Annotated in this window: 67 protein-coding genes (1 of these 67 only partly in view); 24 read left to right on the top strand and 43 right to left on the bottom strand. The window is 67.1% G+C overall.

The genetic code is table 11. The features are described 5' to 3' along the window. From ACGFIF_RS43175 to ACGFIF_RS43150, 6 genes are all read left to right on the top strand, one after another. Nucleotides 1-62: the end of a PadR family transcriptional regulator gene (locus ACGFIF_RS43175; protein ID WP_393163542.1), read on the top strand. Its footprint begins 256 nt before the window's first position; only the last 62 of its 318 coding nucleotides appear in the window; its start codon lies beyond the left edge, outside the window; the stop codon is at nt 60-62. Further along, the gene (locus tag ACGFIF_RS43170) at nt 59-820 is read left to right on the top strand and encodes a hypothetical protein (protein ID WP_393163541.1); all 762 of its coding nucleotides are present in this window, start codon (nt 59-61) and stop codon (nt 818-820) included. The genes ACGFIF_RS43175 and ACGFIF_RS43170 overlap by 4 nt, the downstream gene beginning before the upstream one ends. A 76-nt stretch (nt 821-896) precedes the next feature. Further along, a complete protein-coding gene (locus ACGFIF_RS43165; RefSeq protein ID WP_393163539.1) occupies nt 897-1109 on the top strand; it encodes a hypothetical protein in 213 nt (70 codons plus the stop codon). Between the two features lie 561 nt (nt 1110-1670). Then, entirely contained in the window at nt 1671-1997 is a 327-nt protein-coding gene (locus ACGFIF_RS43160) for a hypothetical protein (RefSeq protein ID WP_393163537.1), read from the top strand. A 308-nt stretch (nt 1998-2305) separates the two neighbouring features. Then, nucleotides 2306-2521, top strand: coding sequence for a DUF397 domain-containing protein (locus ACGFIF_RS43155; protein WP_393163535.1), 216 nt, complete (start codon nt 2306-2308; stop codon nt 2519-2521). A gap of 263 nt (nt 2522-2784) precedes the next feature. Then, complete coding sequence (locus ACGFIF_RS43150) at nt 2785-3402, top strand: helix-turn-helix domain-containing protein (RefSeq protein WP_393163533.1); 618 nt, start codon at nt 2785-2787, stop codon at nt 3400-3402. 27 nt (nt 3403-3429) lie between these two features. Here the strand turns inward: ACGFIF_RS43150 and ACGFIF_RS43145 are convergent, their stop codons facing one another. The 4 genes from ACGFIF_RS43145 to ACGFIF_RS43130 form a co-directional block, all read right to left on the bottom strand. Further along, a complete protein-coding gene (locus tag ACGFIF_RS43145) occupies nt 3430-4350 on the bottom strand; it encodes a hypothetical protein (protein ID WP_393163531.1) in 921 nt (306 codons plus the stop codon). Nucleotides 4351-4414: 64 nt separating this feature from the next. Next, nucleotides 4415-5443 carry an ATP-dependent DNA ligase gene (locus ACGFIF_RS43140; RefSeq protein WP_393163529.1) on the bottom strand — a complete coding sequence of 343 codons (1029 nt, stop codon included), beginning with the start codon at nt 5441-5443 and terminating at the stop codon, nt 4415-4417. A 205-nt stretch (nt 5444-5648) separates the two neighbouring features. After that, nucleotides 5649-5966 carry a hypothetical protein gene (locus tag ACGFIF_RS43135; protein ID WP_393163527.1) on the bottom strand — a complete coding sequence of 106 codons (318 nt, stop codon included), beginning with the start codon at nt 5964-5966 and terminating at the stop codon, nt 5649-5651. A gap of 13 nt (nt 5967-5979) precedes the next feature. Continuing rightward, nucleotides 5980-6327: a hypothetical protein gene (locus ACGFIF_RS43130; protein ID WP_393163525.1), complete on the bottom strand. Its 348-nt coding sequence runs from the start codon at nt 6325-6327 to the stop codon at nt 5980-5982. Nucleotides 6328-6452: 125 nt separating this feature from the next. Between ACGFIF_RS43130 and ACGFIF_RS43125 the strand changes: the two genes are divergently transcribed. From ACGFIF_RS43125 to ACGFIF_RS43115, 3 genes are all read left to right on the top strand, one after another. Then, nucleotides 6453-7202, top strand: a complete 750-nt coding sequence (locus tag ACGFIF_RS43125; RefSeq protein WP_393163523.1) for an SOS response-associated peptidase — start codon at nt 6453-6455, stop codon at nt 7200-7202. 1198 nt (nt 7203-8400) lie between these two features. After that, nucleotides 8401-9267 (top strand): nuclease-related domain-containing protein, encoded by an 867-nt coding sequence (locus ACGFIF_RS43120; RefSeq protein ID WP_393163521.1) that lies wholly within the window; start codon nt 8401-8403, stop codon nt 9265-9267. 108 nt (nt 9268-9375) lie between these two features. After that, the gene (locus tag ACGFIF_RS43115; RefSeq protein WP_393163519.1) at nt 9376-9825 is read left to right on the top strand and encodes a hypothetical protein; all 450 of its coding nucleotides are present in this window, start codon (nt 9376-9378) and stop codon (nt 9823-9825) included. Between the two features lie 7 nt (nt 9826-9832). On the opposite strand, the gene ACGFIF_RS43110 is transcribed toward ACGFIF_RS43115, so the two are convergent. From ACGFIF_RS43110 to ACGFIF_RS43095, 4 genes are all read right to left on the bottom strand, one after another. Beyond that, a complete protein-coding gene (locus tag ACGFIF_RS43110; protein ID WP_393163517.1) occupies nt 9833-10123 on the bottom strand; it encodes a hypothetical protein in 291 nt (96 codons plus the stop codon). Nucleotides 10124-10201: 78 nt separating this feature from the next. After that, a complete protein-coding gene (locus ACGFIF_RS43105; protein WP_393163516.1) occupies nt 10202-10456 on the bottom strand; it encodes a hypothetical protein in 255 nt (84 codons plus the stop codon). An 11-nt stretch (nt 10457-10467) separates the two neighbouring features. Next, nucleotides 10468-10860, bottom strand: a complete 393-nt coding sequence (locus tag ACGFIF_RS43100) for a hypothetical protein (RefSeq protein WP_393163514.1) — start codon at nt 10858-10860, stop codon at nt 10468-10470. A 205-nt stretch (nt 10861-11065) separates the two neighbouring features. Next, nucleotides 11066-12277 (bottom strand): DUF932 domain-containing protein, encoded by a 1212-nt coding sequence (locus ACGFIF_RS43095; RefSeq protein WP_393163512.1) that lies wholly within the window; start codon nt 12275-12277, stop codon nt 11066-11068. A 618-nt stretch (nt 12278-12895) separates the two neighbouring features. Here ACGFIF_RS43095 and ACGFIF_RS43090 point away from each other — a divergent pair. Then, the gene (locus ACGFIF_RS43090) at nt 12896-13438 is read left to right on the top strand and encodes a hypothetical protein (protein ID WP_393163511.1); all 543 of its coding nucleotides are present in this window, start codon (nt 12896-12898) and stop codon (nt 13436-13438) included. Nucleotides 13439-13606: 168 nt separating this feature from the next. Here the strand turns inward: ACGFIF_RS43090 and ACGFIF_RS43085 are convergent, their stop codons facing one another. Both ACGFIF_RS43085 and ACGFIF_RS43080 read right to left on the bottom strand, forming a co-directional pair. After that, nucleotides 13607-14032 carry a hypothetical protein gene (locus ACGFIF_RS43085; protein WP_393163509.1) on the bottom strand — a complete coding sequence of 142 codons (426 nt, stop codon included), beginning with the start codon at nt 14030-14032 and terminating at the stop codon, nt 13607-13609. Further along, entirely contained in the window at nt 14029-14661 is a 633-nt protein-coding gene (locus tag ACGFIF_RS43080; protein ID WP_393163507.1) for a nucleotidyltransferase domain-containing protein, read from the bottom strand. The genes ACGFIF_RS43085 and ACGFIF_RS43080 overlap by 4 nt, the downstream gene beginning before the upstream one ends. Before the next feature lie 156 nt (nt 14662-14817). Between ACGFIF_RS43080 and ACGFIF_RS43075 the strand changes: the two genes are divergently transcribed. After that, nucleotides 14818-15255 carry a hypothetical protein gene (locus tag ACGFIF_RS43075; RefSeq protein ID WP_393163505.1) on the top strand — a complete coding sequence of 146 codons (438 nt, stop codon included), beginning with the start codon at nt 14818-14820 and terminating at the stop codon, nt 15253-15255. A gap of 41 nt (nt 15256-15296) precedes the next feature. Here ACGFIF_RS43075 and ACGFIF_RS43070 read toward each other — a convergent pair whose 3' ends face one another. Then, nucleotides 15297-15602: a hypothetical protein gene (locus ACGFIF_RS43070; RefSeq protein WP_393163503.1), complete on the bottom strand. Its 306-nt coding sequence runs from the start codon at nt 15600-15602 to the stop codon at nt 15297-15299. Between the two features lie 152 nt (nt 15603-15754). Between ACGFIF_RS43070 and ACGFIF_RS43065 the strand changes: the two genes are divergently transcribed. Next, complete coding sequence (locus ACGFIF_RS43065; RefSeq protein WP_393163502.1) at nt 15755-17110, top strand: helix-turn-helix domain-containing protein; 1356 nt, start codon at nt 15755-15757, stop codon at nt 17108-17110. A 330-nt stretch (nt 17111-17440) separates the two neighbouring features. Then, nucleotides 17441-18244: a DUF6338 family protein gene (locus ACGFIF_RS43060; RefSeq protein WP_393163500.1), complete on the top strand. Its 804-nt coding sequence runs from the start codon at nt 17441-17443 to the stop codon at nt 18242-18244. Here the strand turns inward: ACGFIF_RS43060 and ACGFIF_RS43055 are convergent. Next, the gene (locus ACGFIF_RS43055; RefSeq protein WP_393163498.1) at nt 18195-18401 is read right to left on the bottom strand and encodes a hypothetical protein; all 207 of its coding nucleotides are present in this window, start codon (nt 18399-18401) and stop codon (nt 18195-18197) included. The genes ACGFIF_RS43060 and ACGFIF_RS43055 overlap by 50 nt on opposite strands. A gap of 190 nt (nt 18402-18591) precedes the next feature. On the opposite strand from ACGFIF_RS43055, the gene ACGFIF_RS43050 reads away from it, so the two are divergent. Together ACGFIF_RS43050 and ACGFIF_RS43045 are read left to right on the top strand one after the other, a co-directional pair. After that, nucleotides 18592-18765 (top strand): hypothetical protein, encoded by a 174-nt coding sequence (locus tag ACGFIF_RS43050; RefSeq protein ID WP_393163496.1) that lies wholly within the window; start codon nt 18592-18594, stop codon nt 18763-18765. Then, entirely contained in the window at nt 18762-19274 is a 513-nt protein-coding gene (locus ACGFIF_RS43045; RefSeq protein ID WP_393163495.1) for a hypothetical protein, read from the top strand. The genes ACGFIF_RS43050 and ACGFIF_RS43045 overlap by 4 nt, the downstream gene beginning before the upstream one ends. Before the next feature lie 75 nt (nt 19275-19349). Here ACGFIF_RS43045 and ACGFIF_RS43040 read toward each other — a convergent pair whose 3' ends face one another. Then, nucleotides 19350-19709 (bottom strand): hypothetical protein, encoded by a 360-nt coding sequence (locus tag ACGFIF_RS43040; protein WP_393163493.1) that lies wholly within the window; start codon nt 19707-19709, stop codon nt 19350-19352. Beyond that, a complete protein-coding gene (locus tag ACGFIF_RS43035) occupies nt 19709-20092 on the bottom strand; it encodes a hypothetical protein (RefSeq protein WP_393163491.1) in 384 nt (127 codons plus the stop codon). The genes ACGFIF_RS43040 and ACGFIF_RS43035 overlap by 1 nt, the downstream gene beginning before the upstream one ends. Nucleotides 20093-20334: 242 nt before the next feature. Here ACGFIF_RS43035 and ACGFIF_RS43030 point away from each other — a divergent pair, with 242 nt between their 5' ends. Then, nucleotides 20335-20580: a hypothetical protein gene (locus ACGFIF_RS43030; RefSeq protein WP_393163490.1), complete on the top strand. Its 246-nt coding sequence runs from the start codon at nt 20335-20337 to the stop codon at nt 20578-20580. Nucleotides 20581-20750: 170 nt separating this feature from the next. Here the strand turns inward: ACGFIF_RS43030 and ACGFIF_RS43025 are convergent, their stop codons facing one another. The 5 genes from ACGFIF_RS43025 to ACGFIF_RS43005 form a co-directional block, all read right to left on the bottom strand. Continuing rightward, nucleotides 20751-21212 carry a hypothetical protein gene (locus ACGFIF_RS43025; RefSeq protein WP_393163488.1) on the bottom strand — a complete coding sequence of 154 codons (462 nt, stop codon included), beginning with the start codon at nt 21210-21212 and terminating at the stop codon, nt 20751-20753. Between the two features lie 87 nt (nt 21213-21299). Further along, nucleotides 21300-22253, bottom strand: coding sequence for a hypothetical protein (locus ACGFIF_RS43020; RefSeq protein WP_393163485.1), 954 nt, complete (start codon nt 22251-22253; stop codon nt 21300-21302). A gap of 68 nt (nt 22254-22321) precedes the next feature. Continuing rightward, entirely contained in the window at nt 22322-23035 is a 714-nt protein-coding gene (locus ACGFIF_RS43015) for a GNAT family N-acetyltransferase (RefSeq protein ID WP_393163483.1), read from the bottom strand. A 218-nt stretch (nt 23036-23253) separates the two neighbouring features. After that, on the bottom strand, nt 23254-23382 hold the full coding sequence (locus tag ACGFIF_RS43010; RefSeq protein ID WP_393163481.1) for a hypothetical protein: 129 nt from the start codon (nt 23380-23382) through the stop codon (nt 23254-23256). A gap of 284 nt (nt 23383-23666) precedes the next feature. After that, a complete protein-coding gene (locus ACGFIF_RS43005; protein WP_393163480.1) occupies nt 23667-24206 on the bottom strand; it encodes a hypothetical protein in 540 nt (179 codons plus the stop codon). Between the two features lie 160 nt (nt 24207-24366). Between ACGFIF_RS43005 and ACGFIF_RS43000 the strand changes: the two genes are divergently transcribed. The 3 genes from ACGFIF_RS43000 (at nt 24367) to ACGFIF_RS42990 (ending at nt 28251) form a co-directional block, all read left to right on the top strand. Next, entirely contained in the window at nt 24367-25794 is a 1428-nt protein-coding gene (locus ACGFIF_RS43000; RefSeq protein ID WP_393163478.1) for a hypothetical protein, read from the top strand. Between the two features lie 802 nt (nt 25795-26596). Further along, nucleotides 26597-26893, top strand: coding sequence for a hypothetical protein (locus tag ACGFIF_RS42995; RefSeq protein WP_393163476.1), 297 nt, complete (start codon nt 26597-26599; stop codon nt 26891-26893). Nucleotides 26894-26904: 11 nt separating this feature from the next. Then, a complete protein-coding gene (locus ACGFIF_RS42990) occupies nt 26905-28251 on the top strand; it encodes a helix-turn-helix domain-containing protein (RefSeq protein WP_393163474.1) in 1347 nt (448 codons plus the stop codon). On the opposite strand, the gene ACGFIF_RS42985 is transcribed toward ACGFIF_RS42990, so the two are convergent. After that, nucleotides 28237-29280, bottom strand: a complete 1044-nt coding sequence (locus ACGFIF_RS42985; RefSeq protein WP_393163472.1) for a tyrosine-type recombinase/integrase — start codon at nt 29278-29280, stop codon at nt 28237-28239. The genes ACGFIF_RS42990 and ACGFIF_RS42985 overlap by 15 nt on opposite strands. A gap of 240 nt (nt 29281-29520) precedes the next feature. On the opposite strand from ACGFIF_RS42985, the gene ACGFIF_RS42980 reads away from it, so the two are divergent. Both ACGFIF_RS42980 and ACGFIF_RS42975 read left to right on the top strand, forming a co-directional pair. Further along, the gene (locus ACGFIF_RS42980; RefSeq protein WP_393163470.1) at nt 29521-31170 is read left to right on the top strand and encodes a pentapeptide repeat-containing protein; all 1650 of its coding nucleotides are present in this window, start codon (nt 29521-29523) and stop codon (nt 31168-31170) included. A 575-nt stretch (nt 31171-31745) separates the two neighbouring features. Continuing rightward, complete coding sequence (locus tag ACGFIF_RS42975) at nt 31746-31934, top strand: hypothetical protein (RefSeq protein WP_393163468.1); 189 nt, start codon at nt 31746-31748, stop codon at nt 31932-31934. A gap of 60 nt (nt 31935-31994) precedes the next feature. Here the strand turns inward: ACGFIF_RS42975 and ACGFIF_RS42970 are convergent, their stop codons facing one another. The 5 genes from ACGFIF_RS42970 to ACGFIF_RS42950 all read right to left on the bottom strand — a co-directional run bounded on the left by ACGFIF_RS42970 (nt 31995) and on the right by ACGFIF_RS42950 (nt 34627). Next, the gene (locus ACGFIF_RS42970) at nt 31995-32342 is read right to left on the bottom strand and encodes a hypothetical protein (protein ID WP_393163466.1); all 348 of its coding nucleotides are present in this window, start codon (nt 32340-32342) and stop codon (nt 31995-31997) included. Between the two features lie 5 nt (nt 32343-32347). Then, nucleotides 32348-32806 carry a hypothetical protein gene (locus ACGFIF_RS42965; protein ID WP_393163464.1) on the bottom strand — a complete coding sequence of 153 codons (459 nt, stop codon included), beginning with the start codon at nt 32804-32806 and terminating at the stop codon, nt 32348-32350. Then, nucleotides 32806-33162, bottom strand: a complete 357-nt coding sequence (locus ACGFIF_RS42960; RefSeq protein WP_393163462.1) for a hypothetical protein — start codon at nt 33160-33162, stop codon at nt 32806-32808. Before ACGFIF_RS42960 ends, ACGFIF_RS42965 begins: the two co-directional genes overlap by 1 nt. Nucleotides 33163-33272: 110 nt before the next feature. Beyond that, nucleotides 33273-33578, bottom strand: coding sequence for a DUF4326 domain-containing protein (locus tag ACGFIF_RS42955; protein WP_393163459.1), 306 nt, complete (start codon nt 33576-33578; stop codon nt 33273-33275). Further along, a complete protein-coding gene (locus ACGFIF_RS42950; RefSeq protein ID WP_393163457.1) occupies nt 33578-34627 on the bottom strand; it encodes a hypothetical protein in 1050 nt (349 codons plus the stop codon). The genes ACGFIF_RS42955 and ACGFIF_RS42950 overlap by 1 nt, the downstream gene beginning before the upstream one ends. Before the next feature lie 136 nt (nt 34628-34763). On the opposite strand from ACGFIF_RS42950, the gene ACGFIF_RS42945 reads away from it, so the two are divergent. The 3 genes from ACGFIF_RS42945 to ACGFIF_RS42935 all read left to right on the top strand — a co-directional run bounded on the left by ACGFIF_RS42945 (nt 34764) and on the right by ACGFIF_RS42935 (nt 36536). Next, nucleotides 34764-35192, top strand: a complete 429-nt coding sequence (locus ACGFIF_RS42945) for a hypothetical protein (protein ID WP_393163455.1) — start codon at nt 34764-34766, stop codon at nt 35190-35192. 263 nt (nt 35193-35455) lie between these two features. Further along, the gene (locus ACGFIF_RS42940) at nt 35456-35770 is read left to right on the top strand and encodes a hypothetical protein (RefSeq protein ID WP_393163453.1); all 315 of its coding nucleotides are present in this window, start codon (nt 35456-35458) and stop codon (nt 35768-35770) included. A 184-nt stretch (nt 35771-35954) separates the two neighbouring features. After that, nucleotides 35955-36536 (top strand): hypothetical protein, encoded by a 582-nt coding sequence (locus tag ACGFIF_RS42935; RefSeq protein WP_393163451.1) that lies wholly within the window; start codon nt 35955-35957, stop codon nt 36534-36536. A 47-nt stretch (nt 36537-36583) separates the two neighbouring features. On the opposite strand, the gene ACGFIF_RS42930 is transcribed toward ACGFIF_RS42935, so the two are convergent. The 18 genes from ACGFIF_RS42930 to ACGFIF_RS42845 form a co-directional block, all read right to left on the bottom strand. After that, nucleotides 36584-37744, bottom strand: a complete 1161-nt coding sequence (locus ACGFIF_RS42930; protein ID WP_393163449.1) for a hypothetical protein — start codon at nt 37742-37744, stop codon at nt 36584-36586. Then, a complete protein-coding gene (locus ACGFIF_RS42925) occupies nt 37744-38553 on the bottom strand; it encodes a hypothetical protein (RefSeq protein ID WP_393163447.1) in 810 nt (269 codons plus the stop codon). Before ACGFIF_RS42925 ends, ACGFIF_RS42930 begins: the two co-directional genes overlap by 1 nt. Then, complete coding sequence (locus tag ACGFIF_RS42920) at nt 38550-40655, bottom strand: hypothetical protein (RefSeq protein ID WP_393163446.1); 2106 nt, start codon at nt 40653-40655, stop codon at nt 38550-38552. The genes ACGFIF_RS42925 and ACGFIF_RS42920 overlap by 4 nt, the downstream gene beginning before the upstream one ends. Continuing rightward, nucleotides 40652-41185 (bottom strand): hypothetical protein, encoded by a 534-nt coding sequence (locus ACGFIF_RS42915; RefSeq protein ID WP_393163444.1) that lies wholly within the window; start codon nt 41183-41185, stop codon nt 40652-40654. Before ACGFIF_RS42915 ends, ACGFIF_RS42920 begins: the two co-directional genes overlap by 4 nt. A gap of 2 nt (nt 41186-41187) precedes the next feature. Further along, the gene (locus ACGFIF_RS42910; RefSeq protein ID WP_393163442.1) at nt 41188-43728 is read right to left on the bottom strand and encodes an ATP-binding protein; all 2541 of its coding nucleotides are present in this window, start codon (nt 43726-43728) and stop codon (nt 41188-41190) included. A gap of 3 nt (nt 43729-43731) precedes the next feature. Next, nucleotides 43732-44328 (bottom strand): hypothetical protein, encoded by a 597-nt coding sequence (locus ACGFIF_RS42905; protein WP_393163440.1) that lies wholly within the window; start codon nt 44326-44328, stop codon nt 43732-43734. Next, nucleotides 44328-44579, bottom strand: coding sequence for a hypothetical protein (locus ACGFIF_RS42900; protein WP_393163438.1), 252 nt, complete (start codon nt 44577-44579; stop codon nt 44328-44330). Before ACGFIF_RS42900 ends, ACGFIF_RS42905 begins: the two co-directional genes overlap by 1 nt. 17 nt (nt 44580-44596) lie before the next feature. Then, complete coding sequence (locus ACGFIF_RS42895) at nt 44597-45844, bottom strand: conjugal transfer protein (RefSeq protein ID WP_393163436.1); 1248 nt, start codon at nt 45842-45844, stop codon at nt 44597-44599. Between the two features lie 262 nt (nt 45845-46106). Further along, complete coding sequence (locus ACGFIF_RS42890; protein ID WP_393163434.1) at nt 46107-47561, bottom strand: hypothetical protein; 1455 nt, start codon at nt 47559-47561, stop codon at nt 46107-46109. Between the two features lie 47 nt (nt 47562-47608). Further along, entirely contained in the window at nt 47609-48010 is a 402-nt protein-coding gene (locus tag ACGFIF_RS42885) for a single-stranded DNA-binding protein (protein WP_393163431.1), read from the bottom strand. 100 nt (nt 48011-48110) lie between these two features. Continuing rightward, nucleotides 48111-48404 (bottom strand): hypothetical protein, encoded by a 294-nt coding sequence (locus ACGFIF_RS42880; protein ID WP_393163429.1) that lies wholly within the window; start codon nt 48402-48404, stop codon nt 48111-48113. A 391-nt stretch (nt 48405-48795) separates the two neighbouring features. Beyond that, a complete protein-coding gene (locus ACGFIF_RS42875) occupies nt 48796-49434 on the bottom strand; it encodes a hypothetical protein (RefSeq protein WP_393163427.1) in 639 nt (212 codons plus the stop codon). Nucleotides 49435-49492: 58 nt separating this feature from the next. Then, nucleotides 49493-49726 carry a hypothetical protein gene (locus ACGFIF_RS42870; RefSeq protein ID WP_393163425.1) on the bottom strand — a complete coding sequence of 78 codons (234 nt, stop codon included), beginning with the start codon at nt 49724-49726 and terminating at the stop codon, nt 49493-49495. A 25-nt stretch (nt 49727-49751) separates the two neighbouring features. Next, the gene (locus ACGFIF_RS42865) at nt 49752-49982 is read right to left on the bottom strand and encodes a hypothetical protein (protein ID WP_393163423.1); all 231 of its coding nucleotides are present in this window, start codon (nt 49980-49982) and stop codon (nt 49752-49754) included. Further along, nucleotides 49954-50463: a hypothetical protein gene (locus tag ACGFIF_RS42860; RefSeq protein WP_393163422.1), complete on the bottom strand. Its 510-nt coding sequence runs from the start codon at nt 50461-50463 to the stop codon at nt 49954-49956. Before ACGFIF_RS42860 ends, ACGFIF_RS42865 begins: the two co-directional genes overlap by 29 nt. Then, complete coding sequence (locus ACGFIF_RS42855; RefSeq protein WP_393163420.1) at nt 50450-50689, bottom strand: hypothetical protein; 240 nt, start codon at nt 50687-50689, stop codon at nt 50450-50452. Before ACGFIF_RS42855 ends, ACGFIF_RS42860 begins: the two co-directional genes overlap by 14 nt. Nucleotides 50690-50695: 6 nt before the next feature. After that, complete coding sequence (locus ACGFIF_RS42850) at nt 50696-50965, bottom strand: hypothetical protein (RefSeq protein WP_393163418.1); 270 nt, start codon at nt 50963-50965, stop codon at nt 50696-50698. Further along, nucleotides 50962-51162: a hypothetical protein gene (locus tag ACGFIF_RS42845; protein ID WP_393163416.1), complete on the bottom strand. Its 201-nt coding sequence runs from the start codon at nt 51160-51162 to the stop codon at nt 50962-50964. Before ACGFIF_RS42845 ends, ACGFIF_RS42850 begins: the two co-directional genes overlap by 4 nt. Nucleotides 51163-51270 lie beyond the last annotated feature (108 nt).

Genomic DNA, 51270 nt, shown 5'->3' with positions numbered 1-51270 from the left:
CGGTCTCCGCTGGCACCGCGGCCGTAGGTCCCGGCCGGCCGAGCCTCGGAACGGCGCGATGACAACGGCCGGGCTCGGGCGGGCTCATGCTCTCGCCCGGCGGATCATTCGCCGCAGCGTCAAAGTTCTCCCGGAGCACGAGCGGGGCGAAGTGCTCAAGGAGCTGTTGAACGAACTGTGGCACGTTGCCAACGGCAATCCACGCGGATGGCGTTCGGTGTACGCGCCGCTCAGTTTCGCGCGGGGGCAGCGCGAGAACTGCCAGATGCGGCGCGACATCGCCGCGGCAGCACGCATGCACCATGGTGACCGCTTCGCCGTGGTGCTGGTATCACTCTTCGGCCCAGCGCTCATCACGATGTTGTGCGTCGGCGCCGCGGTGATGCTTCCGCAGGTGTACAGCGGGACCGTGGAGTCACCGGTCGCGCCGCTACTGCAGTGGAGCGTCATCTGTCTCTCGCTCGGGTTCTTGTCTCGGTTGCCGTCGTTCATGCGGTCCGCTGCGAGATCAGCCGCGATTGGTTGCAGGCCTGCGACCGTCATGGCCATTCGCATCGTTAGCCTCGTGACCCAGTGGGGCGTGGCACTGATCGGCTTCGGGAATCTCGGCCTGCTCGTCTGGGCTCTAGCCGGCGACGCCGACGCCTACGACACGGTGTTCCGTGATGGGGCCATGTTCCCTGATCGGTTCGATCTGAATCTCGCCGCGACAGTGGGCGGCATCCTGGCGTCGTTCGTGGGCTCCCGAAGCGCCTGGTCTGTACGTCGCCACATACTCCTCGTCGGCGAGGTGGCGAAGTTGTCCGAGGTCGCCGACTAAGGGTCAAGCCACACTCACCCGGCAAAACAAACGCACAACTCTACATAGATAGCTACATATATAGAGGAGAGGGAAGATGGCCAAGATCAACACCCCACCGAACTCGCTTCCCGACGACGGCTTCTCTGAGCGGCACGTGCTGTTGCTCCTGCTCGCCGCGTTCGTCGGATTCGTCGCAGGCATGCTTGCGCACTGGAGCGGGCAGTCGCCTGCGGCCTCGGTACTGGTCGGCGGCGGGGCGGCCGGCTTCACGCTCGGACTCGCTCACACACTTATGCGTCGCCGATAGAGCGAAGCCGTACGCGAAGTTGCCAGCCCGTCTATTGCCGAATGCAACCATCAGCAGACCACACAGAAGCCCTTGAATTCCAGGGTTACTGAGTCAGAACGCAACAGCAACGCAACACGTCGAGGAGGACGCAACAGCGAGGCAACAGCTGATCCCTTGGCCCTGGCTGGCCTGGTACGGTTTGGTGATTGAGCAACACCACGGGCCGGGATCTCTCTCCCACCGATCCCGGCCCCGTGGATCCATTCGATCGGCAACTGGGGAGCGGGAGTCTGATGGGCGGCTTGGAGATGAGCGGCTTCGAGATGCTGGCCTGGGTGGATGCGTATCTGTGGTTCTTCCTGCTTCGCGACATCCGTCGCGAGATCAGGGGACTGTGATGGCCACCGCGGTCGACCAAGAGCCCCAGCGCATGGTCCGGGTGTGGTTCGGTGAGCACCCGATCGCCACGTACCGGGCTGAGCCTGAACTGGCCGGACGGTACGAGGCAGCGATGATGCGTCGTTTCCCGAGCCTTCGCGTCACCAACCACCCCGTCGGCCAATCGACAGGTAGGCCGTCGTGATCGGACCGTCCGCCCGGCTGGCACTGGGGTACCTGCGACAGTACCCGCTGATGTCAGCCGACGAGCTCGGCCGGTGCCAGCAACGTATGGCCGAGACCGCCAAGACACGCGGCCTCGTCCTCGGGACAGTCCACGTCGAGGCGCTCCCCACCGAGACCCAGGCGTTCGAGCAACTGCTGGCCGCGGTCGGCAGCCTGGACGTCGCGGCGGTCATCGTCCCCACGCCGATCCACGTCGGCGCTCGGGACGACCGCGGTTCGCGGTGGAACCGGATCCGGCTCGAAACCGGGGTGGAGGTGTTGTTCACCGACCCCGGTCCATGATCCAGCGGGATCGGCCGCTCCTCAGCGCAGGTGCTCCTCCTCCTTCATCTGCGCCGGCCGATCCCGCTTCGGGCGCCTGTCCGTGCGGCCTCTTCCCCTGTAGGTCGCACGGCCAGAGCACCCCTTCGAACCGGTGGGCGACCGGGCTGAACCAGTGGGTGCGGTCGTCCGCCGTTCCACCCCGGGATCGGGCGGGATCCCGCCGAGGGCCCTGCCGTCCCCCACCCAGGCAAGGGAGGTGGGGGACGGCGCTCGGGCCAGTGATCAGCGACTGCACCGCACCCCTGACGCGCATCGAAAGGAAGCAAATGACCGACCACACGACCACTGCGGTCTGGCGCAAGTCCACCCGCAGCAATCCCAACAACAACTGCGTCGAGGTTGCCTTCCTGCCTGATGGCGGCGCGACGGTGCGAGACAGCAAGCAGCGCGGCGGAGGTCCGATCCTTCAGTTCACGGGATCGGAGTGGGATGCCTTCATCGCCGGGGTCAAAGACGGGCAGTTCGACAACTCCCTAGGCTGACTCCGCCGCCCACCTCTCCTCGACCCCTCAAGCGTCCGCGCCGACCGGAGCCACTTCTGATCGGCGTGGACTCACGTCTCTGTCCCGGTTTCCCCTGATGCCTGATCGTCTCGACGATGGAGGCCCAGTGGGGGACAGGCTCGGCCCCGAGTCACTCGCGCCAGGGCAGGATGTGGAAGCGCCTGCACCTTCCGCTGCGAAGGTGCGGGCGTTCTCGTACCGGCGCACTCGCTGGGGACTGGCCGGATGCGAGGCTTGGGGGCATGTCAGTCGAGCATCAACACGGTCCCTGCGACCTGCCGGTTGATCCGCTGCTCGGGCAACCGCGGATGGTCGCTGATCCGCGGATCTCAATCACGCAGGCCAGCGTGGTTCTGGGCAAGAGTCCTGCCCAGGTGCACCGGTTCATCGCGCTTGGACGGTTGCCGCGCCACGGCCAGCCGAACAATGGGCGGCCGCTGCTGCTGTCGGAGGTCGTGGCTCTTCGCGATAAGGGCGAGCCGATCAAGCTTGTTCCGGCTGCAAGGCGTCTTCAGTGCTCCCTCGATGACGTCCGAAAGTTGATTGCCGACGGCAAGCTGCCGCTGGTGCCCGGGACAAAGTCGCTGGTCTACCCAGCTGATGTGAAGGAACTCGCCGCGACGTCGGCGACCAACCTGCCCCGGAAGCCACAGGTTCCTGACGGCTACGTCGGTACGGCGGCGGTGGCAAAGCGACTCGGGCGCAGCGAGTCGTACATCCGTCAGATGGCTGCCGACGGCAGACTGCCGGCCATGTTCGTGTCGGGCAGATGGTATTTCGACCCGAATCGCATCGACATGATCGAACGAGCACGTCACGCACAGGCCGTACGCGGTGTGCCGATCATGCGCTTCGACTAACTGACCTACGGCACGGGTAGGCGCCGGTCAGCGGTCGAAGGCGCGTAGGCGGCGCTGTTCGGCGGCGCGGCGCTTCGCGATCGCGGCCGCGTTCCGGGCCGCTTGGTCGAAGGCGCGCTGCAGACGCCGGGTCATCTTCTCCGCCTCTCGCAGCGCCTCGCGGGTCTGCTCGAGTTGCTCGTTGAGCCGGACCAGGTCGGCCTTGAGATCCGCGTTCCGGTGCTGATGTGCGTCGAGCGCCTCCTCGGTCCGGTCGCGCTCGGCGTCGGCCTCGGCGTAGTCGGCCTCGGCCTGGCCGAGCCGCTCCTGCTGTTCAGTACGGCGGTCCTCCAGGGTGCGGTCAACCTGTGCTCGGCCGCCGGGCGGTGGAGCGCTGCGCTTTGCGGTCTGTGGCTGCGCGGGCATGCGAGCGGGCTGGGAACGTCGTACGACGCGCGGTCGCATGGGAGCGAGCTGGGCTGGATCGCCGTTCTCGTCCACAACCCCGAAGCCAACGTGGCGCAGGGCACTGGTCAGTTGCCCGGTCCGCAGGAGCTGTGCGGCGCCGGGGTCGACCAGCGCGGCGTCGAGGGTTTCGGTCAGCCGCTCCGCGGTCTGCACAGTCACCTGGCGGCCGCCGGCGGCTTGGTCCCGGGCGATCTTCACGAGCTGGGCGACCAGGTCGTGTCGCTGCCGGGTGAGTTCGCGGCGCCGTGCGCTGTCGGCCGTCAGATAGGTCTCGCGCAGCTGCTCACCGAGCTCGGTCAGTGCATGAATGCCGTCCGGGTCGGCCCGGACCAGCTGGTTGGCCAGCCACGCCGAGACGGTGGGCTTGCGCAGAGCCCTAACTGCCGCCGCGGCCCGCTCGTCGCCGCAGTCACGCATCGCCTTCGCGAGCGCGTTGCGGGCACCGACGAATGCCTCGGGCGCCAGCCCATACAGCTCGACTACCGCAGCGTCCGTGTCCACCTCTCCACGATGCGCGGATGAACCGGTGTGAGCAACGCCGGTCGTGCGACCGAGGGCATTGCCCTTACCTGTCCATGGGCTCGAGGTCAGCTGATCCGAGGTCCGGTCTGAGCCGGATGTACCGCAAGGAGTGCCTTGCCTGTCCAGCTTGCGTTGCGGGGTCGACGGCAACCTCGGCCACGATGACCGGGGTGACTTTGGTCAGCGGCTTCAGCGCGTCCTTGCCACCCCACCGGTATGAGGTGATCTCGTCCGGCCAGGGGTGATCTGGGCCGGCGGGTGAGAGGACTGCTCCGAGCTGGGCCGACTGGGTCGTGGTGAGCGGGACTGTTCGGCCGACGATGAGGAGTTCACCGGTCTTGCTGTACTGGCCGGCGATGACGACGTCGGGGCGGGTGATCGGCCCGAGGACTCCGCCAACGATGACCTCTCGGGTTTCGCGGCGCCGGACCTTCACCCAGCTCCGGGATCCGCCGACGTACCTCGTGCCGGCGCCCTTCACGACAAGGCCTTCGATCCCCATCTCGCCAAGCGTTTCGTACCACAGCTGCGCCTGGTCGACGTCGTCTGTCACTGGGGTGAGCTGCAGCGGCGGCCTCCAGGTCGCGGCGAGGGCCGCGAGGCGCTGACGGCGTGCAGTCCAGCGCTGGGTGCGCAGGTCGACGCCGTTGATCGACAGCAGGTCGAACGCGACGTACGACGCGGGATGCTCGACCGCTCGGGATCGTCGCTTCCCTCGGCCGGTGGCGAGCCGACGCTGGAGCGCGTCGAAGCTGAGTCGATTGTCGGCCAGGATCACCAGCTCGCCGTCCAGTACGACGCCCTCGGGGAGTTGCTGGACGGCGGCGGCCGCGACGTCGGGGAAGCTGGCGGTCAGGTCGTTGCCGTTGCGGGACCACAGCCTGGCCTCGCCTTCCCGGCGGATCAGGATCGCGCGGAAGCCGTCCCACTTCGGCTCGTACCAGCTTCCGCCCATCATGTCGTCCGGGCCTGGGATCTGCTCAGCGGACTTGGCCAGGGCAACCTCGACCGGTCCGGTCAGGCCGGCCGGGATCCGGACCGCGTCGTCAGCGCGCCGGCTGGCCGGGGTCATCAGGTCTCCGGGCCCGCGGGTAGCCGAAGGGTGGCCAGACGACTACGACGACTTTCTCGACCTTCAGCCGCTGATCGCGCTTGGGGCAGAACCGGTGGTGCTCCGGGACATCAGCTCCCAAGCACTTGCCACACGACCATTCGCCGACCACAGCCACCAGCATGCGCTCGCTCATCGGCTGCTGTCGCCCCATTCCTTACTCCGCTCAGGCGGCAGCGCCCGGTACTGCGGCCGGAGGTAAGTCGTACGCCGGATCGTGCAGGAACGCGCCGTAGGGGCGGAGGAGCTCGGGGTCGATCTGGTCGATGGGGTAACAGTTGACGCCCGTCCAGACCCAGATCTCCTGCCCGGAAATGCCGGCGGATCGCTCGTAGCCCAGCGCCCATCCTGCGCCGGCCGGCGTCGTCCGGCCCATCCTCTGGGTTGCGAGGATGAACCCCGCCCAGTCCTCGCGGCTGAAGGTCTGTCTGTCGCCGGGGCCGCCGGACAGCTTGATGTCTGCGTTGTTCGGTCCATTGGTCATCAGCTGCCTCCGGTCACGATGCGTCGCTGGTCTGCCGCAGGTCGTGCGCCTGCACGAGGCTCACCCGGCCGTCGCGGTCACGGAATCGGCCGTACCAGATCCCGGCTTCGCGTACCCAGGCGTCGATCTCGCCGTCGGACCATTCGGCCCGCCGTGCCGGCCTAGGCGCTTCAAGGCGCCGGATCGCGTCCGCGGGCCGCGGGCCGTGCGCGTCGTACTGGAGCTCCAGCTCGATTGCGGTCTCGGCCGCGGTCAGCTCATCTTGTAGGCCGCGGGCGCGCCAGCCGTTGACGGCGCCGTCCCAGACGCCGTACTGGCCGTCGGCCGCGTCGTCAGGCCGCACCGTGAACCGTCCCAACATGTTCATACGATAACCCGTACTCGAACACATGTTCTAGTGGGAGGGTTTAGCGCGGCCCGGAATCGTCATTCCTGCCCGGTGGCAGGCTCGTCGGGAGTGTCGGCACGACGTGGCAGGCTGGCGGCATGTGTGGTCGATACGCCTCGGTTGCGAGCCGGGCGGAGCTGCTCGAGCGGTTCGTCGTGGCCGAGCAGGACGCCGACGAGCTCCGCGGCCAGGACTTCAACGTCACGCCGACGAAGGACAACCCGGTGGTGATCGCTCGTGTCCCGAAGGACCCTGGCGAGGATGCGGACCCGGTGCGTGAGCTCCGGACGTTCCGCTGGGGTCTGTTACCGTTCTGGGCCAAGGACATCAAGGTGGGCGCGAAGATGATCAACGCCCGCGCGGAGACCGTCCATGAGAAGCCGGCGTACCGACGTGCGTTCAAGGCTCAGCGCGCGCTGATCCCGGTCGATGCGTTCTACGAGTGGCTGGAGACCGACCAAGTCGGCAAGTCGGGCAAGAAGCTCAAACAGCCGTTCGCGCTTCGGCCGAGCGACGGGTCGACGCTCGCGTTGGCCGGGTTGTACGAGGTCTGGTACGACAAGTCGCTGCCGAAGGATGACCCGAACGCGAAGGTCCCGACCTACACGATCATCACGACCACGGCGACCGACAGCGTCGGTCGGATCCACGACCGGATGCCGATGGCAATCACACCCGACAACTGGGACAAGTGGCTCGACCCTCGCAACCACGACGTCGACCAACTACGGGAGCTGATGGCGCCACCGGTCGACGGGAGCCTCGACATGTACGCCGTGTCGAAACTCGTGAACAACGTCAAGAACAACGGGCCTGAGCTGCTTGCGCCTGTGCCCGCCGAGCACTGACCTGTCAAGCTCGGAACCGTAGTCACGAGAAAGAGCACCAGGGGCTCCGCCCCCGGATCCCCGCCCTTCCCTCCGAGAATTCCGGAGAGGAGAGGTGGGTCGCTCGTCGATCAGGTGGGCGAGCCGAGCACACCGAACAACCCGCGTCCAGACTCGCTGACGCTCGGCCTTCGGCCTGGACACGGGCCGCTCGGCGCGCTCCCCAGAGGGCACCTGACCGACGAGAGCCCCACCTCCAACGCATCCACCGCACCGCGGGCCGACGTCCTGGGTCCGCGCGGTGACAGGATGCGCGCATGTTGCTAGCGGCTGCGATGTTCTTCCTCGGGATCGGCTGCGGGGTCGGTCTCTGCCTGGTCGCCACCTCTGGCCGCCGAAAGGCCGGACGGCGGTCCTGACGTTCTGTGACCGCGACCAACACGAACCAACGACATACCACCATTTGAACAACTGCGCCAATAGCACAGAGTGACAATCTCTCATACGACCGAGGATTGTGTAGAAAGTGGCGTACATCGGCTATTCTTGTGTCTGCCGGTCAGTGGCATTCGACGCAAGTCGGGTCAAGGTTCTGAATCGACTATCCATCCTTGCTGCGGGGTCTCGCCCTCGTCATTCGAGGCCGGGGCGCTGAGCAAGGAAGGAGGACGATGATGGAACCAGCTGGTTGGCGCCGGCTGCTCGCTCTGAAACAGAAAGCCGAGCCTGTGTTCCGCGCAATCGGGGTGGTCTCCCGAGCGGTACGTACAGTCTCGGCTCTCTGCCTCATCTGGATGAGGATCCACGGCGACAGCTAGGTAGTACTGCGTGAGGCCGTTCCAGGTTGTCCAGCTTGCTGGGCAACCTGGTGGTCTCTACTCTACACGTTCTTAGTTTTCATTCCTAGACAAACTTACCGTGCGAAAGATCCACAACTTTCTGATCATCCATAAGAACGAGATTTGTGAAGATCATAAAGAGTGATCTTAGATCGAATCGTAGAGTTCGGCGTACGACGAAACTAGCGATCACAGTACCGCGAAGGTTTCCGCTGATCTTCGACGGACGATGAAAACTAGTGTTCACCGTATGAAGAAGTGAGAAGATTCTAGGAACCGCCGGAGACGTCGGTGATCTGTGAAGACTGTCGGGGCTAGCCGGTACGGTAGCTCTCCGCACTGGCAACGGTGGCCGCACTCGACCCCTGGGGAGCGCGCGGATGGAGTCACTCAAGGTTGTCCGCTGGCAGCGCTACGGCCACGACCGGCTGTACGTGCACGGCCCGGATGGTGAGCTCGGCTGGGTTGATCTCAAGACGGATGCGATCCACGCCAAAACCAACCGGTCCTGGTCGACGACGGCTGATCGGGCTGTCGCGGAATGGAAGAGCCGCAACCTGAACGACCAGCCTCGCGCGACGTCGCCGCCGGCGAGCAGCTCTCCTCGAGTGAGCACCGCGCCTCAGGTTAGGGAGTGGCACGGCCGCGACCTGGCGCGGAATCGCTCCGGCGCCCGGGTGGCCGCCGAGGCTCAGGCGAGGACCACGTGGCGGACACATCTTGGTCGAGCGCTGGGGCTGCGTACGGCGGCTGGCGCCTGGCGGGAGGGCTCGGCCGGCGAGCGGCTGGTCGGTCAGACACTGGTCTGGGCGCGCCTGTTCGGGTGGCGAGCGCTTCACTCAGTTCCGGTGGGCAGCCGTGGTTCCGACATCGATCATGTTCTGATCGGGCCGGGCGGAGTGGTGACGGTCAACACCAAGCATCACCGCGGTCAGCGGGTGAAAGCCGGCCGGGACGCCGTTTTCGTGGGCACGCGTGAAACTCGGTACGCGCAGAACTCGCTGTTCGAGGCCGGCCGTGCAGCGCGGCTGCTTTCGGCTGCCGCCGGGCCGCCGGTGAAGGTCGCGCCGATCATCGTCGTTGTCGGCGCTAGCGAGCTGCGAGGGCGAAAGACTCAAGGGGTCATCGTGCTCGGCCGCGGCGAGCTGCTGCTGTGGCTCCTCTTCCGGCGGCGAGTGCTGAACAAGGCCACCCGCGACGAGCTATACGCGATCGCACGACGTGAGACCACCTGGGTTCCAGCGTGATGGATCGGCCGGGGCTGGGCTGCCGTGACGCCGTCGTCAGCGGAAGTGATCAGAGGACCTGATCCATCTACACTTCCTCGACAACTGATGTGTGGGCCTGGGGGATGAATGAGTAAGTGGATCTGGGTATCGGAGCTCCCGAGCCCTTCTCTAGAGATTGGTGCGGATCGACAGCTGGGGCCCGATTGGCAGCGGATCGGGACGGTCGACACTTCGCGGGAATCCGAGCTGCTGCATGAGATCCAGCGTCAGGCCGGTCGGCGTGGCGGCCGCACCAAGGCGATCAGCTTTTACGTCGACGCGGACGAGACTGAGTGGGTAACTGGGATCCTTGGCGGATCTGCGCACTCACCGGCGCCCTGGCTCGCGATTGATGCCTACGGCAATCAGCAGAGCTACATGGTGACCAGGCGGCGGGCGAGCTTCGGCGTATCCATGACTAGGCGACCGCCGGAATCACACCCCGGCCTGATTGGCCGCACCTACCCACTGGCGGTACGCATCACTCCCGAGCCCGGCCGAGGCATGTTCAAGGTGATCGATAGCGACCTCGGGTGACCCGTACTCAGGCGCTGTTGGTCGGTATGGCGGCCGGGCGACCGCGGCGGCTCTTGACGCCGCCCGCCGGTGTTGGGAACGGCTTGCCGTCGTTGTGTTCCCTCTCGAGGCGTTCGACGAACTCGAGGACTGCGGCCGTCACGAAGTGGCCGATGTTCGGGTAGTTCGACGGCGAGCTGACCGCGGCATACGCGTTGCGGATCCGGGTGTTCTCCTCGGCCGTGGCATACCCCTGGATGCGGACGAGTCCCTTCTTCGGGGTCGGTTCGTCGGCTGGTGGGGTCTCGGGTTCAGGCACGGCGTCACTCCCTGGGAATCGGATAGAGCAAATAGAACTATATGCCAGGGGAGCCCGGGCCGGCCCTCGTGGGGAAGGTCAGCGCGTGATTGACCGTAGTGCCGACAGTGGGATGTGGATGAGCCTCTGCCGGCCGTCGCCGATCGGGACCCAGCCGACCAGCTGGATCGGACCGTACGCCGACTCGGACCAAGACAGGCCGACCGGGAGCATCCTGGCCGTTGCCGGCGCGCCGGGGTACGTCGTACGGCGGTCGATGTAGTCGACGGTGACGACGTCGGGCAGCTGCTTGAGCAGCTGGCGGACGTGGTCGGTGCGGGCGGGCTCCTTCATGCGGTGAATGATCACGAGGCGGCTCCGATCAGGAGCGCCTCGTCGATGGAGGTGTCGAGCAGGCCGCGAGTTCCGTCGGCCAGGAATCGTACGTAGACGGGCCCGTTGCCGTCGGCGTCCGGGGCCGATCGGGAGATGACCTTGCAGGCACCGTCGCTCGTGAGAAGGGTGTCGCCGATGTGGGGGCGGGTGACGCGGTCGGCGGCCCACTGCTCGATCGTGGCGCGGGCGAGGCCGATAGTCGACAGCGGTTCGGACAGCTCCTCAAGGTTGATGTTCAAGAGTTGGTAGCAGTAGCGATCGGCTCGGCGGCCGGACCGGATGATGACTCCGATGGTGGTCTTGGTGGCGGGCTGGTCGACGGCGATGATCCAGGATTCCAGGTGGACAAGGACGGTGCGCATCGTTGGTGCTCCTCGGTGAAGGTCAGTTCGGGGACTCTGTGGTCTGTTGTTCCAATAGGGCTGGGTGGTGAGGATTGGGCCGGCCTCAACCCGCGGGCGGCAGCGTCGCGTCTGCGGGCTCGATGCCCAGCAGATGCGACTACCGCGCGCGGCGGACCGCGGCGGGCGAGGGGCGCGGTTCCGTCCAACCACGCCCCTCCGGTCCTCACATCGCGGCTGCAAGCTCCATCGCCTTCACGCCCTGGGCCTCGACGTCGGCGGCGGCGTCAGCGCTCTTGATCGTCTGTGCGTACGACGTGACCGCCTGCAGGACACCACCGGCGGTCCGCTGACCACCCTGAATGAAGTGGTCCAGTACGCCGGAGATCTGCTCCTCGCTGAATGCGAGCTTCTTCCCGACCGCCCGCACGACCTTGTCCGCGCCGTCGATCGGCTTTCCGGCGGTCTTCTCCAGGTCGGCGATGACTCGGGTGACGTACCCGACGTCAAGGAAGGTTCGAACAGCGTCCTTGGTCTTGGAGCGAATGAGCTCGATCTCTTTCGCGCGGGTCTCGTCGGACCAGCGGATCAGGCCCTCTGCCATCCGGCTGCCCACGTGCACGGAGCGCTGTACGTCTTTGGTGATCGTCGCGCCGTTGCCGCAGATCTCCACGACAATCTGGGGGGTGATGCTGTACGCACCCGCACCGACCTCGGAATTGGAGATGACGAACCCCGCGAAGACTGTCGGGTTCTCGTCCCCAGTGGCTCCGGTGAACGGCGACCGGTAGCCCTTCAGCAGCTCCGGCGCATATGCCGAGATCTGCGGGGCCAGGAGCCGCACATACATCCGCGAGTCGCTCAGATCGCAACCCCGGACGTCGATGTCCACTCCTGCAGCGCGTACGCCGTCCAGAGTCGCCATCAGGGCGTCAAGGTTGTCGATCAGCTTGTAACCATCGCTGAGGAACGCCCGGCCCAGCCCCGGCCCCTGCTCGCCACGGAACGTCCGCACAAGGAACGACCGGTCATCGCCGGGCACCGCCGGGCGGATCAGCTCGTGCTCACCATCGCGGTTGCGGATCTTCGGCTTCCGCCCGTGCAGCCAACCGTTCACGTTGGCGTCCCACAGGTCAGGGCGGGTCCGGTGGGTGCGCTTGAGATAGCCAACCGGCACGTCAAGCTTGGCGGCCAGACCGTCGAGCATGACCGACGTCGGCTGATATACGCCGTCGACCTGGGTGACACCGTCCTCGGTGAGTTCGGCCTCGGCGCCAGTCACAACGATCATGCCCTCCTCGGCGCGGATGCTCGCCGCCGGTGCCACGAAGTCGACCTTCCGGGTCTGCTGCTCCTGCAGCATCGCGGCCAACGCCTTGAGGTCCTTGTTGCGGAGAGTCGTCTCGTCGGCGGCGGGAGAGGTCTGCTCGATGGTCATTTGAAGCTCCGTTCTGCTTGCCTGATCTCTAATAGTTCTATTCTAGCGAATAGAACTATTAGAGTCCATACAAGAATAGAACTATTTATGTGGCGAGGACCACAGGGGTTTTTGCGGTGGCCGATTAGGCCGGGCAGGCTGTTCTTCGGCCTGCCCGGTGAGCCTGGTCCAGCACGGCGAAAGAGGCTCGGAGTCAAGGGCGGCCGGAGGCCGTCGCCGAAGGCGATGCGAAGCACCCTTGACTCTGAGACCGCCGTGCTACGCCAGGCCACCGCCAAATGACACAGCCAGCGCGAAGCGCTGTCCGTTTTTCAACAGCCGGTCGACCCCGGGCCGGCGAGTTGCCGAGTCATCTCTGATCTGGGCACGAGGCGCTGCTAAGAGATAGCTCGAGCGGCTTCGCCGCGCTGTAACCGGCACCTTCGGCGCCGGGTGGTGACCTGCCTACCGCGCCGACACTCGACGTCAAGGGTGCTCCGCATCGCCTTCGGCGACGGCCGCAAGCGACCGCCCTTGACCCCGAGCCTCCGTCGGCACGAACACCGGCAGTTGCCGGCAGGCACAGAACGCCTGCCGTCACCCAAACGGTCACCACAAACCCCGCCGGAGGTTCTCACCATGATCAAGCGGAGCGCGATCACCCACATGGTGTTGTCAGCCCAGAAAGCTGGAGCGACCCATCTGTTCATTGCCCGGGATCAGTTCGACGCCGATCGTCTGTACGGGGTACCGGTGATGCCCGACCAGGATCCGCGCGAAATCCACGATCACAGCGACGACTGGTTGCAGGAGTGCTACGTGCTCCAGGACGAGTCTTTGCCAGTGCGCCACCAACTCGCGGAACGCCGGGCTTGGCACATGGGACCGGAAGATCCCGCCTCTGCGCCGACGGAGCCTCCTACACCTGAGCTGGCCATCCTCCAGGCCGCGATGGCTGAGTATCGTCAAGTCCGGGCGCTCACCTTCTCCCCGGCCAACTACCCGCCAAGCTATGGCCGGTTCGAGGCCGCCCGCAACCAGCTCATCGAGGCGGCCCGGGCTGCGTATGAGGAAGGTGTGCTGACACCGTTTCAGATCCGCCGGACGACCGGATACAGCCGTGCCCAGATCGCTGCGGGCAGCTCTCGTGGATTGAGTCTCGTAGATCGCGGTCGGCGTTGAACCGAGCTCGGGTTGTGGCGTTGTCACCAAGGCAGAGGAGGTAATGCCGAGTGAGTGATCCGTCGGCCGGCCATACCGGGTAACGCTGTCGCGCAGGCCGGGCGCCGAGGTTGCCCGCAGACGCCGTCTCGATCGGCTACCCGCGGCGGCAGCCCTTGTATCGGGTGTTCATCCGATCCCGCTCTGGAACAGCCGTTCGGCCTCATCGAGCAGTATGTGGGCACTCCGAAGTGCTTCCTTGGCTTCCTTCGCTCCGACGTAGACCGCGCCGTAGTGCGCGCCGTCCTTGATGTCGAGCAGTCTTTTGAGCGCTCGGCCGAGTCGCTGACCGTCGCTGCCAACCTGGGTGACCAGCTTGATCGCCTGGCGATGGTCCTGGCCGCGGGATCGCTGGCCGAGGGTGATGCAGCATGCCGCGTCTGCGGCGGCGATCCCAGCGAGTACGGCCAGTGCGGCCGACACGTTCTCGTTGGCCAGTTCGTCGTCGACGTCGCCGACGAGGTCGGCGACTTCCAGGAAGGCTCGGGCGTGCGTGAGCCGTACGGCGGCCTGGGGACGGTTGCATTCCTCGGTCCGGCCGGCCGGGCGGTTCATGCGCTCTCCTTGTGGGTCAGTCGGTTGATGAGGGCCCGGATCTGGGGGCCGTGGATGTGTACGGCGTCGCGCTTCCAGTCGTCGACGATGGACTCGCCGGCCTCCAGGTGGTTGAGCAAACCATCGACGGTGATCTCGTAGATCTGCAGGTAGTTGCCGCTCCAGCGATGGGCCTGGTCGCTCAGATCGCCGAGCTGGTCCCGCCAGGCCTGCGGCGGGTCGTCGAATCCGTGCACGAGTAGCAGGTCTATGTCGCTGTCCAGGTCACCGTCTCCCCGGGCCGTCGACCCGAAGATGCTTGCGTGCTCGGGCTTGATCGCCCACGCGTCGATTGCGTCCCGGAACCGGTCGAACAGCCGCGGCCGAAGGGAGGTCAGTTCGAGTACGGCGTTCGCCGCTACGTGTTCGCGGTTCAGCGTGTACTGGACGGACGGACCGACAGTGGTCGCGTCGACCAGCCCGGCCGCGGCCAATCGATGCAACACGTTCCTGGTGCCGCGCTCGCTCCCAGCCCCCGCGAGCTGGTGGATGCGGCGGCCAGTTAGCGGCGCGGTTGTCCGGGCGAGCACCGCGAGCACCGGCCCCTCAAGGGTTTGCACCACGGTGCTGACCGGGTTGGACATGTCCATACCGGCAGTCTACTACCGATATCGGCATTTCGTTGCCGATATCGGCATTGGTTTTCCGATAGCGGCAGTGAGGTGCCGAGGCGGTGTGGGTGATCGACCGCATACAGTGGGTAGCGCCTGAATGGCCGCCGCGCGTGAGCAGATGGGAGACCGGCGTTGGACCCTGAGACCAAGGCCTCGCTTGCACCGATCCGGCCGGCGCCGAATGCGTGGCTCACGCTGGTCATCGGCGTCGCGCTCGCCGCGCTGCTGAACCTGCTCGCCGTACTGGGCTCCGCCGAACCTGCGCCACGGTGGCACATCGCCGGCGCGGTTATCTTGCCCGCCAGCATCCTCTTCGGCGCGCTCGGTTGGCGCCTGCCGTGGCCCGCACGATTCCTGCGTACGAGCTACTCCGCAGCGATCGCGCTGTTGCTCGTCGCCAACATCATCACGTTCTACCCGCGGACTCAGGCCGCGATCGCCGCCATCGGTTACCCCACGGTCCTGTCGTATGCGGCGGCCGCGGTTGGCTGGCTGGTCACGGTTTCAGGGCTAGGGCTGATGTGGCCGGGCGGGCCCGTCCGGCCAGGCCTGTTCAAGCTGCGCTGGTAAACCGCGCGGCGGGCAGTCGATCAGCAGGGGAGGGGCGGCCGCTAGCCGGCACTGTCGCTGGCGGTCTCGTCGAGATCGTGCCATCGTTCCCAGGCCGACTGCCGGGTCATGTGCAGCAGGGTCGCGATCTCGGACCACGATTTTCCATGTCGCCGAGCCGTTCGCACCGCGATGAGCTCGGCCCGATCCAGCAGTCCGCGGATCAGGTGCACGTCGGCCAGCGCTGCGAGCGCGGCGTCACCGTCGTCAGGGTGTCCTGGAACCGATCCCGGTTTGTCGTTGTGCCAGCCGTTTAGTCGCTGCCAGGCGCGACGCCCGTCCTGCCAAGGTGCTCGTCCTCTACCCATCCTGTCAAGGTAGCCTGACAGCATCCGTCAGGCTAGCCTGACGGATCTAGTTCGCCGATAACCGTCGTTATGTCAGGTGCAAACTGCCTAGACGCAGATTACAGCCTAGGTCCAGCCCTGCGCGACGCCGAGCCAGGCCCATCATTGGCCGCATGGCCATTCTGCGATCGCGGCGGTTGGAGCAGATCTTCGATGCACCACTCGACGAGGTGACGGCCGAGCACATACGTAGATTGGTGACCACCAAGGCGGCAGAGGCAGCCGACCTGGACTTCAAGGCGAAGACCCCAGGGCCGACCGACGCCGAGAAGGTCAAGTTGCTGTTGAAGCCGACCGCAGCGCTCGCGAACAGCGGGGGCGGAGTCGTCGTTTACGGCGTACAGGATGACGGCCTGGCCCAAGCCATCGATGCTGCTGGTGTCAGTCTGAGCGACGCCACAGAGCTCCAGATGCGGCAGGCGATCGCCACCAGCATCTCGCCCATGCCCCGATTCGAGCTCCGCCGGGTCCCGGACTCGCCGGAGGGCGATCATGGGTTCTACCTTCTCATCGTCCCTCCAAGTGGAAGCGCTCCCCACGGTCTCAAAAGCGGTTCGGCCTACCGCTATCCGCGAAGGAACGGAGCGTCCACCATCGACCTGACCGAGCCAGAGATCGCGGCAGCCTACCGAGACCGCTTTCGTGCCCGCGACGAACGGACACAGCGACTCACCGATGTCATGGCCGAGGGCGAGCAAGCTCTCTCGCGTCAGCAAGCCTGGTTGATCGTTGCGTTGGTGCCGGATGTCGCCGGCGAGGTCCAGATCACGCAACAGCTGTACGACGCCTTCGAGGCCGCCTGGCGACCGAAATCCGTCTGGGCATTCGGTCCACGTCAGGGCTCGGAGCACTTCAACCACTGCCGTGTCGGACTGGGCAAGCTGCATGCCGACGACGGTCACCAAAGGCTCGCCCGGAAAGATGTCCTCGCCGAGCGGGGACTGGCGGAGCTACACGTCGACGGCTCCGGACTTCATGCCCTCGCCCCGCGATACGTGAGCCGAGATGGGCAGATCTTCTCCGTCGTGGTCCGCGAGCAGCTTCTGGCCAGCATCGCGATCGGCTTGCAGCGCCTCGGACAGCACGCACAAAGCCAGGCCGGTGCGAGTGGGCTCGCCACCGTGCGATGCACGCTCCTACCCGCTGGCCGGCATCTCTCAAAGGATGATGCTGGTGATTTCGGTACCCCGATGGTTCTCCGCGGCCGCGACCCTGTCTGGGCAGACGACGACCTTGATCAGAAGGACGCCATCAACGGACGACAGGAGATGACCGTCTGGGGAGTAGACCTCGACGAGATCGCTCGGGCTGACCGGCCGCTGCTGAGGCTGAGCTCCAAGCTGGCGAACCAGCTCGCCAATGCTTTCGGCGAACCCGAACTCGGTCTGACCGATGCAGAGGGCAACCTCACTCGGGCAGTCAGCACAGACTGGGCAGCGGCATTCCAGACCTGGCTGGCTGCGAGGTGAAGTAGTCGGGCAAGGTCAAGCTCGGCGTTGAAGTGCTTCGTTGAGCTCGAGGTGAAATCGGGTGTGGAGGGTAGCCGGCAGTTGCTCGATCGGCACCAGCGCGCCGCATCGCTCACAGACCAGGTCGCGGGCACGTTCCTTGAATCCGCTCTTCCATTCCGGGCGCGGCGGGGGGCCGAAGGTTTCTGTACGAATTCCTGGCATGGCTTCGACGCTACGCGTTGCTCGGGTACGCCGGTCATGAGTAGGCCGGGTCGGCGAGCCGCGGGTGCGGCGGCGCCTGATGGGTCAGAATGACCACCGCCGTCGACACTAGACAGGAGGCGCCGGATGCCGACCACGCTGACCGGGGTCCTGCTGTTCGTCGTACTCCTGCTACCGGGGTTCGCCTACCAGGTCGGCAAGGAACGCCGCGGGATCGAGCGAACCACGTCGGTGTTGCGTGAGACCGCCGCCGTTGTCGCAGCAAGCGTCGCCAGCGAGATCTTCGTGCTGGCGGCCACGTCTTGGCTGTGGTCGCGGTACATCGACTTCGGGCGACTTGTCCGGGAGCCGCGCAAGTACTGGCTTTGCCACCCGGCCACGATCGCGTGGTGGGCGATCGGGCTCCTGGCCGGTGCGATCGTGGTGGCGTATTTGGTCACGCTGCTGCGCGGGTGGGAGATCCCTCGCTGGGGGCACCGGGTCGCTAAGGGACTCAAGTGGATCCGGATCGGAAAACGTCGGCCCGTCTTCGCTGTCGTTCGTTGGGTATGGCGGCAGGTCAACTACACGCACCCGTCGACGTTGTCCGCCTGGGGCGTGCTGTTCCGAGGAGCCAAGCGCCCACAGGTTCTGGTGGACATCAGGCTCACGGATGGGGCCTACGTCAGCGGTGCCCTGATATCCGCCAGCACGGTCGGTGCGGACACACCAGACCGAGACCTCATCCTCGGACCGCCGATCAAGTACCGCAGCCCGAAAGGAACGACCACACACGAACTTCCGTACGGCGCCGTCGTCATCTCCGCGCGGCAGATCGGGGCCATGTTCGTGACGAAGGTGTCGAGCAGCCAGAGCGTCAGCGATCCCCGGCCGCCGGCCGTCAGTCGTCCGCAGGCAGCTCCGGAGGAAGCGGCATCTCCGGGAGAATGAGCTTGCTGTCCTGACCTGGGCGGGGACTGCCGCTAGTAGGGAGGACCTGCTGGCCCTTCTCCTCCGTCCCGCTCAAGGGACCGAGCGTTGCCAGCGGCTGCTGCCCGAACTTCGAGTTGTCGTCACCGTCCTCGACCATCGTGATCCTGTCGCTCATCCTGATCTCCTCGAACAGCTAATGGGGACGCACGCTCAATCGGGCGCACGTGGTCACGACGGTAGCTGTTGCCGCCGACAATCTGAGGTGGCGACTGCCATCAACGCGGGCGTGTTGAGAATCGATGGAGCCCCGCACCCATGTGCAACGAGTCTGGACTGATTCTGATCCGTCGGCGCACAATGCGCAGATGAACGCGCTGCTCGACTTCTCTCCACCAGCGATACCTCAGATCGTGATGGAAGAAGAGGAGGATGAAGGCGACGACGGGATCCTCGGCGATCCCGAGCCGGCCCGGCGGAAGCTTCCGCCAGCTGACTCGCCCTACTGGTCGACCGACGACGGCGGCGAGGAAGAAGAGTGACGAACGTCTGGGCGATCGTCATCGGCGTTCTGTCCAGCCTCCTAGCTTCAGGCGTCTGGCTAGTGGCGCTCCGCGCTCTGCGGCCGAAGATCGAGATCTCGCCGGTGCTCGTGGAGGATCCGGGCGACCAGCCGTGCTTTCGCATCAAGGTCGTCAACAGATCGCGACGCGCGGTCGTGGATATCGCGTTCGAACTTGTGCTCATGAGGCCCGAGAGGACTAAGGGCGGCACAGTCAAGATGCGCAAGGTCGTGCGCGTTGCGGGGCCGCCGCCGCTGGTGCTTGCGGGCAGCGCACGGGCTAAGGACGACAACACATATCGCATCCGAGTCGATGCCGACCTGCGGGGACTCCTCGAACAGGACGAAAGCCGGTTCGTGAGGCTGAGAGTCTTCGGACGGGATTCTCTGTCCGGGCTCGGCCGAGTAGCGGAACGGGAGTATCACGAGCCTGCGGCGGACATCGTCACCGGTAAGTACGTCAGGGGTCCGACGTTCGATGTGATCTGAACCATCAAGCTGCCGCGGCACTCGCCGAGGTGTTGGGAATCGAGCGGAGCACTCGCGTCGGTGGCGAGTTGCTCGTCAGTGGTCGTCGGCCTCGATCGGCCAGCTGGGGTAGCGCTGCTGCAGGGCGGCCCGTACGACGGCGAGATCCGCGGCCGCGGTGGGCGGTGCGAACAGCCAGCGGGTCCACCGGGTACCTCGTGGATGGTTCCCGACGGGCCGTTGGCCGGTGGCCACCCCGCCGGCGGTCTCGATCCTGTGGGCACGACACACGTCGTCGACGTACGCGAGGAGCTCGTCGAGCTCGGCGACCTGGTCGTCGGCCAGGTCGTGCAGCACGGTCAGTCGTCGGAGGCCTGCGGCGGCCTGCTCGGCGTCAGCGACGACGAGCTCCTGCGCCAGCTGGCGCAGGAGCTCGTCCTGGTCGTGCTCGCTCATCAGTCACCCCGGGCCGGTTCGCTCTCGCGGTCGGCGGTGAGGGGGCCGTACTCCTCGAGCAGGAACGGCCACAGCCGGACGCCCTCGACGTCGTCGGAGCTCTCGGCGTTCCGGGCACGGTCCCGGGCGCACATCCGGTAGCAGGCCAGGCCGGCATCGGGTTGCTGCTCCCACACGTCACCGTCGAGATCGGTCACCCGCGCAGGTGGATGGTCGGGCAGGGCATCGCCGGGTCCGTAGGTGTGTCGCTGCGGCGAGCGTTCGTTGCGGACGACGGCGACCAGCTGCCGGGCCACCAGGTCGGCAGTCCGACTATCCAGGCCGGCCACGCGCAGCGGGTCCATCATCCGGCCCCAGAGCCGGGCGTCGTTCAGCCTGGTCATCGATCCCTCCGAGCAGTCGGGGTGCAGGGCAGGCAGTTGGGCGGGGTTTTCGCCCGAAGGTACGTGAGGTGGCCGTTCAGCGCGGCAGGCCCCCGCTCCCCCGCTACCAGCTGTACGCCCCGACCCGGGGTGCTAGGCAGGACACCCGCCGTACCGCGTACACGACTGCAGTTCGCATTCTGGACAGGATCCGGCGCTTTCCGGACGGCCGCGCTGCCCGGCCTCGCCGCACCATGGGCCCCATGGTGACTGATGAGGAAATCGAGCAGGTGACCGACGCAGCCACGAACTACGTTCTGATGTTCCCCGACCCGGCGGCCGCCGGCGCCGTCAACGGGCGGCTCGTCCGCAACCACGTAGCGGCCACGCTCCGCTTCCTCGCTGCGGAGACCACGCGGCTCGGCGTCTATGAGGCGTACGACGACCTGATTCACTACATCGCCGAGCAGGCCGAACCGCCACCCGTCGAAGATCCGGCCGGGCTGTAGGTCGCCGCAGTGATGCAATTCGAGTCTTAACGGATCCTGATCTGCAGCGCCGGCGGCAGCGGGATAGTGGCTGCGCTGCTTCAGCTACACCACGCAGGGCTGCTGTGATGTCGCCCGGCCGGTGGAGTCCCTGCTCACCGTCCTTTGTCTGCAGACCCGGTGAGTGTCTGCTACGCCTGAGCCTCCTCAGTCATGCAGTCCCTGTGGACGAACAGCAGGGGCTCGTTTGGCTCTTTCGTGCGGATGTTAACGATGGTCCAGGTGGCTGGGTCTTCTCCGACTGAGTGTTTGCAGATATCACAGCGCACCTTCGCTGCCCACTTCAGAATCGTCCTGCCGACCACGAAGAGACCCATCACAGCAGGGATTCCGATCCACCAGTGCTGGAGGATCCAGACACCCAGAGCTACCAGGGCACCGAACCACAGGAGTATGCCGATCCCCCAGGCCATGACAAGGATCCACCACACGCCGACGACGCCATACCCGACGTGCTTGAACACGTTGAGAACGCCGGCTCCGAGCCGCCACCAGGTCCGTAGCGGTACCGCGGTGAGCTTCGACGCAACTATGTAGAACACGACCCCCGCGCTGATCGCGCCCAGTGTCACCAGCAGATCGGGCAGACTCATGCCGCTCCCCCCTCGCTACGTCCATCGGAGGCGGCCCAGCACGCGTTACCGGACCCGCTGGGTGATGGCAGGCCGGCGGCCCGGCTACTACGCGCCTCCGGTGCCGCTGAGAGCCTTGAGGGCCATGTCGATCAGCCCCAGCACGACCTTTTTCCCCACGGTGGGAGCGGCGTCTTTGACGCCGACGTAGATCTTGTCGACCAGCTGGCGCAGACGGCCACGATCCGGGCTGGCGCTGCTGGCCTCGGCGTGGAGGTCGTGGGCTGCGGCGACGATCTCGCGCTCGACGTCGGCGGGCAGCTGCAGCACCGGCGCGAACTGGTCGATTCCCCCGGCCAGTTCCAGGAGCTGCGCGACGTCGAGACCGGAGTTGGTGATGCTCTGGCTGATGTGGTCCCCGGCGACGTTGAGGTTGCCGTGGTTGTCACTGACCCAGGTGTTGTTGGTGGTCGAGTTGTCGGTGATCACCGAGGTGGCGTGACCGCGGTTCAGGTACTCCGCGACGTCGCCGCCGAAGTCTGTCAGACAGGTGCGTCCGGCAACGGTAAGGGTCGGCCGCAGCCAGCCGTCGATCTCCTCCGCGACCTTCACGGCCTTGATCAGCTGGTGCTCGTGGAGGTACTCGGCGGCGTGCCGCACGTCTCGCTCGCTGTGGCCGCCGCCCTCCTCGGTCGCCGCGAACTCCAGGAACGGTTCCCAGCTCGACGTCTCTACGCGCTGGGCCTCGCGGTCGTCCAGCCACGACAGCATCGCCGTGCGCAGCTGGCTGACGCGGACCTTCGGGTCGGCGCGCTCGGCGCGCAGGTGCTGCACCGCGTGCTTGCCGTGCGCGGTGATCGTGCCGGCTGCTGCTCCGTAGCCGCTGGACTGTTCGACGTAGCCGTTGCTGTCCAGGAGGTTGATCAGGTCGAAGCCGTAATCCGCGCCGAGCCCTTTGCTGTCCAGGTAGGCGGCCACGGTTTCGCTCTCCCCCTCCCCCGCTGCCGCGCAGTCGTACAGCCGCTCCAGCAGCTCGGTCGCGTGCTCCGCGATCTCCGTCATGCCTCTCCTATCCGGTTCACAGCCCTACCCAGTGGTAGGAGCATCGCCGCCGCTGGCTGATACACGGCTCAGCTCTTGCGGTGGTAGTAGAAGAGCTGTTCGCCGGGCTCGGGCTTCACACCTCCGTTGACGCCGAATACGACGTACAGGTCCAGGCCTTCGCCGGGCGGCAGGACGGTGAAGCCGTGGGAGCTGTAGAAGTCGGCGAGCCCGGGATCGGTCACCCGGAACTGGCCGTAGAGGTAGAAGTAGCGGCAGGCCAGGTAGATGTCCTGGAACCGGGTGAGCAGCCCGGACCCGATTCCCCGGCCTCGCCAGGCCGAGTCGACCGCCAGGGCGCGCAGCTTCACCAGGGACATGATCGCGCCGGTGATCGTCATCATGTTGTCCTTCGGGCTCGCCAACGGGCGGGCGTCCAGGAACTGCTCGATCACGTTCGGCGGAGAGTAGGCCAGCAGCACTCCCACGACTTCGCCGTCGGCGGTGACGGCCACCAATGGCAGCGTGGTGGCGAGCGCCGCACCTTCAGGCGAGGTGGATCCAGCCATTCGCCGGGCAAGCTCCTGCTGGAACTGAGCGTGTCCGTGCTCGGCGCCAGCCAGTACGGCGGTGGCAAGGTGCTCGGAGTGCAGCATCTCGCTCACGTAGTCGTCAGCCTCGGCGCCGGTGAGGCTGATCAGGGTGTTGAACCGCTCGAGGTCGTCGGGGCGGGCCACCCGGGTGGTGATGCCAGGGCTGATCTCGGCCGACAGGTCCACTAGCTGCGGCGCACGCCCTGGCACCGGGGGCGATCCCGCCGGCTTCACGGTCGGCCGGGTCTGGCGTCGTGCCCGCTTCGGTTCCTTCCGGCGTGCTCGTGACTTCGGCACAGGCCCCTCGCCCTTCCTGGCGCACAGCTCTACGACTGGACCGATCACACTAGGTTGTTGCTGCGACACTTTCTGAGCAAGCGTCGTACCTGGTACGCCGGGGCGAGCACAGGTTCCGGTGACGCCGGGAGTCAGCCGGCGTTCTCGGCAAGCCATTGGCGGATCGCGTCCGCCTTGTCGACGTCGTCGTCGGGGATGCTCGACCAGTCGATCCAGGTCTCGACCTCGTCGTCTCCGCCGAACCAGCCCAGGCCCTGCATCGCCTCGGCTGCCAGGCCGATCGTCGCGGCGATCCCTCCGAGCAGTCGGGGTCGATCAGCTGGTCGGTGTGGGCGAACAGCCAGTTCGCGTGCGCAGCCACCACCCGGGTGAGCTCGGTCGGGCCGTGCCCGCGCTCGGTGGTGTAGTGCGGAGCCTGCACCTCGTAAACCTCGGAAACATCCAGCTCATCGGCGAATTCCAGCTCGGCGGTCATGACTTCGATGATGAGCCACAACAGGCTTCGATGCGCGTAGGCAGCGCCCCTTCGCGAGGCGGCCCTGCATCAGGAGCTCTGGAGCTCCGCCAAGACGGTCAGGATGGTCTCGCCCTCGAGCCCGTCGAACACATCCAGGGCCTCGGCAGCGATCTCCCGCAGATCTGGCATCACGGAATCGTCCTCGGCGACCGCGAACAGCACGTCGACGGTGCGGAGAATGAGTGAACCGATTCTGGTCATGGCCTGGTCGACCACCGCTGCGTCGACCGGCTCGTCGCTGATCCCGATACTGTCCGGGCTGAGCTGGTCGGCCACGCCGTCGATCCGCCACCGCCCCGCGAGCGGGCCGACCGCGGCATCGAGCAGTTCGGCGGCCTCGCGACAGACCCGGCTGACGTCGGCCGGTTCAGCCGGATCGCCGCCGAGCAGGTCTGTCATCGCGCAGACAACCAGGGATCCGAACCCCGCGGCTGCGAGCACCGGCCTTAGCCGGGCCAGCTTCACGATCGCCGGCCCTCGCGCCGACTCCGCCCAGTCCAGCGTGGCATCAGCCTCATCGAACGCGGCCGCCAGCCGGGCGGCCACGACGTTCTCCGACTCACTCATTGGCCGATGGTTCCACCGCCGCCCGGCCCACGTCGGTACGGCGCGCTCAACCTCTCCGGGATTGACCGTCAACGGTCCGCACAACATTGCGCAACTAATACGTTGTGCTATCTTCTTTTGAAGTGTTGTGCTTCCCTACAACAGATGGGTTGTATTGCTCATGCGCGTCTACGGCCATCCGATCCTCGCCAACGGCCTACGTACCGACCACCCGCTCCCGGGCCTGCCGTTCGTGGACGACTCCCATATCCCGATCGAGGACCCGGACGCCGTCGAGGCGGTCGGCCGGGAACGCGAGGAAGGCATGTGGGGCCGCACCGACAGGTGCCTGTTACGCACCCCGACCGGCAACACGCGGTTCGGCGACAAGGCCTTCACGACCGAACCGTCCAGGCATGATCTGGCCTGGCTCGTCCGGTTCCACCCGGAGTTCGGCCGCACGATCATGCTGGTCGCCGACAGCGACGCGGCCAGCCTGTACGCCGATCTGCGTGACGAGCTCCTGCTGTGGCGCGCCGGCGGCTACTGGTGGGACGGCACCACCTGGTGGCGGCCAGCGCAGCTGTTCGACATGACCACCGAGACCTACGTCAGACGCGCGGTGCCGGGCGCCGCCACGGTGAGCGCGGCCGCAACCTTGAACGGCGAGCACTCCGTGACCCGGGTCAAGATCCTGACTGTCGACGACATTCAGCTCGATGCCGAACCGCTCGACCGGTACGACTGGCTGCAGCACCTCGCGACCTGGGCACAGCACCGTCCGGCCGACGGGCTCCCGCTCGAGCAGTGCGTGGTCGACGTGACCGCTCCCGAGCTCGCCGGCAACCAGCTGCTCAGCCTGAACCAGACCGCGTCCGTTGCCGGTATCACCGCCGGCACACTGCGCGGCTACATCTCCCGCGGCGAGAACGACGTCCCCGATCCCCAGATGGTGATCGGCGGCCGCTCGATGTGGTCGCGACCCGTCGTCCACGAGTGGATCGAGACCCGCGCGTACACGCCCGAGGAATCCAGCCGGGCCGTCAGCCATGACTTCGGCGAGGGCTTGGCTGCCGGCGTCGCCGACCTGCGGGAAAAGATCTCCTACTGGATCCTGTCCCGGCTCAGCCGCAGCCCCGAGATCAAGCCCCGCTTCGCGCTGCGCTGGCGCGACCAGCAGTCCTTCCAGCAAGTCGCCATCGACCTCAGCGGCACCATCGCCGCCAACCTCGACCAGATCGTGCCCCTCGACCACCTCGCCCGCACGATCCTCGACGCCATGCGCGGCGACGTACTGGAGCAGTACGACCTCGACACCCAGCTCGAACGGACCAACCAGCAGCGGGAGAACCCACGCATCTACCACATCAGCGACGACACGGGCCTGATGCTGGACTGGCTCATCCGCCACCACCCCAGACTGGGCCGATTCGTTGTCCAGACCTTCGTCGGCGACCTCGAACGCGAGAACGACCGCTACCAGACCTCGCGCGACATGCTGCTGCACACACTCAAGGTCGCGCTCGGGCCGGGGAAGCTGACCGCTGAGCAGGTCGAGAGCTTCCTCAGGAGCGCCATCATGCCGAGCAGCGACCCGGCGGGCAGTTAACCCGGCACCGGGTGAGGTGGCCGTTGCGATCGGCAGGCTCCGCCTGCCCGCTCCTGCCGTACGCCGTACCGGAAGAGGCTCGGAGTCCAGGGCGGCCGCCGCGGCCGTCGCCGCTGGCGATGCTGCGCACCCTGGACGCCGAGACCCGGCACGGTAGGCAGGCCACCGACCGTCCCGTCGTGATGTACGCCGGGCAGAAGATCTGTCAAGGCCTCGCCGCGGCCCTGCACCTTCAACCAGGGCGCCGAGCCGACGAGCTGGATCAAGCGCGCCGGCGAGGCAGACTCGCCAGAATGACCGCGGGCCTCCTGCGCGAACAGGAGGCCCGTGTGGGTTCCGAGGGCGCCCAGGCCAGGACACAGTCCCCGGAGGTCGGGGCGGAGTTGAGTCCGCTAAACCGACATGACAGATACTGCGTGATCACGATTTCACATGACACTTCGCTGGACAGGTCGGACAGCTTGGCAAATTCTTAACGTGTGATTTCGCAGGTCAGAGGCCACTTCGGGGTGAGGCTCGAAAGAACAACATCGTTGTTGTCCTCGTTCTTGCGGCCGCTGGACGGTTACGGAACGACAACGCTGTGTTTCGAGTGGACAACATCGAGCGCGCGCTCGCAAGTTCAAATCCGGGGGCTGGAGTAGGTGTTTGTCGACGTGGATGACTAGGGTTTGTCTCGGGTTCTAGACCTTCTAGACCAGTGCACAGCGCGAACTGTGCCGTGGTCGCGATGGAAGACGCCCAGGCCAGGCTCCTCGCAACAGCGAGGGGCCTTCGACACAAACCCATAAAGGAGAACGCGATGTCTCGCATCGTGTTGCCCCCGGCGGAACCGCCGGGCCCGGAGTGGTGGCCGCCGTACCGGCGGCGCCACCCCATCATGTCGGCGGCCCTGCCGCCGGCAGACGCCGTCTCGGTCGCCCAGACGACCTGCGTCTGCGCCTTCACGCTGGCGCTGGCGCTGGCCGTGCTGGGGTACGACCTGGTCGCGATCGCCGCGTTCATCGCTGCGGTCACCGCGGCCGTGACGACGGCGTACGTCCGGATGGTTGGCGCCTTCCCGGTACGCCGTAGGTACCTGGGCCGCCGCGACCGGTAGGCCGTTCGAGGATGCCCCGGCGGGAGGTCCCGCTGGCGGAACGCCCGCAGCACCTTCGCGTTTTCTGCGAAGCGCTGCGGGACGTCCGCCGCCAGTCCGGCCTCACACTGAAACAGCTCTCCGCAGTGACGCACTACGCGGAGAGCACGTTGTCGCGCGTCACGAACGCCCTCGACCTGCCGCCGTGGAAGCAGGTCGAGACGTTCCTGATCGGCTGCGGCGGCGGCGACCTGGAGCGCTGGCACCAGTTCTGGCAGGCGACCCAGATGCAGCACGAGCTATTCCTGTCCAAGGGCGTCAACGAGCCGCCGGCGGCGAAACTCCAGGACGCCGCGGCTGCGCAGACGACCGCGCGGCAGCTCGTGATGGACGACGACCGCCCTGCAACGCTGGGCGCGTTCCTGCAGCGGGCGGAGACCGCGCAGGATCTTGTCCGCGGAATCCGGATGCTCGGCGAGCGGACCGGCACCATCTCGTTGCGCCAGATGGAGGAACGGTGCCGGGCAACGAACGTGCGCCTCGCGAAGTCGACCATTCGGGATTGGCTGGCGGGCGAGCGACGGCCGACCAAGCTCGACGCGCTGGTGACGGCCCTCGGCGCGACCCCGGCCGAACAGCGCCATTTTGCCCAGTGCCTGGAACGGGTCTGGTCGCAGAACCCGCCCGTGCTGCAGATCAGCTCCCGGCCGACGTACACCGACCTCGGCCGCCGTCGCGGCCGCCACTGCGTCGTCTTCCGGGTCACCGTGTATGACCGGGCCCTCTCGGGCGGCATGGTCTGGGTCGGGCGGGACAGGCACAACGGCCGGATGGAGATGATCGACGGCATCGTCGGTCTGAGCATCGGCCCGACACACAGCATGGCGGGCGCCATGGCACTGCTCCCGAAGGTCGCTCGTCGCGGCGAGATCGAGCTTGGGATCTGGGTGGCTTCACCGGCGGAGGTTTCCGGCCTGCGGCTGGACCTGGGCCTCCGGCTGGAGACGCCGGACCGGCCCTGGCCGATGACGCTGCAGATCCAGCTCCCGACGTACCGGCCAGTGATCCCGAGCGAGACGTACGGCGACGTAATCGGCTCGCCTGACGGAACGTCGCAGCTGGTCGAGACCGTCAAGGATGCGGCCCGGTACGTCGAGCTGGTCCGCAACCCCGAGACTGCCGACCGGGCTGCAGCTCTTCGCCGGTCCAAGCCCTCCCCGGCGGCTGCGGCCGCCGCGACGGTCCGGATGAAGCCGCAGCCCCCCGGCCCCGCCGATGCGGGGCAAGGGCGGCCGGACTCGTACCGTCCCAAGCATCGGAAGAAGGGTCCCCCGCGGGGGCTGTTGCAACGGCTGCTCGGCCGGTCAGACGGCAGCTGAGCGCTGACCCGCCCGGCGACGCTGACGAGCGCGCAGCTCGGCGTCGGCTGTCGCGTCGGAGTGCTCGGCGTACACCAGCGTCGTCTGCAGCCGCCGGTGGCCGAGCCGCTTCTGGATCGTGCGAGGGCTGACACCATCCTTGGTGAGCTCGGTCGCGTGCGTGTGCCGCAGCTGGTGGAGCTCGAGCTCCGGCTCGCCGGCCAGCTCCCGGTACGTCGACCACATCTCCTGCACGGTGCTGTAGGTCAGCGGGCGCCCGGTCCAGTTCCGGGCTGCGCGGAACAGCGGGCCGTGGGTCCAGCCTGTCTCTCGGAGGAAGCGGCGTAGCAGGTTGATGAGCTTCTGGTCGTCCAGGAGCAGGATCCGGATCCGGCCGCCCTTGCCGTGGACCAGGACGTGCTCGTTGCCCGGGGTGAGGTCAAGATCTTCGACGTACACCCCGAGTGCCTCGCTGACCCGGCAGCCGGTGGTCTTCAGGATCTCGAACAGCAGCCGGTCGCGGAGCTTGCCCTTCGGGATGACCCCGATGACGCGGTCGATCCGCGCGGGGTCGACGGGCCGCGGGATCCCCTCCGGTACGGCGACCCGGTCGAACCGATCCATCGGGTTCGCCTCGACCAGTTCGTGGCGGACCGCCCAGCGCAGGAACGCCGCGACGGCGGCCTGCTTGCGGGCGCGGGTCGACTGCTTGAGGTTGGCGATCGACGTCGACCACGACCGCAGTACGGCGGCGTCGACTCCGGTCACGTCGTCGTCCAGGTGCTGGGCGAGCTGGGCCAGGTCGCCGCGGTACGCGCGGATGGTGTGCGCGGCCTTCCCGGCGAACTCCTGATCGGCGAGGAAGTCGCGGACCTGGCCGGCCAGCGGATGCTCCCCCGCCAGGACGAGGGCGGCCGGGCTCATCGCGGCCGTTCCGGCGGCCAGGAGGTCGCCGCCGGGGTCTCGGCCCTCGGCGACAGCGTAGGCGGGTGCATGACGATCACGGTAGGACTCGGCGCCGACGCTGCAGCGCCATACGACGTCCGCCACCCGGTGATAACGGGCATTTCGTGGTCCGGGATCCGGGCGGGCGTGTCGTGACCTGCTGAGCGGGGATCCGCGGCCGCCGGCGGCGTTCTCCCGGTGATACAGGTGGTTATCACCGGCTCTCCTCAGCCGCTACCGACTACGGATGAACCCGCTGTCGCTGGTAGACACGCGACCACAGTCCCGGCACGGTGGAATCCGGCATGCAGTGCGTCACTGTGATGCCACTGTGAAGAGGGGACCGTGGTGATCTCGCGTGAACGCGCGCTGCGCCTGTTTCGCGGCCGCGGCCGTGAACTAGGACGAACGCCGTCCATGGGACCTCTGGTCCTCCAGGCCGCTGTAGCTGTGGTCGCGGCGGCTGGCGGCGCTGTGGCGCTCTATCTGTTCCTTGCCTGGCTGCTTGGCGTCGCGCCGCATCCCGAAACGGCAACGCCCGACCAGCAGAAGTTGCTCGCAGACATGGTGAAGATCGCCTTGGGGCTGGCAGCGGGCGTAGGAGCTGCCGTTGCTCTTATCGTCGGCTACCGGCGCGCGCGCGTTGAAGAGGCCAGCAGCCACCGTGACGACCATCGACTGTTCAGCAGCCGCTACCAAGACGCCGCCGAACTCATTGGTCACCACAAAGCCGCTGTCCGGCTCGCCGGCATCTATGCGATGGCTCGACTTGCGGACGACTGGGCCGAGCAGCGGCAGCAGTGCATCGACGTGCTCAGCGCTTACTTGCGGCTGCCCTACGACCCGGAGACCAGCGAACCCGGCGAACGGGAGGTTCGCCTCACTGTGATCCGCCTCATCACCGCGCATCTTCAGGCCGGGGCCACCCGCACGTGGCATAGACATGGCCTCGACTTCACAGGAGCTGTCTTCGACGGTGGCGACTTCCGCGGCGCGGAGTTCTCCAGCGGCACCGTCGACTTCAGCGGCGCGAAGTTCTCCGGCGGCACCGTCGACTTCACCCGCGCAGAGTTCTCCGGCGGCACCGTCGACTTCACCCGCGCAGAGTTCTCCGGCGGCACCGTCGACTTCAGCGGCGCGAAGTTCTCCGGCGGCACCGTCGACTTCACCCGCGCAGAGTTCTCCGGCGGCACCGTCGACTTCAGCGGCGCGGAGTTCTCCGGCGACACCGAGAACTCCGACCCCTGGGCCCCGTTCTCCGGCGGCACCGTGAACTTTGGTGGCGCGGTGTTCTCCGGCGGCACCGTCGGCTTCCGCGACGCGAAGTTCCTCGGCGGCACCGTAAGTTTCGGCGACGCAGTGTTCCGCAGTGGCTGCAACGTCGACTTCGGCAGGGTCGACTTCAACCACGGCACCGTCGACTTCAGCCGGGCGGAGTTCTCCGGCGGCACCGTCAATTTCGCCAACGCGATGATCGGCTTCGGCGGCACCGTCGACCTCAGCCGGGCGGAGTTCTCCGGCGGCACCGTCGACTTCGGCGGCGCGTCGTTCACAGGCGTCGTAACCGTGAACATCCGCGACGCGAAGATCTCCGCTGGCACCCTCAACTTCAGCGGCGCCAGGATCTACGGCGGCACTATCAGTTTCGGCGGCTTCGTCGGCTACGACCCAATGGACCTTGCCATGAGCATGAGCATTACCAGCCCGCCGCCGACCCCCACCCTCATTGGCGGGACGGTGTTCTCCGGCGGCACCGTTGACTTCAGCGGCGCGGAGTTCTCCGGCGGCACCGTCGACTTCAGCCGCGCGGTATTCTCCAGCGGCACCGTCGACTTCAGCCGCGCAGCGTACTCCGGCGGCGAAGTTGACCTGTCCGCCGCAACCCGCCAGTCCAGCGGCGCGGCACCAAAGGGCCTTCCTGAAGCCCCGCCCGCGGGCCTGAAGCTATCGGGCTGGATGAGTCGGACCACTCCTGACGCTCGCCCACCCAACTGATCGCCGACCTCGGATGGAGCGGCGCCTAGAACCGTTCGTTCGTATGGGACGCGAACCTTGTGGATCCGCCGACCGGGCGATGCCCCACCCCGAGCGCTCCCGACTTCCCGAAGCCCTGTTGTAACAGTCGTTATCACCGGCGCTGCGGCCCCGGCACGTGAGCAGGAGCCGCCCAGCTGACACACCTTCAGTCGCGCGGATGCCCGGGCGGGTTGAATTCCCACCCGATCTGAGGCGATATCGGAACGGAGGCGCCGAACAGCGCGACACGGTCGACGTCCCACCCGGATCCGGCGCTCGACGCGACGTTAGCTATCCGGCCGAGGCAGGCTGCCGGCCAGGTCATAAGACCTGACGTGTCAGCAATTGCCTCGGAGATCGGTTCGTCAGGGCCCTTCCCTGGCAGCAGAACGAAGGGAGCGGCAGCTCGTGTATGACAGCTCGGCTCGTGATTCGCCCAAGGTCCTGCGGATCTGCTCTACGGTGCGAACTAGAAGTGAGGCGGTTCGGGTGGCCACCCGAACCGCCTCGATGAACAACCAGTCCCGGAGTCATTCGAGAACGGAGGTTCATTCGTGAGCCTAAGTCCAAGCCCGCCGGACGAGCCACCGCGCCGCCCGGATCGGCTCCTCCTGCTCATCCTCGCCGCGACCGTGGTCGGCTGGGCCGCCATGATCGCCAAGCCCGAAGCGGCGATGGCGGTCGGTGCGGCCTGGGGCGCCACCTGCAGCCTGCTCGGTGCCCTCGCCCTGCGGAGGCGCTGACCTGGTCCGACGTTCCGCGAGGGCCCTGCAGTGGGTACGGCGGGGCCCTCGCAGCAAACGTCAGTAGTCGTCGGCCTCGATCGGCCACGCCGGATAGCGCTCCTCCACGCTGACGCGGACGATCGCCAGATCGGCCGCCGAGGTCGGTGGCCCGAACCGCCAGGTCGTGCGGGACGGTCCTTGCCACTCCGCCGGCCGCAGCGACGTCCCCACCCCGCCGACGTACTCGATCCCGTTCCGGGCGCAGACGTCCTCAACGAACGTCGTCAGCTCGGCCAACTCGTCGCGCTGGTCAGGTTGGAGGTCATGCAACACGACGAGGCGTTGGATCCCGGCCGCTGCTTCCTCAGCCGCGTGTACGACGTTCTCCTCGGCGAGTTCACGCATGATCCGGTCGTGGTCGCTCATGGGGGTCAGCCCTGACGTACGGCGTCGAGCCAGTCCCCCAGCAGCCGTTGGCCTTCGGCGTCGAAGCTGCGCAGGTGGTGGCCGATGGACAGTCGGGCCCCGGCGCCCGACAGCGTGGCCAGCAACCGCAGACGACCCAGCTCGCTGCCGCTCATCACGAGCAGCTCGTCCGTGGCCGCGCTCCGCTTCGGGAGCGAGGCGTGCCAGCGCTCCCATGCGCTCTCGTCGGGCGTGCTCCAGCCGAAGCGTTCCTCCCTGGCCGCCTGGAAGGCGTCGTACTCCGCGAACGCCGAGGCCAAGACGTCCAGCTCCAGGCCCAGCTCGCCGCCCTCGATCGACACGACACCAGGCAGCCGGTCGACCAGCTCGGCCAGCTGCTCGTGCCTCCCCAAGAGCCACAGCGCGACGCCGTACGGGTGATCCCCGGGCGGGAGCGATTCGGTGGTGTCAGGCCAGGTCGCCATCAGCGGTCCCCCTCGGTGTTGTAACCCTGCTGATTGATCGCGCCCTGCGCCTGCTCGAACGCCTGGCCCAGCTCGCGGGCCAAATGAGCGGCGTGCTGCAGGTGGGCCTGCGCCTGGTCGACGCTCTCGGCCGGTTCGCGGTTGTTGTCGTACACGTCGTACTCGTCCAGCGACCTGCGCAGGCCGCTGCCCAGCTGCTCAGCGAGCTGGGAGAGCCCCCACCCGGCCGCCTTCAGGTTGCCGGTCAGGGCGTACACCAGCGGTGCCGGCGTCGTCCGGAACGTGCCGTGGTTCAGCGCCCGTACGCATTCGTAGACGTCGTCTGCGAGCTTCACCAGTTCTTCGTCACTGCTCATCGGTTGGTCCTCTCGTAGTGTGGCGAGAGGCCGGGGCCGTTACCGGCGGTCCCGGCCGCCTCCTGCATCTTTCACGGTGCCGTACCGAACCGACAGTCCGGAGCGGCAGGTCAGGGCTCGAGGCCGTCGCGTACGGCGGCCAGGACGTCGGCGTGGCACGGCATTTCGAGCGGGCACCAGCACGCAAGGCGCCTGCCGAGCAGCTCGACCCGGGCGGCCTCGACCAGCTCGGGATGTCCGCGCAGGTGATCTCGGTAGGCCGCGACGGCGGCCGCGTTCGCTTCCGGCGACCGACGTACGGGCTTGTGCGGGTTGTGCCACTTCGTCGGCCAGGCGACCGACACGGCATCGGCGGGGAGCCGGGCACCGGCCGCCCGGGACAGCTTCACCCGGTAGGCCGGTGCCGCGCCGAGCATCAGATCTCCTGGTCGACCGGCCGCAGCCAGGTCGGCAGCTCGGGGAACGGCTTGCCCAGGGCAACGAGCCGGAACGCCTCCATCTCGCGTACGTGCGCGGAGTGCAGCAGGGGCGCGATCGCGGCCCGGACGGCGGCCTTGCAGGCGGGGTAGGCGAGGTCGTAAACCGGGTGTCCATCGGCCGGTGCGGGATCGGTCGGCGCGACGCCCGTCTGGGCGCACAGCAGGCGAGCCGTGGCGCGAGCGGCGGGCCGGACCGTGGTGTACATCGGCTCGTTGAGCAGCGCCTTCAGGTCCCACAGGTCCCCGCGGTCCGGGCCGAGCACGTCCACCGTCTTGTCGCCGGCGCGCTGCCTGGCGAGCGGTTCCATCGCGTTCCGCATGGACTCGCGGCGCCAGACGAACCCAGCATTGTCGAGCGCGATCAGGCCGTACTCGGCGACCAGCTCGAGCGCGGGCTCCTCGTCGTCGGGACTGGCGGCGTTCTGCTCGGCGTATTCCTCCACGACGTCGTCCAGCTGGTCGCGCCATTCGAACGAGTGCGCGCCGGTCGGCCAGCCCCGCAGGAAGCTGTCGGCGTCCTTGATGACCGGCCGGTCGCGCAGCATCCAGGCCGCTTTCAGGAATCCGGTCTCGGCGTACCAGGCGGCGGGCTCGACCCGAGCGAGCCAGTCGGCCAGGCGGAAAAACACGTCCCGTTTCGGCCGGTTGCAGGCGGCTGGGAGTGCCAGGTGCAGCACGGCCGGCCGCAGCTCGGGGTCGACGGTGTCGTACAGATCGCTGCCCCAGGCGTCGAGCACCTGCGAGTAGTAGCTGGCTCCGGTGTAGACGGCGGCTGGCAAGTTGAGCGCCTCGGCGTACGCCTGGCTGAACGGGTGGAGCCGGTCGGCGTGGTCCTGTTCCTCGTCGTCGGTCAGGACCATGACCCGGCCGGTGATCGTGCGGTGGAACGGTACGGGGAGCTTGTTGTTCTTCGCCCAGTTGTACGCCGTACGGCGCGGGATGCCGTTCTGCTCGGCCCACTGTGACAGCGGAATTGGAGGAGTCATATCGACAGTATGGCACAAATGGCACAGTGCCAAACGCGAAATGCCGTGCCAATTCTGCCAACAGCTTTACAACACAGTCGGCGAGTCTCGTCCCGGCCCGCCAGGTCTGCGATCGAACGTCGATAACTTGAGGCCCATGACCCAACTGACGGATGCGCAAGTCCTGGAACTCGCGCGCCGCCTGGAGCACGACCAGACCACCGCCGTACGACGAGTGCTGAGCGTTGTTGAGAAGCGCCAGCGGTTCGGCGTCCGCATCGGGTTGACCGATCGGGAGTGCGCGGTCATCACTGCCGCCGCCGCCGGCGGCGTCGTACCGCCGCACCCATACCGCGAGCAGTGGGAACTGATGGTCATCGTCTTGCGGCGCGACGGCGGCTGCCCATTCTGCGACCAGCCCGCGAAGGCCGGGACCGAAGGCGCTCTTTGGCCGCCGACGGGCCAATGGGAACACCGGTCTTGCGTCGAAGCCAAGGCGGAAGCCGAGCCACCGACGAAGGAACTCCGCCGCCGTGGGATGGCTGTCGCCGGCTCGTTCGGCAGGGCGAGGCTAGCGCAACGCTGACAGCTGTTTGGCGCGCCGAGGGCACCGAAGGGAAGCCGTCCGGGCTCTGCCCGGACCCGCCCCTCTCTGGGAGAGCAGGGCTCTTCCGATCGCTCAGTTGAATAATCCTGAGCACGCCTTCCGGCTGCCTGTCGAGACTCGCGAAGCTCGGCCTCCGGCAACTGGACAGGCCTCCGGTCGCTGTGGCTTTCAGGCATCACCTGACCGACGGGAGAGCCGCCCTCCAGCTTCCTAAATGTTCTTTAGATGACTAAACTCTTGGGATGGTCAACAGGGAGCTCACCGAGCGTCAGGCTGAGGTGCTGGCCGACGTCGGAGGTATCGCGCGGCGGATTCAGGAGATTCTCGAGGAGGTGGGGCAGCTGCGCGAGCTCCAGAAGGCAGCGGTCAAGGGGGCAGTCATCGAGGGGGTCCGTGGGCTGCTGGTCGCCGAGCGTTCGGGACGCACTCCGGGGTGGGCTTCGCAGATCGCGAACGATCGGGACGTACCGAGCTGGTGGGAACCAGCCGACGATGCTGGCACCTCACCACGGGATGACTGGCACGCTCGACAGCGCCAGCTGGATGCAGGCGTCTGAGGTGCACATCGCTGAGGACGTCGCCGAGCTGCTGAGCGCCGAGAAGATCGCTGAGCTACAGGCCGAGGTCGCGCGAACCGGCGGTACCTGCTCCGTCTGCCAGGGGCCGGTTGATCCTCCAGGAGATGACGCCGCTGTGGTCGCTCTCGCTACACCTGAGTCTCTGCCCGGGCAGGTGGCCGTGATGATCGTGACTCATTCGAAGTGTTCGGGTTCGCAGGTCGTGCGACTGTCCGAGGATGAGGCGCGCCTGCTGATGCAGACCGACGGTCAGACCACCGATTCGGTGAGCGCGTTCGCGACGCTGCTGTCGCTTCCCGAAGGCGACCGTCCGCTGTTGTGGGTGTCCTTCCACGTTGATGTCTCGACTGCGTCCGAGTCCGGCGATCAGGTCAGCATGATCACCCAGTCACGGTTGAAGGCTGGATGGGAACTGGTGACCCAGCTCGACACCGACCCCACAGCCCGGCCGACCGATGTCCGTTGCCAGTTCACTCCGCAGGTCCCGGTGGATCCGTCGACAGGTCTGGTGACCGGGCAACTGGTCATGACCGTTGGGGGCTCGCTGCTCGCTGACATTGAAGACATGCAGCTGGCTGAGCAGTGGCTGACCGGCGTACGCCGGCGGGGCGAGTTCGCGCTGTACCTCGGGCCTCTCAACGTCCATCGCTGGACGAACGGGCTCGACGTCGACGCGATCGAGCGCACTGTGCGGGCCGGCCAGCTCGTCGGGTGCCTGGCCGAGCTCGAGTTCACCACCGGGTAGAGCCAAGCAGGGCGGCCGCGGCCGCCCTGCTTGGCTCTACGGCCTTGCTAGTACAGCGATACGTGGACGTGGTTGAAGTGCCCGCCGTTGGGATCGGTGGGGTTGTAGACCCCGCCGCCGTTGTATGGCTTCCACTTGCCGGTGCTCGCGGACCAGATCTGTCCGTACCAGATGACGTAGTGCACGCCGGTCTGGCCTGCAGTGCTGAGGATCCAGGCGGCGATGTGGTCGCCCTTGGCTTTCTCCGCTGCGTTCTTGCGGGCATCTCGGCCGGTCATCATGTCGCAGGCCCGGCCGCGGGGGTGATCGCTTGTCGGGTTCCAGTCGTGGGCGTCCCAGCAGCTCATCCCTTGCCCGGGAAGCGCCTTCTTTGCAAGGGCGATCCACGCTGCAGTGCGGGGTGTGACGCATCCGCGGCCGTTGGTCGGATCGGGTACGACGCTGCAGGGTTCCGGTGGCCAGGTGCCGTTGATCGGACCGGTGTCGGTTGGTCCGCAGGGATCGAGAATCGGTGCGCTGGTCTGGCTGCCGCCCGGTCCGGTGGTGGCACCCGGTCGTACCGGGCGTCCGGCGTACGGGTCTCCCGGGCGGTCGAGGTCGATGCCGGCAGCGGCCGCGATCGCGCGGGCGGTGGCCTCATGACGGGCGTAGGCGTTCGGGAAGGCCGAGACCTGAACTGCCTGGGCTGCTTCGGTCAGCGGCATGTCGTACCAGCCGTCAATCTCGCTCAGTCCTGGTGGGCTCGGCGGCAACGGGCCGCCGAAGAAGGCTCGGGTCGCGTACTCCTCGTCCTTCAGCTGGTCCGGCGTACCCCAGCCTGCGCTAGGGCGCTGCTGGAAGATCCCGACCGAGTCGGCGTGGCCGTCGGGCAGGTTCCTGATCTGGGATTCTTGCAGGGCCGTGACGAGTGCGACCAGGGTCGCCCGGCCCGGCATTCCTTTCTCTATGGCAATCCGGTCGAACAGCTTCGCGTACTCGATCTGCTGGGTGCGCAGGTTGGCGTCGACCTCGGGTTGGTCGGTGCCGGAGCCCGGTACTTCTGTCGGGCAGCCGGCGGCGACGGTGTTGGTCTTCGCGCCTGGGGCGAGTGCGAACAGGGCCACGATGAACAGCAGCGCCGCGACCGCGCCGACCTTGACCATCGCTCCTCGAGACAGCAGCGCTGCGCCGCTGCTGCCCGCCTTGGCGAGGTCCCCCTCGTCGTACATCAGCCGCTCTGCCCGGCGATCGCGCTGATCCGCCATGAGCCGCGGTCGGGCACGACCGTGACGAGCTCGCGCAAGGCGAACTGGGTCGGCCGTTTCCCGGTGACGACAATCTGTACGACCACAACGCGGGTGATGCGGGTCGGGGTGTCGGCGGGAGCAGCGCCGGTGGCGGGCGGGAGCGTCACGCTGGTCTGGGCAACCCGCGAGGTGCCGCCGTCGGCTTCGAGCGCGTCGTACGTCGGGTCGCCGGCGCTCTTCAATGACTCCCGTACGTCGTCGGTGAAGTAGGGCTCCATCCGGTCGACGAGGGCGTCGTAGCTCTCGGCAGTTGGCTGGCGGGTGTAGAACTGCTTGGCCCACTTCTGCAGCACTCCCCCGACCTGAGCCGCACTCAGGCTAGGGCTGGTCGAGGGAGTGCCCGTTGGGCCGCTGCTGGTGCTCGCGGTGGGCTGGGTGGCCGTCGGCGTAGCAGCAGCCCCTTCGGTCGGGCGCAGCAATGTGACACCTCCGTCATTGTCGGCGCCGGGGTTGTCCTTGGTGAGCCATTTCGGGACGACATATGCCGAGCCCACGAGGAGGATCAGCACGACAACTACGGCGCCGAGCACGACGCCAGGACTGACGGCTTCCTGGTTGCGTCGCTCGTCGCGGATCCACTCGGCCCGCTTCTGGCGATCGGCCTTCCGCCATCTCCGCTTGTTGCGGCGCCGGACCCGGCCGGAGTCGGTTTCCAGCAGTTCGTCGGGGTAGTCGTAGTCGGAGTTGAGCAGATCCCGCCAGTCGTCGGGACGTTGCGGCTGCTCGGTCATCTCGTTCGCTCCGGGATGCGCTCGGTCTCCTGCCGGTCAGGGCCGCTCGTCCTCGGCTCGGTGTTGTAGACGCGGAAAGTGCGCTGCTGCTGCCGAACTGGCCGGAGCCGTGCACCGGGTGGTGGCGGGCCTTCCCGCAGGGTCGGAGTGCTGGGCCGGGACGTCTCGTACCGGCTCGTTGCTCGACCCGGCCGGTATGCGCGCGCCGGAGTGTGGATCTGCTCGCCCTCGGGTCGTTCAGTCCTCTTCTCGACCGCTCGCGGCGACTTGTGGGTGGGCAGCCGATCAGCCGTGGGATTCGACTTGCGCGCCGGTTTCTGCGCGGTTGCCGTCGGCGTCGGCGCCGGTGTATTCGTGGCGGGTGTCTTCGCTGCGATCTTCTCCGGGTCGCCGGCGGTCACCGCGTGACGATCCTTCCCAGCCGTCTCGGCGGTCACCTTCCGCGGCTTGGGTGCCGCCAGCTGGTCGTCTCCGTGACCCGGGTCCTTCGGTACGTCGACACGTGCGCTCTCGGACAGCTGACCAGGTCCTCCCCCGGCCTTCGGACCACCACCAGGCCGCGGGAACCGCGGACCACCGCTCGGTTGAGGCTCACCCGGCGCCGGCGGACGCGGCGGCGGTGGCCGGAGCCGTCCATCGTCGCTCGGGGTCGGTGTCCGGGTCTCGGTCGGCCATCCATTGCCGGGCCGCTTCCTGTTGCTGGTGCTCCTGTACTGGCCGCGCGAGGATCGGAAGATGCTGCTGGCCAGCCGGGCACCTTGGCGCATCGCCATCGCGCCCATGAGTCCGCTGCTGCCGATCCCGGGCCGCATCATCTGGGTGACGCCTTCGAGCATCCGCCTCAGCCGGAAGGCTGCGAACAGGACGGCGAGCACGAGTCCGTTGGTCGGCAGCCATCCCATCGTTCCTGACAGGCTGTAGATCGCGGTGACCAGCGACAAAGTGGTGCCGAAGACCAACAGCGCGAGGATCGACTGCAGCACGAGACCGATCAGCGTCTCGAACCAGTTGATCCCCCACTGCCGTGGCCGGCCGGGGATCACCCACAGGCACGCGAAGAACACTCCTGTCACGAGAAGGAGTAGCGCGCCGATGAACGCCATGAGTGCGGCGAAGCACAGCGCGATGGACAGGGCCGCGAAGATCGCAGCCGCGACCAGTGCGAGCGACACGATGCCGATTCGCTGGACGGAGCTGCCGCCCTTGGTCCACTTCACCGTGGGACTGTCCGAGCCGCCCTCGGCCCGCTGGATTTCACGGTTGATGTACTGCTTGCGCTTCTCGATATCGGTACCGCGGTCGAGGATCGCCTTGCCGTACCGCTTGCAGGCCTCGAGCGAGCCGAACTCTGCCAGGCACCACGGCGTGACGGCGAAGGCCCGCCACGTCGCGTCGGCGGACTGACGCAGCATTCTGTCGCGCTGGCTGCCGGAGGCGTACGACGGTGCGGGCATCTCGAACGGCTCTGTGTTGTTGCTGGTGATCGAGCGGGTCGAGGCGTCCATGACGGCGGTTGCGCCCACTTGGCGAGCTGAGTCGATCCCGTTGACCCACAGCGAAGCGCCGGAGGTAAAGGAGATTGCGAGAAGGCCAGAGGCGATCACCCACAGCACCTGGCTGAAGCCGCCACCTTCGCGGGATCCGCGGTGACGGGCGTAGGCGACGACCGCACCGAACGCGAGCGCGGCGGGTAGCAGCCAGGTCGTAAGCGCGGAGCTCGCGGAGGTGATGATGCCCGTGGTGGCGTTGCTGACCTCCTTGATGTCGGTGAGGCTGAACAGCCACCAGCCGACCGAGATCGCGCCGCGGACGATCGCGATGAGATAGACCATCATCAGGTTGGCGTAGGTGGTCAGCAGCCCGTTGAGGCCGTCAGGGACCTTCCCCTCATCGGAGTCGAGGTAGTAGTTCATCGCGCTGTAGGACTCGAACAGGTTCCGGGTGTCGCCGTGCGTCAGGTCCGGGGTCGGCAGCAGATCGCCAACCCCTGTGGGCGTGGTTGGCGTCGGCTGCGGGTCGGCCGTTCCGGTCGCGAACGCGTGGCCGGCGGTTGCGATGGTGGCGACGATCAGGACTCCGAGCGCGAGTCGGCGGCGGTTCACTGTCCCTCCCTCCGTTCGCCCAGGACGTTTCCGATGGGGTCGCCGCTGGCCATCGCCTGGGCGTCGGCGCTGTCAGCCTCGTCGATCAGCCAGGATCCGTCGGCTTGCTGGACCAGGCGCAACACGTCGTGGCTGGGCGTGCTGCCACCCGTCGTCAGGTGGTACTCGACTACGACGCCGGTTCCCTCGGCCAGCTGCTTGCTCGCAACCACCTTCGGGTCGTCGGCCTTGACATTGCGGCCGCGCATGAAAGCGTTCTCCTTCTCGCAGGCTTCCTGGCTGTTGTTGCGCTGCCGCTCGGTCTCAAGGCGACAGACCGTGGCTGGGTCGCCTGTGTTGATGGCGTCCACGTAGGTGATCGCTGTTTGGTCGCGTTGGTCGGGTCGGCTGGCGTTCTTGTTGTCGTCGCCGGTCAGCGCGACGATCCCGATCACCGTGGCTATCGCCACGATGATGAGTGCGCCGACGACGATCAGGATCAGGCGGCGTCGCGACCGAGTGGCGGGCTGTCCTTCGGCGGGCGGAGCCACGGTCAGGCCACCCCTTCCTCGTCGTCGTACTCGTCGAACTCGTCGTACTCGCCGAGATCCTGCTCTTCCTCGGGCCGGTGCCCCTGGCCAGTGGTTGGGCTCGTGTCGAGCTGGCGCCGTACGGCGTCGCTGGGGTACTCCCATTGGACCGTCGCGACTTCGTCGTGCCGGTCACGCATCAGGCAGTGTCCGTGCCTGATCGACCGGTCGGGGTTGGTGTTGATGTTGCGGATCAGGCTGTAGGTGGTCGGATGGTCGGGCAGTCCGAGGAGTGCGGCCGCTCCGCTGAGCTGCTCCTGGGATCGCAGCGAGAACACGAAGCAGGTGCTGATCTGTTCCACAAGCCCGGGGTTGCCAGTAATCGTGACCGAGTCCTGCGTGTCCAGCACCAGAGACGTACCGAACGCTCTGCCCATCCGGGCACTGCGGTCGAGGTACGACGCTCCATCGTTGGTCTTGTCGAGCAGGTGAACTTCTGGGATGCCGATGACCTTTGCCCTGCTGCGGATCGCCGGGTTGCCGCTGGTGTTGATCAGCCAGGTGAGCACACCGCGCAGTGCCGCCATGCTCACCCGCTCGGGCGGGGTCCACTGGTCGGGGTCACTGGTGGGGGTGGGCAGGATCAGGTTCGGTAGCTGGACCAGCCACAGGCCGGGTTCGCTGCTCAGCGGGTCTTCGAGTCCGGATGGTGGCCCGGCCACGATGCTGCCGATGCCATCTTGAGTCAGGCCGTAGAGCGCCCGGCCGAGGCGGCTCGTCTGCGAGTCTTCGCTGGCCATCAGACGCTGGATGACGCCGTACGTTGTGGGCTGTTCGCTCCCGGTCGCCTCAGCCCGGACCGCATCGACGATCAGTGATTCAGCGCCCGCTCGCAGTTCACGCGGCGCGATCAGCATCAGCTGGGCGGGGATTTGCAGTACGGCCTGATCGGCGGCGAGGAACCGGAACATGTCCGCGGCAGCGGAGTGCTTCGGCGAGATCTCGGTGACAGCCGACGGGATGTCGTAGTCGCGTGCAGCGTCGACGACCCCGGCCAGGTCGCCCTTGAGGTCGACGATGACCGACCACGCTCCGCTGATCGCGGCGTCCAGCGACATCAGCATCATCGCTGTGGACTTCCCCCGACCGGACCGGCCCATGAGTGCGGTCGTGGTCGCGTCGTTCTGGCCGGCGCCAGCCGCGACGTCGTACCGGACGATGCCCGGCGTACTTCCGGTCAGCGCGCCGATCGCCGGCCCGGCCGCGTCTCCGACCCGGGATCCACACCAGAACGAGCTGCCGAAGAAGGCGCTGGCTTCGCGGACGTGGCCCAGGTCGGGAACGCGCAGGCGATCGCCCGGCAGCGATTCGAGCCACAGGTCGCGCTGCTCGTTCGCGCCGATGTTCACTGCGATCCCGCGCTCGGCGTAGTGCTGGATCACGGCGTCCACGTGGACCTCGAGCTCCTCCATGGATCCACACGTCACGATCAGCCGTGGGTGGTCTTCGACCAAAGTGATGCCGTCGCGCTTGATGTCGCGCTGCAGCTGTGACATCACGTCTTCGGTCTCGGCGACCTCGTCCGATGGCGCTCCGGCGGATCCGCGGCTGGCGCTGCGGGCTTGTTCCTTGGCCGAGCGTTTCGACTCGCTGACGATCTTGCCGGACTCCTTGGGGCGGAGCACGGTGAACCGGACCGATGCGTCGACGTTGACGTTCTGCTCGATGCCATCGGTGGAGACGTAGGAGACCTCGGACAGTGTTCGCAGCCACTCTCCTGGTCCGGGGACCTCGAGGACTTCGTCGAACTCGTCCATCGTCAAGACCGCGGAGTACGCGGCGACCTGGTCCCGGATGTCGTAGATCTCGAGGTGGTCGCTGTAGGGCAGGATCTTGCCGGCGGCGAGCCGTCCCAGCGGAGCGCCGGTGATCGAGCCTGCCTTGGGTACGGCCACGGCATCGCGGTGCATTTCGCGCGAGATCATCCAGGAGATCTCTTCGATGCTGGCCAGTCGTGCCCGCCACGGCGACCGGGCGAGGGCCTGGCCGATCTTGCGGACCTGTCCGGATAGGTAGGCGAGCTCGTCGAGCGGCACCTGCTTCGTGGTAGTCCCGAGGGCCTCCGAGATGACGCTCTGGCCCCCTGATTTGCGGGGGTTGCGATCGGTCAGCTTGACGCCGAGCAGCACGTAGCGCTGGGGAAGGTTGTCGGCGTCGATCCGCGCCCCCCGCTGCTCGGCCCACCTCTCACCATCCCCGTTGACGAACCGGCCGACCACCTCGTCGGCGTACGCCAGTCCGGAGACCCGGCCCCAGACCACTTTGAGGTGGCATTCGCGGTCGACGAGGTATCGCATGGCGAATCGAACGACGCCGTCCAGCTCGGTATCCCGGGCTGCTTCGGTTGACAGGTCGCTGTTGGCGGTGGGGATGAGGTACCAGGCTTCTGCGCGGCTCTCGCTGACCAGCAGACCGTCGGCCGCGGCGATCAGCCGGGTCGGCGGTTCCGAGCGGTCCTTGCCCAAGCCGAGCCCGGCGAGGCCTCGCGTCAGTAGGCGGTTCATGACTCATGCTCCTTGTGGGATGCGTCGCTGCTGCTTGGTGAGCTGGCGCACCGACTTGTCTCGGGCGGCAGTGATCTGGGCGGCGTCGAACAGGCGGACGCTCTGGTAGATCTCGACCGCCGGCGCGGCTGGAAGGCGCTCTCGGTTCGATCGCTTCCTGCTGCTGGTCCAGGCCGTCGTCGGGCCTTGACGGAAGTCCAGGAACCTCCAGACCGAATCGATCGGCAGTCGTTCGCGCAACGGGATCAGCTCAGTCGGGCTGGGTTTGCGGGACCCGAGCGAGATCACCGGCTGGTGACCGACGAGGGCATAGCGCACCCGGATGGCCCAGTCCGTGAGCCGGTGCCGCCTTCCGTCGTGGCTGGGGCTCTTCTGCCAGGCGAAGTAGGCGAACAGCGCCGGCGGGGCGATGTAGAAGGGGACCTCGGTTGGACCTGGGAACCTCAGGAATGGCGCAAGCAACAGGCACCACAGCAGGAACGACACCATCGACAGGACCAGCTGCTTGCGGGGCGTTCCCTCGTTCAGGTCGATGATCAGCAGGTCGTACTGGCGCGTTTCGAGGTTGAGGTGCTTGGTGAGCGTTCTGCCTTGCCGCATCAGGACGTCCCGAGGATCAGGTTGCCGATCTCCTTCAGAACGTTCATGAACGATCCGTTCGCAAGCACGATCACGGCGACGATCGCGCCCGCGGCGATGTGTCCGATGAGGTAGCCCCACTCCCGCTGCGCGTAGTACTGGACGCTGCGGATGACGACCACGATGGCGAAGATCGTCGCGGCGACGGAGAAGATCCAGTCGCGTACGCCGACGCCGGTCGGTGCGGCCATGACGATGAGTTGGTCCAGCATGACTATGTTCTCCTCGCTTAGTTGTTCGTGATCTCAGCGACCTGCCACCGCTGGGTGCCGTCGGCCGCGGTGGAGCGAATCAGGGTCAGGCCGTAGTCCTGAGTGAGCTTTGTCGTCGTACCGGCCGCCTTCCAGGTGACGCTCGCCCTGGCCGTGCGGCGGTCGGCATCGCCGAGTTGGACGGTCCAGCTCTTCAGTTCCAGCAGCTCGACCGTCTTGTTCAAGCTGCGGATCTTGGCGCTGGGCGCGGTGATCGCGGCGGTGGCCTCGTCGCTGGTGGCGAAGGCGGAGAAGAACGCCCGGGCGTCTGCCTCGGTGGATGCCGTCAGTTGGTCGTCGGCCTCGACGGGCTCCGGCTGGTTGGCCGATCCCGAGCCGGGAACATCAGCCAGGTACGCCGGGGTTCCGGTCACAACAACGCGGCTTGGGCCTACCTCGACGGGGATCGACAGCCTCCGCCAGGTGGCCGGCAGCGCCGTCCAGTTCTGTCCTGCGCCCTTGTACGGGACGACCCGGGCGAGGACGACGACGTGCGCCTGGTGGTCATTGTCGGTCTTCACCTCGCCGGGGTAAACCGCGGCGACCGTCTGCACTCCTTCACCGCTCCAGCCGGCGGCCGCGTCGAGGCCTTGCGCGAGATCGAGGCCAATGGCTGAGGCGCGGGCGTCCCGGTTGCGCTCGTCCCAGGTCAGATACGACGTCGCAAACCTGGTTGCAACTTGACTGGCTTCGCCTGCTGGGAAGGTCGATCCCGATTCGGTGGTGACAGGTGGCCCGGAGCGGCCCACGCCGTACGGCCAGATGATCGCCCTGATGCCGGTGAGGCAGAGGATGACGACGAGGAACAGCAGTAGGTAGCGCAGGACCTTCGCAGCTGGGCTGGGCTTCCGTTCGTCGACGACCTCGAACGCTGGCCGTTGCTCGCGCAGAGAGCTGGCGACCATCCGTTCCGATCGCCCGGACTCGTGGCGCGCGGGGCTCTGGTCGGGGGTGGTGTCGATGTAGTTCGGTACCAATCCGGGCGGTGGCGGGTTGTTGTCGTCGAACGGCCACGGCTCAAATCCAGGCGGGAGACCGTCTTCGGGGACAAGGAACACGTCTGCCTGCTGCGGCTGTACAAGGTGCTGCTGCCCGTTGGCGGACTGTGCCGGAGCCGTGGCGTTGTTGACCGGCGCCTGGTTGGCCCACGGCGAACTCGACCCGTTGGGCGGGGCGGCCTGCTCGGCTTTGTCCGGCATAGCGAGCAGCTTCCGCAGCACGCTCATCGATTCCTCCTGCCTCGTGTGCCGCTGGCGGCGGCGTTGTCCCGGGATCGCCGGGGTGCCTGGGAACTGCCCGGGGATTGGTAGTTGCCGTCGGCTCCGAGTCTGTGTGCGCACGACCCGGGCCCTGTGCGGCTTGGCTGCCAATTCCCCGTTGTTGCCACGGTCAACGATCGCCGCGACAAGCTGACGATATGTGACTCTTCGGACACTGTCTGGTTGTTTCCGCATGATGACTCGGCCCCCGTGTTCCGGCCTCGCCCGCTCACGCGGACGGCGCCTGTCGCTGGCCAGTCGCGTCTGAGGCGAAGGGGCGCAGATCGCTCTCGATCAGTTCTCCCCAGCCGTCGTAGTCGACTCGGCGCTCGGCTTCGTCCACGACCCGATCGAGGTTGATCGTGGTGACCGCGATCTCTGCGCCGATGTCATCCTTGGACAGGGCCCGCACTCGGCGCTCGATCGCCTTCGCGATCGCCGCCCGGCGGCGATCCTGCCGCTTCTGTTCCTGCTGCCGTTCGAGCTCGACCCGGTGTTCCGCGGCCGTCGCGAGGTTCGCCTCGCGCGCCTTCCGGAGCGATTCGTGTGTCCCATAGCCGAACTCGATGGCCAGTCGCCGCGCCTGCACGGTCAGCCGGAACTCTCGCAGCCACTGCACCGTGCTGTAGACCGGCGCCGGCCGCGCCATGAGGCCAGCGTTGCGCAGTACGTCGCGCCTGCCGGATTCGGAATACAGCAACCAAAGCACGTAAGCGAAGACCGACAGTCCGGTAAATCCGATGGCAGGGAACCAATCGCCCCAGTGACCGACGAGGTTGAATCCGGCTGCGACCGCGGCCGCACCGAACGACATGATCCTGAAACCGGTGGCCCGCTCCCCTAGCCGGCGGCGGAGGTCCGCTGCGGCGGCGGTGACGACGCCTCCGAACTCGATCACCGCGAACGCCGGTGCGACAGCTGCGGCTCGGGCCCAGATCGGCAAGCTGTCAGGGAACGGGATCTTCTCGACTCCTGCCCAGACTTGGCCGGTCAGCGCGGCCGCGGCCGCTACGCCGTAGAAGCCGTACATGAGCCACTTCAGATGGCGGTGATGGTCATCGGTGACGCTCGCAGCGAGCACCTCCGCAGCCGTCGGGCCCGGCGGCGTCTCTTCGGCGTCGGCCGGTACCTGCGCCACTGGCTCTTCGACCCTGGACGCCTCAGCCACCGGCAGCGGCACTACTGGCGCCGGCTGCTGTGCGGGCGCCACGTAGCCGAGAGGAACCGGTACGGCAGGCTCGACCAGGTGCTGCGGCGGTCCGGAAATGATCTCGACGAGCGACTGAGGACCGATCGGCTTCGACCACTTGGCGACGGGCCAGGCGTTCAGCTCGACGTCGACCTCGAGGTGGCTGGCGGCCGACGAGACTTCCTCTGCGACGGGGTCCGCGGTTTCACCGGGCAGTCCCTTGTCGATCGGTTCGGCGGTGGCATGCTCGGTGCCGCCGTCCCTCGTCTTGTCCATGAGCTTCACGTCGTTCACTCGGTCTCTTCCCCAGCTGCGCGACTTGCCGAACTCTGCGCCGACCGAGTCCTGGGTTGGGTAGTCGCCGAGCTCGTGGCGCTGTTTCTCGATCCAGGCGTAGGCGGCCCGGTAGAGCTCGTCGGTGGTCATGGCGTCGTAGTTCTTGGAGTTCGGATCCGGGACGAGTTCGAGCGTGCGCTCGCCGGTTGAGCTGGTCATGAACAGTCCTCGTCTCGCAGGGGTGAGGGGGCGGCGTCTCCGCTGATCTAGGCGTCGGCCCATGACGGTTCAGCGGTCTCGGGCGGCGTCTCCCGCGGGGCGGTGTGGCTGCGCGGCTGGCTGCCGAGGGTCAGGCCGATGTGGACGGCGCGGATGTAGCGTCGGCTGCGGGTCTCTTTGGTCTCCGGGTCGGGCCAGGTTTGGTACTCGATCTCGCCGACCACGATCACCTTGGAACCGACCCGGACCTGCTCGCCGATCGCCCGGGCGGTCTCGTGCCACGCCTGGACGGGCCAGAACACGGTGGGCTTGTCCTGCCACTGGCCTTTCTCGTCGCGCCACCGCTCGGTGACCGCGATCTTGACCTCGGCGACGACCTTCTCGGTCTTGGTGGTGCGGATCTCGGGGTCGTGGGTGACGTTGCCGACGAAGGTGTGGAGCATGGTCATGACAGAGTCCTCTCGGAGTGGCTCACTGGCTGGTGGTTTGTGCTGGGGCGCCGGCCGAGAGCGGCTCCGATGGAGCCCGTGGTGATGATGCGTGGAGTGGCTACTCGACGGCTTTTCCGGGACGCAGTGACCGGCCGCGGCCGCGGCCGCGGGGTTGTGCAGTGGGTGGCTGGAAGGGCCGGCCGTTGTTGTACTTGGCCTCGAGCTCTTCCACCTTTTCGAGCATGGTGCGGACGATGAAGTCGCTCAGATCCGCGTAGCCTTCGCGGTGCCCGACAGCCCACATCGCGTTGCGGATCCGCGAGTCGTCGTCCTCGTCGTAGATCCACGCTTGGATGCGCCACTTTTGCGCCTTCGGCGCTGGGGTGGGCGGTGGCAGGTTCTCGTCGCTCACGTGGGCAGATTCCTTGGGTGAGAGCGCAGCGGCGCGCTCGGCTTGGACGGCCTCTCATTGTCTCTTTTGTCTCCTCGACGTTTGGGGACCCTAGCCGGTGTGGCGGGTTACTGGCTGCTGATCTGAGCGAAGTTGCAGGTTGTTGCAGTCGGTCAGGCCTTGCGCTCGGTGACGGCTGGTGCGGGGAGGGGCGCGGGAGGCTGTGTCACCGCTGCCCCTCCCCGGTCCTGGTGGCCGCCGGCTGTCTCGGGGTTGTGGTCTTGTCCTGGTCCTTTGTTGTTCGGGCTGGTGTTCTGACCAGCCCGGCCCGAGAGCGGCAGCGTCGTGGTTGAGGGCTCGATGCCCTCGACTTCGACTCCCGCGCCGCCAGGCCGTAGCCCGGGGCGCTCGCTCAGCTGGCCATCGCTTGCGGGGCGGTGGGGACCAGTTCGAACATCTGGGCTCCGGCGGTGCTGGCCTCGAACCTTGCGACCCGCGCCCGCGCGTCCTCTAGGTCCGCTCGGGCTTTCGCCAGGGCGTCGCGATGCTGGGCGACGGCATACCCGACCTCGGCATGGGCCGCGTGCAGGCGCAGCGCGTAGTTCTCTGGTCGACCCAGCCAGTGCAAGGCCAGGGCGTCGATGACGAGAGCGGTTCGCTGAGCCGTGGCGTCGGGGACGGGGCCGTACGGGTCGGCGCGGTGAATGACAGGCAGTGTGCGGCGGCTGAGGCTCTGAGTGCGCAGCGTCGCGAGATCGACCCAGGTGCAGCCATACAGCTCGACGCCGTTGACGCTTGGTACGCCGGGCCGGTCCTTCCTCCCCCAGAAGGTGGTCTCCCCCGGGCGGCGGCGGCCGAAGGCGACTCGCAGGCGCTTGCCGTCCGGGTCGATGTCGTACTCGCCGGGTGCGTGGACCTCGGCGCCGATGGTGAATACGCCGGTGACGCGGGGGCCGTCTACCTCGTAGATCGTGGTGCCGTAGTCCCATTCGTCGGTGTAGGAGACTCGCAGAGTCCCCAGCTGCTCAGCCTTGATGGTCAAGCCCTGCATGCTGCTGCTCCTTGGTTGGGCGGAGCGCCCGGCCCCGTGACCGGGCGCTCCGCTTTTGTCAGTTGTCGATCCGGACCGACTGGTCCGCTGCCTCTTTTGTCTCTTTTGTCTCCTGACTGGCAGGCTCGGTCCGCCAGATGTGCCAGTTCACCGCTCCCGGGGCTCCGACGATCGGGCCTTCGTGGCACCAGTGCTCGCTGCGCATCACGCAGTAGACGGGGAGCGTGATGTCTCCGTGGGTCCATTCCGTGGTCGCGCCGCAGAGCGGCTTCAGCGGGAAGTGGTCGGTCATGTTCTCCCTCTCCGTCGGATCGGGTTCACGCCTCGCGGGGCGTGCCGTCTTGCCACTGGCCGTTGAGGTAGCGGTAGACGCCCTCGGCGAAGCCGTTGACGTAGTCGGTTCCGTGCTCCTGTTGCAGAGATTCGAGGTCGAAGGTGTCTCCCCCGTAGGCCACCGCGAAGTTCGAGGCGTCCCATCCGGCGTTGCGGCCGCGGGCGAACATCTCCTCTCCGGTCGAGTCAGCTCCCGGCTCGCTCAGCTGCGTCATGGGCGGCAACCTCACTCTCGTACTGGTTTCGGATCTCGTTATTAGTTCTATTCTCCCGAATAGAACTATTATTGTCAAGCGGTTGATGCAACCGATTCCAGTCCTCTTCGAAGGCGCTATCGCTCGCGCTGGTGCGGGCGCGGTAGCGGGCCCATTCGTAGAGGAGGCGGAGTTTCCAGCACATGCATCCGCAGCCCCAACGGCTGAGGTAGGGGCCGAGCCAGTACGACGGGAAAGGGCGCTCGGTGTTGAGGTCGGCGCTGAACCCGTGGCGCTGGTGAAGTGTGGCGGCACTGAGCTCGATGTCTCCGCAGGCTGGGCACTGCCACCAGCCGTCGACCACCTGGCCGGCCGGGCCTTGGTCGCAGTCCGTGGGGAGCGCTCGCGCTGGAGCCTTGAGCCAGGCGTGCCAGTCTGCCTGTTGGTGTTCGTTGCTGGTGAGTTCGGCTTCGAGTTCGCCGAACAGGTCAAGCTGGAGCATCGCTACCGCTCCCCTCCGGCGTGGGGTCGGCGGCCGGGGTTGGCCGGGGGATGCGGTCGTGCGTGGTGATTCCTGGCGCTTCGCGGCGTAGCACTCTCAGCGGGGTGCGTAATTGCTCGACGGCGTAGTGCATCGTTGTCCACGGCACGACGTCGGCGAGGACTTGGCGCAGCTGGTCGACGGCGTCGACGATCGCTTGCTGTTGTGGCGTTGGGTCGGTGGTCATGGCGGTTCACCAGCCCGCAGAGGCTGCGGCGATCTCGGCGGCTGCGTTCGCGCGGACGTACCGTTCACGTCCTGCGGGCCAGGTACGGCGGAGCCGCCACGCCTTCCCGTTGTGGTCGAGGCAGACGTAGCTGCGGGTCTCGCGGTGCTTGTACTGCTCGATCACGCGGCGGCCGGTCCGGACCCGGCTCATCCACATCCAGTCGCCGCATTTCTCCGGCGGCAGGTGCATTTCCAGCGGTCCCCAGTTCGGGTCAGTGACCTCCAGCTCGGTCATGCCGCGTCCGCCTCCTCGCATGCCTCGGAGCAGTAGCCGGGGCCTCCCCCGGGTACGCCGCAGTTGGGGCACTCCTTGCCCCAGCCGTCTTCGAGGCAGCTGTAGCAGACGTCCAGGGCTGGCAGTGCCTGATTGCCGCAGTTGATGAATCCGCCGATGCATCGGCGGATCGTGGATTCCGAAGGGCTTGTCTTCATGTAGAAAGTTTAGCGGACTTAATGATCTTTAGCAAGCTAAAGATCACGAGGAGTGGGCTGTTAGGTGGGGCTCTCGTCGGTCAGGTGCCCTCTGGGGAGCGCGCCGGA

The sequence above is a fragment of the Kribbella sp. NPDC049174 genome, assembly GCF_043197365.1.
In the GTDB taxonomy this organism is placed as follows: Bacteria; Actinomycetota; Actinomycetes; order Propionibacteriales; family Kribbellaceae; genus Kribbella.
The sequence above is the reverse complement of the archived record's forward strand: the minus strand, read 5'-3'. Positions and strand labels throughout refer to the sequence as shown.

What these genes read in the sequence shown, in the direction of transcription:
- ACGFIF_RS43170 (WP_393163541.1), top strand. Translation starts at nt 59, where the DNA reads ATGACAACGGCCGGGCTCGGGCGGGCTCATGCTCTCGCCCGGCGGATC.
- ACGFIF_RS43165 (WP_393163539.1), top strand. Translation starts at nt 897, where the DNA reads ATGGCCAAGATCAACACCCCACCGAACTCGCTTCCCGACGACGGCTTC.
- ACGFIF_RS43155 (WP_393163535.1), top strand. Translation starts at nt 2,306, where the DNA reads ATGACCGACCACACGACCACTGCGGTCTGGCGCAAGTCCACCCGCAGC.
- ACGFIF_RS43150 (WP_393163533.1), top strand. Translation starts at nt 2,785, where the DNA reads ATGTCAGTCGAGCATCAACACGGTCCCTGCGACCTGCCGGTTGATCCG.
- ACGFIF_RS43140 (WP_393163529.1), bottom strand. Translation starts at nt 5,443, where the DNA reads ATGACCCCGGCCAGCCGGCGCGCTGACGACGCGGTCCGGATCCCGGCC.
- ACGFIF_RS43135 (WP_393163527.1), bottom strand. Translation starts at nt 5,966, where the DNA reads ATGACCAATGGACCGAACAACGCAGACATCAAGCTGTCCGGCGGCCCC.
- ACGFIF_RS43130 (WP_393163525.1), bottom strand. Translation starts at nt 6,327, where the DNA reads ATGTTGGGACGGTTCACGGTGCGGCCTGACGACGCGGCCGACGGCCAG.
- ACGFIF_RS43125 (WP_393163523.1), top strand. Translation starts at nt 6,453, where the DNA reads ATGTGTGGTCGATACGCCTCGGTTGCGAGCCGGGCGGAGCTGCTCGAG.
- ACGFIF_RS43120 (WP_393163521.1), top strand. Translation starts at nt 8,401, where the DNA reads ATGGAGTCACTCAAGGTTGTCCGCTGGCAGCGCTACGGCCACGACCGG.
- ACGFIF_RS43115 (WP_393163519.1), top strand. Translation starts at nt 9,376, where the DNA reads ATGAGTAAGTGGATCTGGGTATCGGAGCTCCCGAGCCCTTCTCTAGAG.
- ACGFIF_RS43105 (WP_393163516.1), bottom strand. Translation starts at nt 10,456, where the DNA reads ATGAAGGAGCCCGCCCGCACCGACCACGTCCGCCAGCTGCTCAAGCAG.
- ACGFIF_RS43100 (WP_393163514.1), bottom strand. Translation starts at nt 10,860, where the DNA reads ATGCGCACCGTCCTTGTCCACCTGGAATCCTGGATCATCGCCGTCGAC.
- ACGFIF_RS43095 (WP_393163512.1), bottom strand. Translation starts at nt 12,277, where the DNA reads ATGACCATCGAGCAGACCTCTCCCGCCGCCGACGAGACGACTCTCCGC.
- ACGFIF_RS43090 (WP_393163511.1), top strand. Translation starts at nt 12,896, where the DNA reads ATGATCAAGCGGAGCGCGATCACCCACATGGTGTTGTCAGCCCAGAAA.
- ACGFIF_RS43085 (WP_393163509.1), bottom strand. Translation starts at nt 14,032, where the DNA reads ATGAACCGCCCGGCCGGCCGGACCGAGGAATGCAACCGTCCCCAGGCC.
- ACGFIF_RS43080 (WP_393163507.1), bottom strand. Translation starts at nt 14,661, where the DNA reads ATGGACATGTCCAACCCGGTCAGCACCGTGGTGCAAACCCTTGAGGGG.
- ACGFIF_RS43070 (WP_393163503.1), bottom strand. Translation starts at nt 15,602, where the DNA reads ATGGGTAGAGGACGAGCACCTTGGCAGGACGGGCGTCGCGCCTGGCAG.
- ACGFIF_RS43065 (WP_393163502.1), top strand. Translation starts at nt 15,755, where the DNA reads ATGGCCATTCTGCGATCGCGGCGGTTGGAGCAGATCTTCGATGCACCA.
- ACGFIF_RS43060 (WP_393163500.1), top strand. Translation starts at nt 17,441, where the DNA reads ATGCCGACCACGCTGACCGGGGTCCTGCTGTTCGTCGTACTCCTGCTA.
- ACGFIF_RS43055 (WP_393163498.1), bottom strand. Translation starts at nt 18,401, where the DNA reads ATGAGCGACAGGATCACGATGGTCGAGGACGGTGACGACAACTCGAAG.
- ACGFIF_RS43050 (WP_393163496.1), top strand. Translation starts at nt 18,592, where the DNA reads ATGAACGCGCTGCTCGACTTCTCTCCACCAGCGATACCTCAGATCGTG.
- ACGFIF_RS43040 (WP_393163493.1), bottom strand. Translation starts at nt 19,709, where the DNA reads ATGAGCGAGCACGACCAGGACGAGCTCCTGCGCCAGCTGGCGCAGGAG.
- ACGFIF_RS43035 (WP_393163491.1), bottom strand. Translation starts at nt 20,092, where the DNA reads ATGACCAGGCTGAACGACGCCCGGCTCTGGGGCCGGATGATGGACCCG.
- ACGFIF_RS43030 (WP_393163490.1), top strand. Translation starts at nt 20,335, where the DNA reads ATGGTGACTGATGAGGAAATCGAGCAGGTGACCGACGCAGCCACGAAC.
- ACGFIF_RS43025 (WP_393163488.1), bottom strand. Translation starts at nt 21,212, where the DNA reads ATGAGTCTGCCCGATCTGCTGGTGACACTGGGCGCGATCAGCGCGGGG.
- ACGFIF_RS43020 (WP_393163485.1), bottom strand. Translation starts at nt 22,253, where the DNA reads ATGACGGAGATCGCGGAGCACGCGACCGAGCTGCTGGAGCGGCTGTAC.
- ACGFIF_RS43010 (WP_393163481.1), bottom strand. Translation starts at nt 23,382, where the DNA reads ATGCAGGGCCTGGGCTGGTTCGGCGGAGACGACGAGGTCGAGACCTGG.
- ACGFIF_RS43005 (WP_393163480.1), bottom strand. Translation starts at nt 24,206, where the DNA reads ATGAGTGAGTCGGAGAACGTCGTGGCCGCCCGGCTGGCGGCCGCGTTC.
- ACGFIF_RS43000 (WP_393163478.1), top strand. Translation starts at nt 24,367, where the DNA reads ATGCGCGTCTACGGCCATCCGATCCTCGCCAACGGCCTACGTACCGAC.
- ACGFIF_RS42995 (WP_393163476.1), top strand. Translation starts at nt 26,597, where the DNA reads ATGTCTCGCATCGTGTTGCCCCCGGCGGAACCGCCGGGCCCGGAGTGG.
- ACGFIF_RS42990 (WP_393163474.1), top strand. Translation starts at nt 26,905, where the DNA reads ATGCCCCGGCGGGAGGTCCCGCTGGCGGAACGCCCGCAGCACCTTCGC.
- ACGFIF_RS42970 (WP_393163466.1), bottom strand. Translation starts at nt 32,342, where the DNA reads ATGAGCGACCACGACCGGATCATGCGTGAACTCGCCGAGGAGAACGTC.
- ACGFIF_RS42965 (WP_393163464.1), bottom strand. Translation starts at nt 32,806, where the DNA reads ATGGCGACCTGGCCTGACACCACCGAATCGCTCCCGCCCGGGGATCAC.
- ACGFIF_RS42960 (WP_393163462.1), bottom strand. Translation starts at nt 33,162, where the DNA reads ATGAGCAGTGACGAAGAACTGGTGAAGCTCGCAGACGACGTCTACGAA.
- ACGFIF_RS42955 (WP_393163459.1), bottom strand. Translation starts at nt 33,578, where the DNA reads ATGCTCGGCGCGGCACCGGCCTACCGGGTGAAGCTGTCCCGGGCGGCC.
- ACGFIF_RS42950 (WP_393163457.1), bottom strand. Translation starts at nt 34,627, where the DNA reads ATGACTCCTCCAATTCCGCTGTCACAGTGGGCCGAGCAGAACGGCATC.
- ACGFIF_RS42945 (WP_393163455.1), top strand. Translation starts at nt 34,764, where the DNA reads ATGACCCAACTGACGGATGCGCAAGTCCTGGAACTCGCGCGCCGCCTG.
- ACGFIF_RS42940 (WP_393163453.1), top strand. Translation starts at nt 35,456, where the DNA reads ATGGTCAACAGGGAGCTCACCGAGCGTCAGGCTGAGGTGCTGGCCGAC.
- ACGFIF_RS42935 (WP_393163451.1), top strand. Translation starts at nt 35,955, where the DNA reads ATGATCGTGACTCATTCGAAGTGTTCGGGTTCGCAGGTCGTGCGACTG.
- ACGFIF_RS42930 (WP_393163449.1), bottom strand. Translation starts at nt 37,744, where the DNA reads ATGTACGACGAGGGGGACCTCGCCAAGGCGGGCAGCAGCGGCGCAGCG.
- ACGFIF_RS42925 (WP_393163447.1), bottom strand. Translation starts at nt 38,553, where the DNA reads ATGACCGAGCAGCCGCAACGTCCCGACGACTGGCGGGATCTGCTCAAC.
- ACGFIF_RS42910 (WP_393163442.1), bottom strand. Translation starts at nt 43,728, where the DNA reads ATGAACCGCCTACTGACGCGAGGCCTCGCCGGGCTCGGCTTGGGCAAG.
- ACGFIF_RS42905 (WP_393163440.1), bottom strand. Translation starts at nt 44,328, where the DNA reads ATGCGGCAAGGCAGAACGCTCACCAAGCACCTCAACCTCGAAACGCGC.
- ACGFIF_RS42900 (WP_393163438.1), bottom strand. Translation starts at nt 44,579, where the DNA reads ATGCTGGACCAACTCATCGTCATGGCCGCACCGACCGGCGTCGGCGTA.
- ACGFIF_RS42895 (WP_393163436.1), bottom strand. Translation starts at nt 45,844, where the DNA reads ATGAGCGTGCTGCGGAAGCTGCTCGCTATGCCGGACAAAGCCGAGCAG.
- ACGFIF_RS42890 (WP_393163434.1), bottom strand. Translation starts at nt 47,561, where the DNA reads ATGACCAGCTCAACCGGCGAGCGCACGCTCGAACTCGTCCCGGATCCG.
- ACGFIF_RS42885 (WP_393163431.1), bottom strand. Translation starts at nt 48,010, where the DNA reads ATGACCATGCTCCACACCTTCGTCGGCAACGTCACCCACGACCCCGAG.
- ACGFIF_RS42875 (WP_393163427.1), bottom strand. Translation starts at nt 49,434, where the DNA reads ATGCAGGGCTTGACCATCAAGGCTGAGCAGCTGGGGACTCTGCGAGTC.
- ACGFIF_RS42870 (WP_393163425.1), bottom strand. Translation starts at nt 49,726, where the DNA reads ATGACCGACCACTTCCCGCTGAAGCCGCTCTGCGGCGCGACCACGGAA.
- ACGFIF_RS42865 (WP_393163423.1), bottom strand. Translation starts at nt 49,982, where the DNA reads ATGACGCAGCTGAGCGAGCCGGGAGCTGACTCGACCGGAGAGGAGATG.
- ACGFIF_RS42860 (WP_393163422.1), bottom strand. Translation starts at nt 50,463, where the DNA reads ATGCTCCAGCTTGACCTGTTCGGCGAACTCGAAGCCGAACTCACCAGC.
- ACGFIF_RS42855 (WP_393163420.1), bottom strand. Translation starts at nt 50,689, where the DNA reads ATGACCACCGACCCAACGCCACAACAGCAAGCGATCGTCGACGCCGTC.
- ACGFIF_RS42850 (WP_393163418.1), bottom strand. Translation starts at nt 50,965, where the DNA reads ATGACCGAGCTGGAGGTCACTGACCCGAACTGGGGACCGCTGGAAATG.
- ACGFIF_RS42845 (WP_393163416.1), bottom strand. Translation starts at nt 51,162, where the DNA reads ATGAAGACAAGCCCTTCGGAATCCACGATCCGCCGATGCATCGGCGGA.